The 57671-nt window shown below is 39.7% G+C and carries 53 protein-coding genes and 1 tRNA gene (1 of these 54 running past the window's edge); 26 read left to right on the top strand and 28 right to left on the bottom strand.

The window, feature by feature from the left end; all coding sequences use genetic code 11:
* Positions 1–720: the 3' portion of a sensor domain-containing diguanylate cyclase gene (locus tag E0H89_RS05140; RefSeq protein ID WP_131215099.1), read on the top strand. Its footprint begins 261 nt before the window's first position; 720 of the gene's 981 nt are visible here — the last part of the coding sequence; its start codon lies off the left edge, out of view; the stop codon is at positions 718–720.
* 45 nt (positions 721–765) lie between these two features.
* On the opposite strand, the gene E0H89_RS05135 is transcribed toward E0H89_RS05140, so the two are convergent.
* From E0H89_RS05135 to metG, 3 genes are all read right to left on the bottom strand, one after another.
* On the bottom strand, positions 766–1740 hold the full coding sequence (locus E0H89_RS05135; RefSeq protein ID WP_131215097.1) for an MBL fold metallo-hydrolase: 975 nt from the start codon (positions 1738–1740) through the stop codon (positions 766–768).
* Between the two features lie 45 nt (positions 1741–1785).
* Positions 1786–3057 carry a DUF6602 domain-containing protein gene (locus E0H89_RS05130; RefSeq protein WP_131215095.1) on the bottom strand — a complete coding sequence of 424 codons (1272 nt, stop codon included), beginning with the start codon at positions 3055–3057 and terminating at the stop codon, positions 1786–1788.
* Between the two features lie 101 nt (positions 3058–3158).
* Entirely contained in the window at positions 3159–5216 is a 2058-nt protein-coding gene (gene metG, locus E0H89_RS05125; protein ID WP_131215093.1) for a methionine--tRNA ligase, read from the bottom strand.
* Between the two features lie 309 nt (positions 5217–5525).
* Between metG and E0H89_RS05120 the strand changes: the two genes are divergently transcribed.
* Both E0H89_RS05120 and E0H89_RS05115 read left to right on the top strand, forming a co-directional pair.
* The gene (locus E0H89_RS05120) at positions 5526–6332 is read left to right on the top strand and encodes a hypothetical protein (protein ID WP_131215091.1); all 807 of its coding nucleotides are present in this window, start codon (positions 5526–5528) and stop codon (positions 6330–6332) included.
* Positions 6333–6598: 266 nt separating this feature from the next.
* Positions 6599–7411, top strand: coding sequence for a hypothetical protein (locus tag E0H89_RS05115; protein ID WP_131215089.1), 813 nt, complete (start codon positions 6599–6601; stop codon positions 7409–7411).
* 518 nt (positions 7412–7929) lie between these two features.
* On the opposite strand, the gene E0H89_RS05110 is transcribed toward E0H89_RS05115, so the two are convergent.
* The gene (locus tag E0H89_RS05110; RefSeq protein WP_131215088.1) at positions 7930–8130 is read right to left on the bottom strand and encodes a hypothetical protein; all 201 of its coding nucleotides are present in this window, start codon (positions 8128–8130) and stop codon (positions 7930–7932) included.
* 674 nt (positions 8131–8804) lie between these two features.
* On the opposite strand from E0H89_RS05110, the gene sbmA reads away from it, so the two are divergent.
* The 5 genes from sbmA (at position 8805) to E0H89_RS05085 (ending at position 13941) form a co-directional block, all read left to right on the top strand.
* Positions 8805–10001: a peptide antibiotic transporter SbmA gene (sbmA, locus tag E0H89_RS05105; RefSeq protein WP_131215086.1), complete on the top strand. Its 1197-nt coding sequence runs from the start codon at positions 8805–8807 to the stop codon at positions 9999–10001.
* A 228-nt stretch (positions 10002–10229) separates the two neighbouring features.
* Positions 10230–11303, top strand: coding sequence for a DUF1176 domain-containing protein (locus E0H89_RS05100; RefSeq protein ID WP_131215084.1), 1074 nt, complete (start codon positions 10230–10232; stop codon positions 11301–11303).
* A 415-nt stretch (positions 11304–11718) separates the two neighbouring features.
* Positions 11719–12687 (top strand): hypothetical protein, encoded by a 969-nt coding sequence (locus E0H89_RS05095; protein WP_131215354.1) that lies wholly within the window; start codon positions 11719–11721, stop codon positions 12685–12687.
* Between the two features lie 253 nt (positions 12688–12940).
* A complete protein-coding gene (locus tag E0H89_RS05090) occupies positions 12941–13465 on the top strand; it encodes a hypothetical protein (protein WP_131215083.1) in 525 nt (174 codons plus the stop codon).
* Between the two features lie 80 nt (positions 13466–13545).
* Positions 13546–13941, top strand: coding sequence for a lysozyme inhibitor LprI family protein (locus E0H89_RS05085; RefSeq protein WP_131215081.1), 396 nt, complete (start codon positions 13546–13548; stop codon positions 13939–13941).
* A 221-nt stretch (positions 13942–14162) separates the two neighbouring features.
* Here the strand turns inward: E0H89_RS05085 and E0H89_RS16685 are convergent, their stop codons facing one another.
* Positions 14163–14528: a hypothetical protein gene (locus tag E0H89_RS16685; protein ID WP_250697840.1), complete on the bottom strand. Its 366-nt coding sequence runs from the start codon at positions 14526–14528 to the stop codon at positions 14163–14165.
* A 191-nt stretch (positions 14529–14719) separates the two neighbouring features.
* Between E0H89_RS16685 and E0H89_RS05075 the strand changes: the two genes are divergently transcribed.
* Positions 14720–15910: a phospholipase D family protein gene (locus tag E0H89_RS05075; RefSeq protein ID WP_165494025.1), complete on the top strand. Its 1191-nt coding sequence runs from the start codon at positions 14720–14722 to the stop codon at positions 15908–15910.
* A gap of 47 nt (positions 15911–15957) precedes the next feature.
* On the opposite strand, the gene gatB is transcribed toward E0H89_RS05075, so the two are convergent.
* From gatB to gatC, 3 genes are read right to left on the bottom strand one after another with little or no spacing between them, the layout of a single operon-like run.
* The gene (gene gatB, locus E0H89_RS05070; protein WP_131215078.1) at positions 15958–17451 is read right to left on the bottom strand and encodes an Asp-tRNA(Asn)/Glu-tRNA(Gln) amidotransferase subunit GatB; all 1494 of its coding nucleotides are present in this window, start codon (positions 17449–17451) and stop codon (positions 15958–15960) included.
* On the bottom strand, positions 17451–18929 hold the full coding sequence (gatA, locus tag E0H89_RS05065) for an Asp-tRNA(Asn)/Glu-tRNA(Gln) amidotransferase subunit GatA (protein WP_131215076.1): 1479 nt from the start codon (positions 18927–18929) through the stop codon (positions 17451–17453). Before gatA ends, gatB begins: the two co-directional genes overlap by 1 nt.
* 52 nt (positions 18930–18981) lie before the next feature.
* Positions 18982–19296, bottom strand: coding sequence for an Asp-tRNA(Asn)/Glu-tRNA(Gln) amidotransferase subunit GatC (gatC, locus tag E0H89_RS05060; RefSeq protein ID WP_131215074.1), 315 nt, complete (start codon positions 19294–19296; stop codon positions 18982–18984).
* 132 nt (positions 19297–19428) lie between these two features.
* Between gatC and E0H89_RS05055 the strand changes: the two genes are divergently transcribed.
* The 6 genes from E0H89_RS05055 to E0H89_RS16435 all read left to right on the top strand — a co-directional run bounded on the left by E0H89_RS05055 (position 19429) and on the right by E0H89_RS16435 (position 24185).
* Positions 19429–20478, top strand: coding sequence for a rod shape-determining protein (locus tag E0H89_RS05055; protein ID WP_131215072.1), 1050 nt, complete (start codon positions 19429–19431; stop codon positions 20476–20478).
* 16 nt (positions 20479–20494) lie between these two features.
* Positions 20495–21352, top strand: a complete 858-nt coding sequence (gene mreC, locus E0H89_RS05050) for a rod shape-determining protein MreC (RefSeq protein ID WP_131215070.1) — start codon at positions 20495–20497, stop codon at positions 21350–21352.
* Positions 21339–21830, top strand: coding sequence for a rod shape-determining protein MreD (gene mreD / locus E0H89_RS05045; protein WP_131215068.1), 492 nt, complete (start codon positions 21339–21341; stop codon positions 21828–21830). Before mreC ends, mreD begins: the two co-directional genes overlap by 14 nt.
* Complete coding sequence (locus tag E0H89_RS05040) at positions 21818–22384, top strand: Maf family nucleotide pyrophosphatase (protein WP_131215066.1); 567 nt, start codon at positions 21818–21820, stop codon at positions 22382–22384. The genes mreD and E0H89_RS05040 overlap by 13 nt, the downstream gene beginning before the upstream one ends.
* 42 nt (positions 22385–22426) lie before the next feature.
* Entirely contained in the window at positions 22427–23881 is a 1455-nt protein-coding gene (gene rng, locus E0H89_RS05035) for a ribonuclease G (RefSeq protein ID WP_131215064.1), read from the top strand.
* A gap of 133 nt (positions 23882–24014) precedes the next feature.
* The gene (locus E0H89_RS16435; RefSeq protein WP_350416978.1) at positions 24015–24185 is read left to right on the top strand and encodes a PA1571 family protein; all 171 of its coding nucleotides are present in this window, start codon (positions 24015–24017) and stop codon (positions 24183–24185) included.
* Positions 24186–24238: 53 nt separating this feature from the next.
* Here the strand turns inward: E0H89_RS16435 and E0H89_RS05030 are convergent, their stop codons facing one another.
* Positions 24239–25621 carry a WS/DGAT/MGAT family O-acyltransferase gene (locus tag E0H89_RS05030; RefSeq protein ID WP_131215062.1) on the bottom strand — a complete coding sequence of 461 codons (1383 nt, stop codon included), beginning with the start codon at positions 25619–25621 and terminating at the stop codon, positions 24239–24241.
* Positions 25622–25792: 171 nt separating this feature from the next.
* Complete coding sequence (locus E0H89_RS05025; RefSeq protein ID WP_131215060.1) at positions 25793–26527, bottom strand: phosphoadenylyl-sulfate reductase; 735 nt, start codon at positions 26525–26527, stop codon at positions 25793–25795.
* A 199-nt stretch (positions 26528–26726) separates the two neighbouring features.
* Between E0H89_RS05025 and thrH the strand changes: the two genes are divergently transcribed.
* Positions 26727–27344, top strand: a complete 618-nt coding sequence (gene thrH, locus E0H89_RS05020; RefSeq protein WP_131215058.1) for a bifunctional phosphoserine phosphatase/homoserine phosphotransferase ThrH — start codon at positions 26727–26729, stop codon at positions 27342–27344.
* A gap of 73 nt (positions 27345–27417) precedes the next feature.
* On the opposite strand, the gene E0H89_RS05015 is transcribed toward thrH, so the two are convergent.
* The 4 genes from E0H89_RS05015 to E0H89_RS05000 all read right to left on the bottom strand — a co-directional run bounded on the left by E0H89_RS05015 (position 27418) and on the right by E0H89_RS05000 (position 32294).
* Positions 27418–28572, bottom strand: coding sequence for an OmpP1/FadL family transporter (locus E0H89_RS05015; protein WP_131215056.1), 1155 nt, complete (start codon positions 28570–28572; stop codon positions 27418–27420).
* Positions 28573–28901: 329 nt separating this feature from the next.
* Complete coding sequence (locus E0H89_RS05010; RefSeq protein WP_131215054.1) at positions 28902–30179, bottom strand: OmpP1/FadL family transporter; 1278 nt, start codon at positions 30177–30179, stop codon at positions 28902–28904.
* A gap of 595 nt (positions 30180–30774) precedes the next feature.
* Positions 30775–30847 (bottom strand) — tRNA-Arg (locus E0H89_RS05005).
* 91 nt (positions 30848–30938) lie between these two features.
* A complete protein-coding gene (locus E0H89_RS05000; protein ID WP_131215052.1) occupies positions 30939–32294 on the bottom strand; it encodes an amino acid permease in 1356 nt (451 codons plus the stop codon).
* Between the two features lie 320 nt (positions 32295–32614).
* Here E0H89_RS05000 and prpF point away from each other — a divergent pair, with 320 nt between their 5' ends.
* On the top strand, positions 32615–33805 hold the full coding sequence (prpF, locus tag E0H89_RS04995) for a 2-methylaconitate cis-trans isomerase PrpF (protein ID WP_131215050.1): 1191 nt from the start codon (positions 32615–32617) through the stop codon (positions 33803–33805).
* Between the two features lie 154 nt (positions 33806–33959).
* On the top strand, positions 33960–34868 hold the full coding sequence (locus E0H89_RS04990) for a polyprenyl synthetase family protein (protein ID WP_131215048.1): 909 nt from the start codon (positions 33960–33962) through the stop codon (positions 34866–34868).
* 94 nt (positions 34869–34962) lie between these two features.
* Here E0H89_RS04990 and putP read toward each other — a convergent pair whose 3' ends face one another.
* The 5 genes from putP to E0H89_RS04965 all read right to left on the bottom strand — a co-directional run bounded on the left by putP (position 34963) and on the right by E0H89_RS04965 (position 39682).
* A complete protein-coding gene (putP, locus tag E0H89_RS04985; RefSeq protein ID WP_131215047.1) occupies positions 34963–36453 on the bottom strand; it encodes a sodium/proline symporter PutP in 1491 nt (496 codons plus the stop codon).
* A 179-nt stretch (positions 36454–36632) separates the two neighbouring features.
* The gene (locus E0H89_RS04980; protein WP_131215045.1) at positions 36633–37487 is read right to left on the bottom strand and encodes an SPFH domain-containing protein; all 855 of its coding nucleotides are present in this window, start codon (positions 37485–37487) and stop codon (positions 36633–36635) included.
* 14 nt (positions 37488–37501) lie between these two features.
* Positions 37502–37975, bottom strand: coding sequence for an NfeD family protein (locus E0H89_RS04975; RefSeq protein WP_131215043.1), 474 nt, complete (start codon positions 37973–37975; stop codon positions 37502–37504).
* 98 nt (positions 37976–38073) lie between these two features.
* On the bottom strand, positions 38074–38982 hold the full coding sequence (locus tag E0H89_RS04970; RefSeq protein WP_502698402.1) for a patatin-like phospholipase family protein: 909 nt from the start codon (positions 38980–38982) through the stop codon (positions 38074–38076).
* Between the two features lie 73 nt (positions 38983–39055).
* Entirely contained in the window at positions 39056–39682 is a 627-nt protein-coding gene (locus E0H89_RS04965) for a lysophospholipid acyltransferase family protein (protein ID WP_131215039.1), read from the bottom strand.
* 146 nt (positions 39683–39828) lie between these two features.
* Between E0H89_RS04965 and E0H89_RS04960 the strand changes: the two genes are divergently transcribed.
* The 5 genes from E0H89_RS04960 (at position 39829) to E0H89_RS04940 (ending at position 46165) form a co-directional block, all read left to right on the top strand.
* Entirely contained in the window at positions 39829–41076 is a 1248-nt protein-coding gene (locus tag E0H89_RS04960; protein ID WP_131215037.1) for an MFS transporter, read from the top strand.
* A gap of 141 nt (positions 41077–41217) precedes the next feature.
* Positions 41218–42354, top strand: coding sequence for a porin (locus tag E0H89_RS04955; protein ID WP_131215035.1), 1137 nt, complete (start codon positions 41218–41220; stop codon positions 42352–42354).
* A gap of 121 nt (positions 42355–42475) precedes the next feature.
* Entirely contained in the window at positions 42476–44143 is a 1668-nt protein-coding gene (locus tag E0H89_RS04950) for a phosphoethanolamine transferase (protein WP_131215034.1), read from the top strand.
* Between the two features lie 9 nt (positions 44144–44152).
* Complete coding sequence (locus tag E0H89_RS04945; RefSeq protein WP_131215032.1) at positions 44153–44830, top strand: response regulator transcription factor; 678 nt, start codon at positions 44153–44155, stop codon at positions 44828–44830.
* 12 nt (positions 44831–44842) lie between these two features.
* A complete protein-coding gene (locus E0H89_RS04940; protein WP_131215029.1) occupies positions 44843–46165 on the top strand; it encodes an ATP-binding protein in 1323 nt (440 codons plus the stop codon).
* Positions 46166–46173: 8 nt separating this feature from the next.
* Here the strand turns inward: E0H89_RS04940 and E0H89_RS04935 are convergent, their stop codons facing one another.
* A complete protein-coding gene (locus E0H89_RS04935) occupies positions 46174–46860 on the bottom strand; it encodes a phosphatase PAP2 family protein (RefSeq protein WP_131215027.1) in 687 nt (228 codons plus the stop codon).
* 212 nt (positions 46861–47072) lie between these two features.
* Between E0H89_RS04935 and E0H89_RS04930 the strand changes: the two genes are divergently transcribed.
* Positions 47073–47759, top strand: coding sequence for an HAD family hydrolase (locus E0H89_RS04930; protein WP_131215025.1), 687 nt, complete (start codon positions 47073–47075; stop codon positions 47757–47759).
* 133 nt (positions 47760–47892) lie between these two features.
* Here E0H89_RS04930 and E0H89_RS04925 read toward each other — a convergent pair whose 3' ends face one another.
* Complete coding sequence (locus tag E0H89_RS04925) at positions 47893–49080, bottom strand: ammonium transporter (RefSeq protein WP_131215023.1); 1188 nt, start codon at positions 49078–49080, stop codon at positions 47893–47895.
* A gap of 606 nt (positions 49081–49686) precedes the next feature.
* Here E0H89_RS04925 and E0H89_RS04920 point away from each other — a divergent pair.
* A complete protein-coding gene (locus tag E0H89_RS04920) occupies positions 49687–50424 on the top strand; it encodes a carbonic anhydrase (RefSeq protein ID WP_131215021.1) in 738 nt (245 codons plus the stop codon).
* 56 nt (positions 50425–50480) lie between these two features.
* Here the strand turns inward: E0H89_RS04920 and E0H89_RS04915 are convergent, their stop codons facing one another.
* From E0H89_RS04915 to E0H89_RS04895, 5 genes are all read right to left on the bottom strand, one after another.
* Complete coding sequence (locus tag E0H89_RS04915) at positions 50481–51206, bottom strand: amino acid ABC transporter ATP-binding protein (RefSeq protein ID WP_171459134.1); 726 nt, start codon at positions 51204–51206, stop codon at positions 50481–50483.
* A gap of 14 nt (positions 51207–51220) precedes the next feature.
* Positions 51221–51904: an ABC transporter permease subunit gene (locus tag E0H89_RS04910; protein WP_131215017.1), complete on the bottom strand. Its 684-nt coding sequence runs from the start codon at positions 51902–51904 to the stop codon at positions 51221–51223.
* Positions 51904–52647 (bottom strand): amino acid ABC transporter permease, encoded by a 744-nt coding sequence (locus tag E0H89_RS04905; RefSeq protein ID WP_131215015.1) that lies wholly within the window; start codon positions 52645–52647, stop codon positions 51904–51906. Before E0H89_RS04905 ends, E0H89_RS04910 begins: the two co-directional genes overlap by 1 nt.
* 69 nt (positions 52648–52716) lie before the next feature.
* Positions 52717–53667 carry a transporter substrate-binding domain-containing protein gene (locus tag E0H89_RS04900; RefSeq protein ID WP_131215013.1) on the bottom strand — a complete coding sequence of 317 codons (951 nt, stop codon included), beginning with the start codon at positions 53665–53667 and terminating at the stop codon, positions 52717–52719.
* 336 nt (positions 53668–54003) lie between these two features.
* On the bottom strand, positions 54004–54681 hold the full coding sequence (locus E0H89_RS04895) for a DUF421 domain-containing protein (protein ID WP_131215011.1): 678 nt from the start codon (positions 54679–54681) through the stop codon (positions 54004–54006).
* A 267-nt stretch (positions 54682–54948) separates the two neighbouring features.
* Between E0H89_RS04895 and E0H89_RS04890 the strand changes: the two genes are divergently transcribed.
* Positions 54949–55998 carry a molecular chaperone DnaJ gene (locus tag E0H89_RS04890; RefSeq protein ID WP_131215009.1) on the top strand — a complete coding sequence of 350 codons (1050 nt, stop codon included), beginning with the start codon at positions 54949–54951 and terminating at the stop codon, positions 55996–55998.
* Between the two features lie 49 nt (positions 55999–56047).
* Here E0H89_RS04890 and E0H89_RS04885 read toward each other — a convergent pair whose 3' ends face one another.
* A complete protein-coding gene (locus E0H89_RS04885; protein WP_131215007.1) occupies positions 56048–56728 on the bottom strand; it encodes an HNH endonuclease in 681 nt (226 codons plus the stop codon).
* The coding region (locus tag E0H89_RS04880) for an AAA family ATPase (RefSeq protein WP_131215005.1) at positions 56721–57671 on the bottom strand (951 nt) is incomplete at its 5' end. The genes E0H89_RS04880 and E0H89_RS04885, both read right to left, overlap by 8 nt.

Below are 57671 nucleotides of genomic sequence, written 5' to 3'. Positions count from 1 at the left end.
CATGAAGCAGATTATCGTGCTTTAAAGGCAACAGGTGGATATTGCTGGATTCGGGATGTCGTCCATGTGGTACGCAAGGAAAATGGTGAAGTTGAAAGTTTAGTCGGTTTTATGTTTGATATTTCTGACCGAAAAAAAAAGGAAGAAGAATTACATAGCTTACACCGCAAACTGGAAGAATTTTCCTATAAGGATGGTTTAACAGAGATTGCCAATCGCCGTTTATTCGATGATTTTTATTCACGTGAATGGTATAACGCAATACGTGAACAAAAGTCGCTCTCAGTGATTATGATCGATATCGACTTTTTTAAACAATACAATGACTTTAATGGACACATCATTGGGGATGCCTGTATTAAGCAAATTGCGCAGATGCTGGAAAGTTGCTGTGTCCGTCCGCGTGATTTAGTGGCACGTTATGGCGGAGAAGAATTTGCAATTGTATTGCCGGAAACCCCTTTAGAAGATGCGATGCAAGTTGCAAAAAAGATTCTTCACATGATGGATCAGGCAAATCTTCCGCATAGGGCTTCCCCTATTTCTGAAAACGTCACTTTAAGTATGGGGGTTAAAAGTATTATCCCTACCGCACAGAATGACAAAATGCACTTTTTAGATACGGTCGATAAAAACCTGTTTAAAGCCAAACAGACTGGGCGTAAGCGGTTTGTTGCCGATGAAATGTCAAATTCTATTTTAAGTTCAGCAGACAATTGAAACGCAGATAAATAAAAAAACTCCCTTCTATTGAAGGGAGTTTTTTTATTTATCTTTAAAATGTACCGGAATCCATTGATAACTCTTACCGTCTTTAGAGTAAATATGACCTAAACCCGGAAAAGGTAAATGGGGTGCTGCAATCAGTTGACCCTCTTTGGCATATTCAGCAAAGTGTTTCAGACGTGTCTGTACCGCTGTTTTGGGATCAACATCAAATTCAATCGCAGTTTCGGGACGGTCAAACTGAAGGGTATGTGAATGCACGATGTCACCAATAAATACCGCTTCCTGACCATCGGCTTTGAGTTTAAAGCTGTAATGCCCCGGGGTATGACCAAACGATGGTTTAAATTCGATACCACCAAAAGCCAATGATTTATCCGAGAATACCTTCACTTTTCTAGCTTTTTCATAGGGTGCTAAAGCCGCTTTAATTTTTTCAACCGTACCCAGGAAACCAGCCTGTTTTTCTTTTGGCAGTTTCTTTAGCGTATTTGGATTGAGCCAATAGTCGTATTCCGTTTTCGCAATGTGTAGCGTGGCATTTGGATAGTTGGCTACACCATTGTTTGAAATACCACAGACATGGTCAGGGTGTAAGTGGGTGAGGAAAATCTCGTTCACTTGTTCGGGTTTGTAGCCTGATGCTTTTAAGTTGTTATAGATTGAACCTAAATGTGCGCCAAAGCAGCTGGCTGCACCGCTGTCCACCATGAGTAACAGATTGCCTGTATTGATCAGGAAGGCATTCACAGATGTTTGAATACCTTTGGCTTGGTCAGCGTAGTATTTCTTTAAAATTTCAGTTTTATCGAGGTCGCTTAAGCCTTTAAACATGGATGGGTTGAGGTAGTTTGTTCCATCGAGTAGGGCGGTAATTTGGGTATTACCGATTTGGTGATGGTAATAGCCTGCGACTTGTTTTTGTTGGACAATGTTTACTTCAGCAGCGTAAGTAGTAGTGAGAACTGTGGTGCTTAAGGTGAGTGCTAGGAATAGAGGTTTCAAAGTTTTCATAGGTTTCTTATAAGTTGATTAAATGTTTTTATATGATATTAGATTCTAACTAGGAGATTTAAGTTTTGTTTTTTGTCTATTGATCTTTTGAGTCAGATTTCTCTGACAACGTGGACAATCTTCAAATAGATTCTCTTTTAAAATATAATACCAAGGCAGTAGAACATTAATTTTATTACCTAATTTATTAATTATTATCTTTTCATAAATCATTGTGTTTTTATCATATTTTAGAATGGGATCTAACTCTAGTTTTTCAGGATTATAAATTTTAACAAGGTTGTCTGAGTGTATATTAAAAAGTATAAAATTTTCATCATAAAATAGTGTATTAATGACTGAGTTGTATATTTTTTCTAAATTTTCACTTTTAATAGTTTTTAAATATTGATAATCGTCTCCTTTGTGTTTATCACAAGTCATTAATTCATGATGTTCACCAAACATGAATTTGAAAGAAATATTGGTATTAAAGTCGATATTACCTAAATTATAGTAGTCAGATAATTTAAATGTAAATGTTCTAGTATTTTGTAGTAGATATAATAATATTGAGTGAAAATGGAACAAGTGATCATCATGATTTGGATTGCAAAAGTACGTTAATTCTTCATTTTGGCAAGAACTAATGTGGTCAGTAAGGAAATAATTGTATGAATCCTTATGTTGTAGAATAAAATGACCATGATCTAGAATAAATATAGCATTAGGTACTAAGTCAAGAGAATATTTGTTTTTTAAAGAATTTATACATTCTGTTAATTTTTCATTATCTAAATCTGTGGTATAGAAAAATATAATTCCAAATCCTTCATTAGATATATTAGCTTCTTTTTCACTTCTATTTTTTCTTAGTCTTTTATATGAAGCAATATTTTCAAAAGCAGATTCTAATTCTGTTTGAGTTACTTTTGATTTAACTTGAATTGTACCGTAAGTATTTTCAACTGGATGAACTTCAAGTGTATTTCCTCTTTTCATTAATAAAATTCTTTCTTCGTGGTTAGAAAAAAGAATGTCTAATTCTCTTGAATAATTGCCATTAGTATCTGCAACTCTACAACTTATTTCACTAATAAGAAATTTAGGAGGTACTAAACCGGCATTTAATAAGTGTTTACGTAAAATTTCTTCTCTATGAGTACCTAAGTCTCTTGTATGTTTTATATTCTTTGAGCGGTTATAACTATTCATTAAATCTTTTTGGGAAATTGACAACTCATGACCTAGCCCTTGAAATTCAGTTTTTTTTAATTTTAAAGTCCTTACAGTCTCGGTCTTATCGACGAGAAATTGAAGTGCATTTGAATTGCTCATAAGATTCCAATAATATTAAGCATGCTTTTATTAACAATTATTATTTTATCAAATAAAAGCCCCTACATCAGTAGAGGCTTTTTTATCTTTCGTCTTAAACCTTAAGACACTTTATCACCCGGTTTGGCACCAGATTCAGGTGAAATCACCCAAACACCTTCGCCATTACCCGCAGCGAGTACCATACCGTTCGAGATACCAAAACGCATCTTACGTGGTGCAAGGTTAGCCACCATCACCACCAATTTGCCTTTAAGGTCTTCAGGCTGGTAGAACTCACGAATACCACTAAATACATTGCGTGGCTCAGCTTCACCGACATTTAAAGTTAATTGAAGAAGCTTGTCAGAACCTTCAACCGTAGCTGCCTCGACAACTTCTGCAACACGCAGGTCAACTTTTACAAAGTCATCAATGGTGATGCTTTCAGCTTCACCGACTTTAGGTTCAGCTTTCTTCTCTTTGGCTTTCTCTTTTTTCTTTTCAGCTTTTGGTGCTTCAGCAGGGGCAGCTAAAGAGTCTTTAGATGCATCCACCATTGCCGCAACCGCTTTAGGGTCAACACGTTGCATGAGCGGTTGGAACAACGCAATTTCATGACCCACAAGGATGTCTTTACGAGATTCGAAATTGAAGCTTTCAAGTTGTAAAAAGGCTTGAACTTGCTGTGCCAACGTCGGCAATACAGGCGCAAGGTAAACTGCCAATTGACGGAACAGGTTAATACCGACTGAACACACGTCATGAACTTGCTGTTCTTGACCTTCCTGCTTTGCAAGCGCCCACGGTTTTTTCTCATCAATGTACTGGTTTGCTTTATCTGCCAATGCCATGATTTCACGAATCGCAGCAGAGAATTCACGTGCTTCATATTGGGCAGCAATTGACGAGCCTGCGTCGATAAAGCTTTGTACCAATTCAGGCTCAGCACAAGTCGTGCTTAACTTATTATCAAACTTGGTGTTGATGAATTTTGCACAACGGCTGGCAATGTTGACCACTTTACCAACCAGATCTGAATTCACTTTTTGAACGAAATCATCAAGGTTCAAGTCAGAATCTTCAACTTTGTCCGAAAGCTTAGACGCAAAGTAGTAACGTAAATATTCAGGGTTCAAATGTTCTAAATAAGTTTCCGCTTTAATAAACGTACCGCGAGATTTAGACATCTTCTGACCATTTACAGTCAGGAAACCGTTTACGAACAAGCCCGATGGCGTACGGTAGTTTGCACCTTCAAGCATCGCAGGCCAGAATAGCGCGTGGAAATACACGATGTCTTTACCAATGAAGTGATAGACCTCATTTTCAGAGTCTTTTTTCCAGTAATCATTGAAGTTTAATTCTGGACGTTTGGTTTTGATGTAGTTTTCAAAACTCGACATGTAGCCAATTGGCGCATCGACCCAAACGTAAAAGTATTTGTTTGGTGCATCTGGAATTTCAAAACCGAAATACGGTGCATCACGAGAGATATCCCAGTCGTTTAAGCCTGCTTCAAACCACTCATCCAGTTTATTGGCAATAGAAACTGGCAAGCGACCTTGGTCACGTGTCCATTTTTGTAGATATTCAGCAAAATTTGGAAGTTTGAAGAAGTAATGATCTGATGATTTCTCAACAGGTGCAGCACCACTTAAAGTCGATTTTGGATTCAATAGTTCTGTTGCATTATAAGTTGCACCACACACTTCACATGAGTCGCCGTACTGATCTTCCGCTTTACATTTCGGGCAGGTGCCTTTAATGAAACGATCTGACAAGAACATGCCTTTTTCAGGGTCGAACAATTGTTTGACCGGACGAACTGCAATATTGCCTGCTTCACGGTTCTTAATGTAAATCTCAGAGGAGCGATTTTTATTTTCTTCACTGTTGGTCGAATCATAATGGTCAAAGTGAACACCGAACCCATCAAAGTCACGGATATGTTCTTTTTGCACATTGGCAATTTGCGCTTCAGGTGAAATGCCGTTCGCTTCAGCGCGCAGCATGATTGCTGTACCGTGAGCATCATCCGCACAGACGTAAGTCACGTCATGACCCATTGCACGCATGGCACGAACCCAAATATCTGCTTGGATATAACCGAGTAAGTGACCCATATGGATTGGACCATTGGCGTATGGAAGGGCGTTAGTGACTAGGATATTACGCACGGATCTGACTCTCTCATTCGTATATTATGCAATGGGCCATAATTTTACATGATGCAGAGGGGATTACAAAGAAATGCTTTAGCAGAAGCACAACCAATAAAGCGACCGGAACATTCAAATACAAAAATCACTATCGTCCGATGAGCAACGATTAAACAATTGATCGTATTACGTGAGCGCTACTTCCTGCAATCAATAGCAACAATATGTACAGGCTTTGTTGCAGTTTGCTTAATTCTCCCGCTTATTTACATGATTTGTGCTAAAAAAATTGTCTAATAATTTTTATACACCTCAGGGAGGGTCCTCATGACTCAGAATAACCAGACCAGTATTTCGAAGCAGAACCAAGATAAAGAACGACATGCACGAGAATTGAATGACCCAATCGAAAAAGAGCAAAAGCAGAACGAGATCGATAAACAGCACAACCAAGAATATCAGGAGACTCTAGAAGCCCAGAAGAAAAATACTGATGAAAAGTCTGAAGCTAAGCAAAGCGCTCAGTCAAATGGCGAACATGCAGATCAAAAAGATAATTCTGATCATGTTAAAGAATCTCAGTCAGGCAATTCAGACAAAAAAACTGAAACCATTAAGATGGATGACTTAAAAGCGAAGGCAATCGCCATTGGTGAAGAACTATTGAAAAAAGGCGAAAAGATTCTGAATGAGCTAAAAAATGGCAAGTCCGACAGTCAGCAAAATGGTGTGCAGGGTTCAGATTCGAAAAATGCTAAATCTGATCAAGATAAATCGGTACAGTCAGATAAACAAAATTCTAAAGCGGGTCAGAATGGTCAGCAGGACCTTGTGGCCAATTTAAAAGATGAGGCTCTGCATAAGTTCGAAGACACTAAACAGAAGATTACTGAGTTAGTGAGTGAAGCCAGTGTCAAACTCGGTGAACTCAGACAGATGGCGGCTGACACGATGAGTAAAATCAAGCAAGATGATCAGTCTCAGTCAGATGATTCAAAAAAGGATGACCAAAATGCTTCGTCGAAGGACAACGACTTAGATCAAACTCATAAAAAAGATGACTCCAAAAAGGATCATGATAAAAATGCTCAGTCTGAGCAAAACAAGTCTGACCAAAATAAAAATCATAAATAATGATTCTAGTTTAAAGGCTCCTTCAGTCAGGGCGTGATTGGAGGAGCCAGCAAGACCGAAAAATTTAAGATCGTTCCGAAAAACATGGACCATCTGCATATTAGATATTATCTAAATCAGGCGAACTGTTATTTAGTGGCTATGATGTGGACTCAATTTCGATTGGGATTCAGTCATTTGTCATAGTATTTATTTTATAGCGCTATGTGCTGTATTGAATACCTGTGATAATAGCCACTTAAAGCAATGTGCCAAGAGTAAAAGCGATGATTGATGATGATTTTGATTTAGATGATTTCGAACGAGAAGTGACCCGAATTCCACAAAATCAGAATGTTCAAGACAAACTGGGGAAAGGTATTTTACAAAATGCCGAGCAATATCTTCAGGAAATATCTGCAGGTGAACACACCCATTTAATCCAAGCGTTACGTCAATATGCTCAAGTTGAAGCTTATTTTGATGTACTTGCCGATAATCTGGATCAACCGGTCGATGCAAAATTTGCCAATGATGCCTTAAACTTGATTCATATCTGGAGCTTGATCAATCAACATGAAGATGATGTGGCAAGCTTAAATCTTTTAGATGTGATCAATACGGATTATTTCCAGGCAGAACTACTTGAAGCTTTCGATGCTTTAGAGATTGATGCTGGAAATAAAGCACAGCGCCGTTTGGTGATAAAAGACACATTTAAATTATATGAAATGCAGTGCTTTGCAGGCTGCATTCCGCTTTTATATGCGCAACTGGAAGGTTTATTGACGGATGTTTTAATTGAACGTGGTTTTTTAAAACAGAATCAGACCAAATTTGTCGATGTCTACAAAATTGTCCCGGGTTTAAAAGGGCATGAAATAAAGAGCTTGTGGCATAAAGCCAAAATTGCTTGTGAAATGAATATTTACTTTGCAGAATTGGCAGCCTATAAGATGGACAGCAGCTCAACCGTGACCATGACCCGCCATAATATTTTGCATGGTACCGATGTCAGTTATTTCAGCAAAGAACGCAGTTTTATCTTGTTTATTTGGCTGTTTTCGGTAGTGAGTTTTATGAGTACGCTTAGAAAGTAATAAAAATGAATATCATTAAGTTGAATTTTGTTGCTTTGACACTTGCTTAAGAGCAGCTCTGAAATCATTCCATTAACTACACCATCCAAATACAGGGATGGTGTAGTTATATAGAGATAGGCTTTGTTAAAGGAATATTTAATCCATTCTATTTTTGGATATAAAATACATGAAAAGAACAATAAATATTGAATGAATGATTAAGCGGATCTTTATTTATTGAACCGGTAGTGGAATATATAAACATGGCTGATGAATTCAAATTTTTCTTCGAATAAATGAAATAGAGAACCTAGTTAAATTGGCAGTTTTGAATCGCTGCGAGATAGAAACTTAAAAATAAAAGAATGGGTCGAGCAGGGGAGCTGCTCTGTTGCGTTTGAAAATAACCACACCAGAATAGGTCTAACCTATTATAATAAATTGAAAATAGTATGATCTTGAGCTTGAGATTAGGGGATACTCAAATTTAGATCATACAATACAACCTGTTATGCGTGGAAAGGACCAGTTGAGATCTAAAGTTCACGCCATACTTTATTTTTATCATTTAAAGAAACGGTAAAATTGAAATTTGAATCATCAGATACCAATAGGCCGGTAGGTGTATGCATCACCACCTTTAAAATAGTCCCTTGTTCAAAAACCAAAGGATTACAATTTTCTTTTTTTAGAATGATAGGTTCTAATAACTCGATAACTAAATTGTCACTGTCCATTTTGCTTCCCCGAGCAGTATTGAGAATGTAATTAAATAATACCATGATTTGATAAGTATTTAACCAATTTTATCAGCATTGAGAGTTAAATCAAAAAAAATCAGATGGAATTTTTATGTGATATACCCATTAAAAACAAAATTGCCAATCTATTAAATTTTAGCATTCTAGGTTCTAAATTTTTTATAATTTTCCTTAATTTTATAAAAAGCACAACTGAATAAATAATTGAATGTTTTTTTAATATTATTTTAATTTATGAATATTAGCTTAGTTCGTCATAGAAGGTAATATTTCGTTTTTTCAGGCTGCTTGGGTATTTTACAAGAGATGTGAATATTGCTTAACTATGTTAAACCATACTTATATCTTCAATATCTCTAAAAACTTGATTTTGAAAAATTTAAGTTATTTTCTTGGAGATTTATATCTATCATGAGGCGGAATGATGGAAATGTCATTGATGGCTTAAGTCAAAAGTGTGCATTGTTTATTGAAATGTGGGATTGTTTAACCTGATTCACGCGAAAAAACATTTCCCAAACAGTGAATAAGTTGTTACAAAGATGAAAATAATAGAATAATGGCGGATTCATCCATAGGGTTAAAAATCTGTTTAATCTGAGTGGATGACTTAGGTTGTGAATTAAAAATAAAAGGAATATCCATACGCAATGTTTAAATCTTTTTTTCCGAGCCCGAAATGGTTCTTTTTGTCGTTGGTGCTTTGGTTTTTAATCAATGTGGCTTTGTGGTATTCCGGTGGAAATAGTTGGGGAACATTTTTAGGCTTTGCACCCGGCTATCATGAAGCGGAATTGCCTATCGGAGTCAGTCGTTTCTGGAGCCCTTCATTTTTATGGTTCTATCTGTGGTTTCTTGTCTCAACGGTTATTTTTGCCCTGTTCTGGCGGTTTAAATCTAGCAATCCTTGGCAAGGATGGTCAGTTTGGGGATCTGCCTTTATTCTGTTTAATATTTGGTTTTCAGTACAAGTCAATGTTGTAGTGAATGCATGGTACAGCCCATTTTATGACTTGATCCAGAAAATGCTTGGTAGTGGCGGTGGAAATGTCAATTTACTTTATAGTGAAACCATGACCTTCCTGTATGTTGCCATGGTGTATGTCACCATTGCAGTATTTAATCTGTTCTTTGTCAGTCATTACATTTTTCGTTGGCGTACCGCAATGAATGATTATTACACCGCGCATTGGGAACAGTTACGGCATATTGAAGGGGCTTCGCAGCGTATTCAGGAAGACACCATGCGCTTTGCCAAGACTACAGAAAGTCTGGGGGTGAGTTTTATTCAAGCCTTAATGACGTTAATGGCATTTTTACCGGTGTTATTGCAGTTGTCCTCACATGTAAAACAACTGCCGATCGTGGGAGAAATTCCTTATGCGCTGGTCTGGGCTGCCATTAGTTGGGCAGTTTTGGGTACAGTTGTATTGATGGTGGTGGGTTATAAATTACCAGGCTTAGAGTTCAATAATCAAAAGGTGGAAGCCGCATACCGTAAAGAACTGGTGTACGGAGAGGATTATGCTGACCGTGCAGATCCGCTGACTTTAAAAGAATTATTTAGTAGGGTTCGTTTTAACTATTTCCGTTTATATTTCCACTACGCCTATTTTAATATGGTACGTATCTGGTATATGCAACTGGATAATCTGTACGGTTTATTTGTGTTATTCCCGAGTATTGCCGCAGGTACAATCACGCTGGGTTTAATGATGCAGATTGCAAATGTATTCGGTAAGGTACGTGAGTCATTCCAGTATTTGATTGAGTCATGGCCAACGATTATTGAGCTACTTTCAATTTATAAGCGTTTAAGAGCATTTGAGTCGACTTTGGATAAGTAAGTTGAATCTCGAATTGTAAAATAAAAGCCCGCCTAATGCGGGTTTTTTTATAGGATGGGTTGTTTGTCATACTGCTTTAAATCGAGCCGATTATCTACATGGTAATATAGATTATCCTTGTAAAGGTTATATTTTGGATTATTTAAAATTGTATAATTAAAAGATTATGTAACACCGAAAATAATGGTTTACCTGTATATTGATAAAAAAAGGGCGGAATAAGAAAAGATGAAAGTTCTCTACAGTTTAATTTATCTCGGTTGTCTTCCTCTTGTCAGCTCATTTGTTTTTGCAGACGTCATTCAGGGAACATCTTTTTCAAATCAAGAATGGGAAATCTACTGTAGCAATACAGGAACTTGCCGTGCCGCAGGTTATCAGGATGACCTGACCCAAGCTATGCCCGCATCCATTTTATTGACCCGTAAAGCGGGAGCAAAACAGGCGGTTCAGGCTGAATTTGCCTTGTCAGATTATGATCAAAGCTTGGATAAAAAGAAGCTTAAAAATATTCACTTTTATATTAACGGTAAAGACTTGGGGGTTATTCATCTGAATGGAACGAATGAACCTTTAATGGGCACACTAAATGCCAAACAAGTGAATGGTTTATTACAACAAGTGAAGAAAAACGTAAAAATTGTGTTTAAAAATATGCATTACTCATGGCAGGTTTCCGATGCCGGTATGACTGCTGCATTATTGAAAATGGATGATTTTCAAAAGCGTATCGGGACAGTGGGTGCATTGGTAAAAAAAGGCAGCGTAAATGAAGCAAAAGTTTTAACTCCACAGCCAAAACTGCTGGTAAAAAAAGTCAAAACGGCCACGAAACCCTATTTAACGCTTCAGCCGAATGCGAAATCTTACAAAGCCTTGCATACGATTTTATTGGTTGCTCAGCCTGAGTTGCAAGACGGTCATGCATTTTGTGAGGGCATTTATACGGAACAAGGTGTAACCCCACAAGCAATTGAGTTGTATAAGCTGTCTAATCACAAAGTGCTAGCCACAACCCTGTGCTGGCGTGGGGCGTATAATGAAGGGTATGGGGCTTGGGTGATAAACGAATCCTTAAAAGGTAAGGTGAATTTTGTGACAGAATCTGCATCAGAATTTGGCGATGGTGAAATAGGAAGTTCACAAAAGGGACGTGGCGTAGGCGATTGTTGGGCGATGAGTGAATGGATTTGGGATGGAAAAACTTTTGTGCAGAGCATAGACCGCTGGTCGGGCATGTGTAAGGGCTTAGCTGCGGGTGGGGTCTGGAATTTAGATTTGATTGAATCTGTCGTAAGGTAACTACATCCTGTAAAAAGCAATACATTGAAGCAAATCTTGGTTTGAGGCAGGTATTGCTTACCCGGAAAGGTTTAAATAAATAGATCTACCAGAAGACAAAACCAGATAATTAAACCTGGCTATTCCTTTATCTGATCATAAGTGAAATTGTCGTATAGTTTGGCTGATACATTTACTTGAACCCATGATCAGATTTGTAAAAGTTGACTGAACTGTTATGCAGTTCAAGTTATCAAACTAAAACAATTAAAAATTGGCAATTTATGAACTATTTTGAATCAAAAAATAAAAAACAATTCAGTAAAATAAATAATAAAATCAAAGTTATGAGTTTGTTATTTTGAGGCTTTTCATATATTTTTATTTATACGGCATAATTGAGAATTGATACGTGAATTTTAGAACATTAATCTTGATGGGGGGAATGGGCATCGCTTTACATGGCTGTACAAGTCTAGGCAGTTTAACCTCGGATTCAGCTCAGAATTTTGCTTCACCGCAGGAACTGATTGTTCAAAAAAATATAAATGCTGCCAACGGTCGGGCTAAAGAATATGTCTATTATTGGGGACCCAAACAAGACAATAAAGAACCGCAAGCTTTATATCCAAGAAAATATTTAAATAATTATTGTACTGCAAAGGGCGGAAAATTCTCTCTTTTATATAAAAGTTCAATGAACTTAGTAAAGAATCAATCGGATAAAAAACAGTTATCCAGCTATAGCAGTGTCAAGCAAGGCATAGGTGTCTATAAATGTGTGCAAATGGATGGGCAAAGCTGGATTGCATCCATTGAACCGGTTTATGAACGAAAATTAGAGGATGGCAGCAATGCCCGTACGGTTGCACTGCAAACTACAATCATGACGGCTTCAGATGCTCAAAAATTTTATTCAGCTGCCCATTTTTCAAATAGTTCTGCTGCAAAAAAAACCAATGTAAATAATCAGACGACCAAAAATACAGCGAGTAAATCGGTGTCTCAGAAAGAGGTTGATATTAAAAAAGACACTGAAACTAAAAAAGAAACCAAGCTTGCGCCTGAATTGCCCGTAAAACAGGCTATACAACTGGTGGAAACACCACAACAGCAACAGCTCAAATCTTATGTTGCGGCACGTCGCGATTTGAATAGTGGCAAAAATCAGATGGCTGCCTGTAATAATGCACAACGTGCTTATAATTATGGCAAGTTACAGGGAACGGATGGAACCAAAGTTTATACGGAATCTGGAATGCTGGTCGCGCGCTGTTTAACCAGTGTACCGAGTTATAGCAGCCGCTTCACCAATTCTAAAGGACAAGCAATCAAGATTTTGCAAAACCTGTCCAATAATTACAATCATACAGGTGCGAAGAATATGTTGAGACAGATCAAGTGATTTGCCACTATTCAATTAGAATTTTAAAAAACTTGCCCGGTCAGCTAGGTTATCCCCATGATTGGATCACGGATGAAATCTAAATTATTGCCCAAGTGAATTGCATATTATTGGATCTGATAACTTGAATCGAGAACATCCTTTTTTTTAGGATTTAATTCAATTTTCAGTGAGTCCAGTTTACAGAGTCATAACAGGTAAAACCCTCAGCCTTGTGATACAAAGATAATGATTTTTCACTGGAGTTCGCCTGATGTCTCACAAAGTTCTAAGCTCTGCTCGTCAAAGCAGGTCACGTATAGGCTTCTCAGCTTTAATAGCGGTTGCATTGTTGGGTTCCGCGCAGTTGGCGACAGCAGGGCCAACAGTAGATCAATTAAGTAATTGTCTGGTGAAATCGACTACTGCAACGGATAAAAAGACAGTATTGCAATGGACCTTTGTGGCGTTGTCTACACATCCCGACTTGAAAGCTTATAGCAATGTGACTGATGTGCAGAAAGAGCAGTTAGATAAGAATTTGGCTACGGTTTTACAACGCATCTTGGTGGAGCAATGCTCGAGTCAGACCAAAGCTGTGATTGCTGCTGAAGGAGTGCAAGCTGTTGGAGATAGTTTTCAGGAGCTTGGAAAAATTACGGGTGAGGAAATTTTAGAAAACCCTGAAGTGAAAAGTCAGCTTAAAGGTGTGCTGCGTTATGTCGATTTGAATAAGTTGGTGATGACATTTTTGACGCCTGATGTATGGAATAAGTTGGGGCAGTTAAGAGGGAAATAACCGATTTAATTTATGCGTGCAATGGTTCAATTATGCTATTTATTTATCATGAATAAAATAAACGAAAAATAGGGGTTGTTATGCATAAATGCGCCGCTTTATTGGGTTTAAGTATATTTATATTTTCTCCATCGCTGTACGCAGGGGAAAGTGATTTAAGTCGGCAATACTCAAATTGTATGGATCGCTCAGGTGGCGTTACTGTAAATATGTTGGGTTGTATTGCGGCCGAAACAAGTCGCCAAGATACACGTTTAAATAATGCCTACAAGCGGACAATGGCATCGCTGAATGCAACTCGTAAAAAACAGCTTCAAGAGGTTCAGCGTCTTTGGATGCGATATCGTGATGCCAATTGCAAGTTTTATGCTGATCCTGATGGTGGTACCATTGCGGCTGTAAATAGCAACAGTTGCTATATGGAAGCGACTGCTGCGCGTGCGACTGAACTAGAAAATTTAAAAGAAGAGTATTAATTTTTTCTGATTCAATCTCCCTTTTTTAATGAGGGAGATTTATGATCAGTACCTTATTCATATTAAATCAGGATAAAAATTCTTATATTCCTTATTTACCGCTTCACCACGTAACAAATAGCCTTTGGGTTGAATATAGCTATAAATTTCTCGTGCAGGTTTTTCATGCCAGCCAATATTAAATGCACAGAATTTTGGGAAAAATTGCAGATGGCTATAGTTCAGATTGTTATGAACCCAATAAGCAAGTTGTTGCCAATTGTTTGGGTTTTTTCATAAAGTTCTAAGAAAGATGGAATGACGATACATGCTGTTGCGCCATAGCCTTTTACATAGGAATAGTCCCAAATATGACTGGCAAAGTTTTTCTCATTGCTTGCGCAGTTATGTCCTTTTTCATTGCCGAGTTGGTTGACGCTAGGTGAGCAGTAAGCGGAACGAATTGCGATGCGACTAAACTTTTCTTGTAGCGGTTCAAGCAGTTCTTCGCAGAGCTTTGTGCCTGTTCGGATGGCAATGTCAGGATGGTCGGGGAAGTTGGGAATACCGTACCAATTGGCGATTTCGCTATAGAGGAAATCACGCATAAAGAAAGACTTTGACAGTTGGATACGCCCTAAGTCTTCGAGTTTAGTGATAGAGGATACTTTTTTGATAGTCATGTTTTTAGAGTTTGAAAATCTAAATAATTGTTTAGTCGAAAAATATTGTAGTTTAACCTTTTTGTAAATTATATGTTAAATGTACAATGAATGAACTATTAAAACAGAGTTATAAAATGCAACTGCTAACGGATCCTAAAAAACTATCAGAAACCTTCGAAAATTTAATACTTAATTGCGAAAAGATTATTTTTGCAACTGCATGGGCGACAGATAAGCATTCTGTTTTTAATACCTTAATAGAGCAAGCACACAAAATTGAGATGGCGATAGTAGGATTACATTTCTATCAAACAAGTCCAAAATTTATAGAAAGTTTTATGGATAATGAAAAAGTTTTTTTTAAAAAAACAGTTTCAGGAGTTTTTCATCCTAAGGTTTTTATTTTTAAGTTTAAAAATAGTTATAAAATTATTTTAGGCAGTGCGAATTTTACTTCAGGTGCTTTCCATAGTAACGATGAAATATCTATCTTATTAGAAATGGATGAGAATGAAGATACTTTTATTGAATTAATGCAGAAATTATTTGAATACAGTGAAAATAATGAAAAAATTACAAGTGAATACTTAGAATTATATAAGGAAAAATATAAAGTACAAAAAATGATGAACTCCTCATTACAAGATTCAAAGCATAAAAAGCAAGTTAAAGCTTTAAAATATTGTTTACCTCCTGAAAGCTCTTTAAATATGTCTTGGAAAGAGTTTAAGCAAGAGGTTGAAAATGATTTATATGATGGATTTAATCAACGTCTAGAGCTGTTAGATCAGGTTAAAGTTTTATTAAACATTGATAAATTTGAAAATTTGACAAAAGATGAGAGAAAGCTTATAGCAGGAATGAAGAATAATTTACCATACAATTCAGGCTGGTTTGGTTCATTAGAAGGTGCGGGCTTTATGAAGAATGTAATTAATGTGCATGCTAGCCAAATAACGAAAGCATTAGATGTAATTCCAAGTGATGGAAATATTTTAAAAAGACATTTTAATCAATACATTAAGTTATTTAATATCGCTTGCTCTGGGCAGGAGAAGAGTCCCCAAATAGCAACCTATACTAGATTTTTAGCTGTCATTCGTCCTGACTTCTTTGTACCTGTTAATAAGAAAAATGAGACTAGAATTAGAAAATCTTTGAGTTTAAAGTCAAAAATTAATATCGATAATTATTGGGATATTCTTCAAGAAATTCATAAAAAAGATTGGTATAAAATTGAAATATCAAAAGATTCAGCTGATCATGATTTATGGTCTAAGAGAGCAGCAATGATAGATGCAATATATTACAATCATGAAGATTAAAAAAAACCCGCTCTAAAGCGGGTTTTTTATTCCAAAATTAATCAATATTAACCAATCAATTTCTTCATTAATTCATTCACTTGAGCAGGGTTGGCTTTACCTTTTGCTGCTTTCATCACTTGACCGACAAGACCGTTAAAGGCTTTTTCTTTACCAGACTTATACTCTTCAACCATCTTCTCATTGGCAGCAAGTACTTCTTTAATAATTGCTTCAACTGCGCCTGTATCAGTTTCCTGTTTCAAGCCTTTCTCAGCAATAATCTCGTCCGCAGTTTTGCCTTCTTCCCACATAAAGCCAAACACTTGCTTCGCGATCTTACCGTTAATGGTGTTGTCGACAATACGTGCAATCATGCCACCAAGTTTCTCAGCCGTTACAGGAGAATCCGCCAGATCTAAACCTGCTTTGTTTAAGGCAGCCGAGAATTCACCCATCACCCAGTTTGCAGACACTTTACCTTGTGCAGCACCGCCCGCAGCTTTTACTACTGCCTCAAAAAATTCAGACATTTCACGAGTAAGCGTTAAAACGTGCGCATCGTACTCAGTTACACCAAAGTCAGCGACAAAACGCTCACGACGCGCTTTAGGTAATTCAGGCAACGCAGCACGCGCCGCTTCAATTTGCTCGTCTGCAATAATCACAGGCAATAAGTCTGGGTCTGGGAAGTAGCGGTAATCGTTCGCTTCTTCTTTAGAACGCATTGAACGCGTTTCCATTTTCACAGGATCGAACAAACGCGTTTCCTGGTCGATGGTGCCATCCCATTCCAAAATTTCCATTTGACGTTCAATTTCAACATTGATCGCTTGTTCAATAAAACGAAATGAGTTGAGGTTTTTCAATTCACAACGTGTACCGAACGGTTGACCCGGACGACGTAACGACACGTTACAATCACAACGGAACGAACCTTCTGCCATGTTACCATCAGAAATACCCAACCAACGCACCAGCGTGTGAATTGATTTAATATAAGCAACCGCTTCTTCAACCGAACGCATATCCGGTTCAGATACGATTTCAAGAAGGGGAGTACCTGCACGGTTTAAGTCGATACCTGACATACCTTCAAACTGGTCATGGATCGATTTACCTGCATCTTCCTCAAGGTGCGCACGGGTTACGCCAATGCGTTTAACCGTACCATCTTCAAGTTGGATGTCGATATGCCCCAAGCCCACAATCGGGTTGTCCATTTGGCTGATTTGATAGCCTTTTGGAGAATCCGGGTAGAAATAGTTTTTACGTGCAAATACAGATGCTTTGTCAATATAAGCATCAATCCCCAAACCAAAGCGAATCGCAAGATCAACCACTTCTTTGTTGAGGACTGGCAATACGCCCGGCATAGCCAAATCAACCAGGCTGGCTTGTGTGTTGGGATCATTACCAAATACAGTCGAAGAGCCTGAGAAGATTTTTGAGTTGGTCGCAAGCTGAGTATGAATCTCGATACCAATCACGACTTCCCAGCCATCAATCAACAATGATTTTGGTTTAGTCGCTTTTGTAGAATTGTTTTGAGCTTGAGCCATTATGCGTTCTCCTCAGCAATTGCAGCGCGTTTGGTATGCCAATCGGTTGCTTGTTGATACTGGTGTACCACAGACAGCAATTGAGATTCTGACCAGTAGTTACCAATCAACTGCAAGCCAACCGGTAAGTTGTCTTGGTCAAAACCAACAGGCGCGTTAATCGCAGGAAGACCTGCCAAGTTCACCGCAATGGTGTAGATGTCACCTAGATACATTTCAACTGGTGTCAGATTCGCACCAATTTTATAGGCAGTCGTTGGCGCCGAAGGTGCAGCAATCACATCTACAGATTCAAAGGCTTTTAGGAAATCTTGCTGGATTAAACGACGCACTTTTTGCGCTTTCACATAGTACGCATCGTAATATCCTGCAGAAAGCGCATATGTACCAATCAAGATACGGCGTTGCACTTCAGGGCCGAAGCCTTCTGAACGTGAACGCTTGTACAAATCTGTTAAATCAACCGGATTTTCACAACGGTAGCCATAACGTACGCCGTCAAAACGCTGTAAGTTGGACGATGCTTCAGCAGGGGCGATGAGGTAATAGGTCGGAACATAAGCATCAGTCATGTTGAGATCAATCTCAACCAAAGTCGCGCCCATGTCTTCCAGTTTTTTCAATGATTCTTCAACACGTGCTTTAACGTCAGCATCCAAACCAGCAACATTAAAGTACTGTTTTGGAATACCAATGCGTAAACCTTTTACTGAAGTGCCATTCAGATTCGCAACGTAATCATCAACATCTTGATCCATCGAAGTTGAATCTTTGGCATCATGACCCGCCATCACGTTCATCAGGTAGGCACAGTCTTCAGCCGAACGTGCCATTGGGCCGCCCTGGTCTAAAGATGATGCATAGGCAATCATACCGAAACGTGAGACACGGCCATAAGTCGGTTTAAGACCTGTGAGGCCGCAGAATGACGCAGGTTGACGAATTGAGCCACCAGTGTCAGTACCCGTTGCAAAGGGTGCTAAGTCCGCTGCCACAGCTGATGCAGAACCGCCTGATGAACCCCCTGGCACATGGTCTAAGTTCCACGGGTTTTTAGTCGCACCATAGTAAGAATTTTCAGAAGTCGAGCCCATGGCGAATTCGTCCATGTTCACTTTACCTAAAGTGACCAGACCCGCAGCTTTGCCTTTCGCTACAACGGTGGCGTCGTAAGGAGAGATAAAGTTATCCAGCATTTTAGAACCGGCAGTAGTTTTAATGCCTTGGGTACAGAAAATGTCTTTATGCGCAATTGGTACACCTGTAAGTACATTTGCGTTGCCTGCTTGACGCAGCGCATCGGCCGCATCTGCTTGTACCAATGCTTGCTCGGGCGTTACAGTGACATAAGATTTGACTTGTGCATCAATTTTTTCAATGCGTTTTAAATAATGTTCAGTGAGTTCGCGAGAAGAGAATTTGGCTTGAGCTAAACCCTCAGTGATTTCACGAATCGATAAGCGATGTAAATCTGTCATGAGAAATAATTCTTTACGTTTGATTTAATAAAATGATTTAACTGAATAAAGATTATTCAATCACGCGTGGAACAAGGTACAAGCCATCTTGCACGGCAGGTGCAACCGCTTGATATTCATCGCGATGATTCTGTTCAGAAACCACGTCTTCACGTAAGGGTTGGGGATGGTCAAATGGGCTTTTAAGTGGCTCAACACCATCGGTGTCAATGCCTTTTAAGGTTTCCATCATGCCTAAAATTTTATTTAGACTTTGAGCATATTCAGCAGATTGCGTATCATCTAGCGACAATCGTGCAAGATTGGCGATTGCTGAAACTGTTTGTGCATTTAAATCTGCAGAATGCTGTGCATCCGTTGTAGACATAACATCACCTGATCAGTATTAAAAAAATTCAAAATATCGTGCGTTATAATAAGCGATTGACTTGTTCAAATCATCACATTTAGTTAAAGTTGCCACCTTGCGTCCACATAAAGTTTAATCGAGAACGTCTCCGTGATTCTAAAAAGACTAATTGGCTTGTTTTCGCCCGATCTAGCCATTGATTTAGGTACAGCAAATACACTTATTTATGCACCAGGACGAGGCATTATATTAAATGAACCGACGGTTGTGGCAATTCGTCACAGTGGTTCACAGAAAATCGTTGCCGCGGTAGGTCTTGATGCAAAGCAAATGCTGGGTCGTACGCCTGCGAATATTACTGCAATCCGCCCAATGAAAGATGGTGTGATTGCCGATTTTGAAGTAACTGAAACCATGCTGAACCAGTTTATTGGTAAAGTGCATGAAAGACGTCTATTTCCACCTGCACCGCGTGTTGTGGTTTGTGTTCCTTGCAAATCGACACTGGTAGAACGTCGTGCCATCCGTGAAGCAGTATTCAATGCCGGCGCGCGCGATGTTCGCTTAATTGAAGAGCCAATGGCTGCTGCAATTGGTGCGGGTATGCCAGTTGAGCAGGCATGTGGTTCAATGGTGGTCGATGTTGGTGGCGGTACTACTGAAATTGCCATTATTTCACTGCAAGGCTGTGTCTATGCAGACTCGCTACGTATTGGCGGTGATGTATTTGATGAACAGATCATTAACTATGTACGCAAAGCGCATGGTTGTGTGATTGGTGAAACTACGGCTGAAGTCATTAAAAAAGAAGTGGGCATGGCATTACCGGATGAAGACGGTGCTAAACCTCTCGAAATTGAAGTTCGTGGTCGTAACCTGGCAGAAGGCGTGCCACGTGCAATTACTGTAACTTCTGATGAAATCATGCAAGCCATTTCTGACCCATTACAAAATATTGTGTCTGCGGTGAAATCTGCACTTGAACAAACCCCACCTGAATTGTCCTCTGACATTGCAGAACGTGGCATTGTTTTAACCGGTGGTGGTGCATTATTGCGTAACCTCGATAAACTGCTTGCACAAGAAACAGGTTTACCTGTAGTGGTCGCAGAAGATCCTTTAACTTGCGTGACGCGTGGTGGTGGTAAAGTCTTAGAATTCTTTGATAACCCGAATCATGACATGCTATTTGTAGGCTAAGTTAAGGACCAGGCGGGTGCAAACAAATCTGTTTTCTAGACAACCGCCATCTTTTCGCTCATTTATCATTGCGGTCATCACATGTTTGGTTGTGCTATTTTTTAACTGGCGCATACCGCATGTGATTCAACCCGCACGTGATGTCTTGTATGCGGCATATAATCCGATTTATGCCTTGGCAAGTTATCCAGTGTTATCGCGAGAATGGCTAAATCAACAAACCAAGTCTGAAGCCCAGTTACGTCGTGAAAATACCGCGATGCAAGCCGAGCTGCTACAGGCGCAAGTGCGTCTGCAAAAACTATCTGAACTTTCTGCTGAAAATACCCGTCTAAGAGGTTTACTCGATACGCCACTCATTATTGATGGACGGATGGAAATTGCAGAAGTGATTGGTACCGATGCAGATCCCCTCAGACATATTATTGTGATTAACCGTGGTGCAAGCAGTCAGCTCAAAGTCGGTCAGACGGTTTTGGATGACAAAGGCATTATGGGGCAAATTATCAATGTCTATCCGCATAGTAGCCGCATCATGCTGCTGTCGGATAAAGAACATTCTCTATCTGTCCGTTTAGAACATACCGGAATGCGTGCCATTGTGACAGGTACGGGTGATTTAGGTCATTTGAAAATGGAATATGTCCCAACCAGTGCCAATATTAAAGTCGGTGAGAAAGTGTATAGTTCAGGTTTAGGTGCACATTTCCCTGCGGGTTATTTAGTCGGAACAGTGTCTAAAGTGAATCGACATAATACGGGTGAATTTGCCAAAATTGAAGTCATTCCAGCCGCTCTATTGGCAGGTGGACATCATGTGGTGGTGCTTTTTTCTGATTCTTTAGCGATGGAGCAGCCTTATGCCAATCGCTAAATTACGCTCTGAAAACCATCGTGATCCGCTTATTGCCATTATTGTTTCAGTCATTATCTGTTCAGTCCTGATCGTTTATCCATTGTCCTATGCTATTTCAGGGGCACGTCCATTATTCATGCTATTGGTGGTGCTCTTTTGGACTATGTGTCAGCCCACCTGGTGTGGAATCTGGTTTGCCTTTGCGACAGGTATTTTTACCGATCTTCTGGTAGATGCACCCTTGGGAATGAACGCTTTAACATTTGTCATCATTACTTTTATCGCCAGATTTTTAACCCGGGAACGACGAATTTTGACTTTTGCCAATCTATGGGTCATTAGTTTCTTGGCTGTGTTGGCGCATTTGGTTATGATCTGGATGGTTCAAATTATGGGCGGTTTGCAATTTTCGATTGCAAGACATTGGCAGCCCCTAGTGAGCAGTGTTTTAGTTTTCCCTATTATTTATTTTGTCTTAAGAAAATGGCGCGTTTAATTCTCGCTTCAAGTTCTCCGCGCCGTCGTGAGTTGCTACAACAACTTGGACTCGAGTTTGAAGTTTTTAGTCCCGAGATTGATGAGTCGGTCTTAACAGGTGAGGGCATTGCAGCCTATGTGGAACGTCTGGCATGTGCGAAAGCTCAAGCAGTCTTGGAGCAATTCCCCGATGCTATTGTTATCGCAGCAGATACCAGTTTAGGTGTAGATCATCAGATTTTAGGTAAACCGCAATCTAAACACCATGCTTTTGAAATGTGGCAACGTATTTCAGGTCGTAAACATGATGTATTTTCAGGGGTTTGCGTACGCACAAGGACAGAAAAATCAAGTATAGTGGTACGAACTCAGGTTGAGTTTCAACAATTAAGTCCCGATGATATGGAAAGTTATTGGGCGACAGGCGAACCTGCAGGTAAAGCGGGTGCTTATGCTATTCAGGGGATTGCAGCACGTTATATTCCTCGTATAGAAGGAAGTTATAGCAACGTTGTAGGTTTACCTTTATATGAGACAGTACAGTTATTACAGTCGGTTAAGGCACTAAATTAACGGCTGAAAAAAAAGAATTTTTATAATGTTTTGAGTCTTATTATGTCTGACGAGTTGTTGATTAACGTCACACCTATGGAATGTCGGGTGGCCTTAATCCAAAATGGTACGGTCAATGAACTATTTGTAGAGCGCACGGTTAAACGTGGTTTAGTCGGAAATATTTATAAAGGAAAAGTGGTTCGGGTTTTGCCGGGTATGCAAGCTGCATTTGTAGATATTGGGTTATCACGTACCGCATTTTTGCATATTAACGATATGGTCTGGCCGCGTAATCAACCCACGCCTAATGTTTTTGAACTGCTTCAACCGGGCCAAATTCTCACTGTTCAAGTGATGAAAGACATGCTCGGAACTAAAGGTGCGCGTCTATCGACAGACCTTTCTATTCCTTCGCGTTATCTGGTTCTTATGCCCTATGGTCATCATACGGGCGTTTCACAACGGATTGAATCCGAACAGGAGCGTGATCGCTTACGCTCGATGATTGAAGGTATTCAAACTGAACACAAGCTACCCGGCAGTGTGATTGTACGTACTGCTGCTGAAGGTATTCCTGAAGCAGAAATTGCCCAAGATATGGCTTATTTAGCCAAGCTCTGGGAGTTTATTCAGCGCAAGCAAACTAGTATCGCTGCGCCGTCACTAATTTTTGAAGAACTGCCACTTCCGCAACGGGTGATTCGTGATTTAGCCAATGAAGATACTGCAAAGATTTCAGTAGATTCACGTGAAATTTATGCAAAGTTACAAGAGTTTGTCGAAGAATTTGTGCCGACTATGCGAGATAGACTGACTCACTATCCGGGTGAACGTCCTATTTTTGACTTGTACAATGTAGAAGAAGATATTCAAAAAGCACTGCAAACACGTGTCGCGCTCAAGTCTGGTGGCTATTTAATGATAGACCAAACAGAGGCGATGACTACGATTGATATCAATACCGGTTCCTATGTTGGCGGTCGAACTTTAGAAGACACCGTATTTAAAACCAATATGGAAGCAACACAAGTCATTGCCCGTCAGCTGCGATTACGTAATTTGGGCGGCATTGTCATTATTGATTTCATCGATATGCAAGAAGCACAGCATCGTGAGGAAGTGATGAGCCAGTTTGAGCGCATGCTTGAACGTGACCACGCGAAAACTAAAATCACGCAAGTATCCGAGCTTGGCTTGGTCGAAATGACCCGTAAGCGTACTCGTGAATCTTTAGAGCACCTGTTATGTGAATCATGTTCGATCTGTCAGGGACGAGGTTATGTGAAAACCGCAGAGACGGTGTGTTATGAAATTTTTCGCGAAATTTTAAGATATGCACGCGCTTTTGAATCAAAAAGTGAATTTACCGTGGTGGCACATCCTTTGGTGATTGACCGATTATTAACAGCCGAAGCACCCGCAGTGGCCGACTTAGAGCACTTTATCGGGCGTATGATCAAGTTCCAGGTGGAAAATTTATATACGCAAGAGCAATACGATATCATTCTGAGCTGAAATTGTAACAGAATGTCGTTAAATACTTGTTACATCTGAAATTTTACTTTCGAAGTAGAATTTCTAATACTAGTCATACACCAATAGCCAAAGCCAAATTCTCCCTTTTTGGCTTAGCAAAAAGAGGTAAGACATGAGTATGAGCCAAGTCGTTATTAAAAAAAGTCTGAAAGCGTTAGATAATAAAGCAATACAAAATGGTTATATTGTTGATGAGCAGGGTAAAGAGGTTCAAATTACTGCCGCCATGATTCGTTCGGTCTGTCATCAATTATTAAATCAATGCCGTAGTATTAAAAATTAAGGGGCTGATAAAAGCCCCTTAATTTATTCATATTTATTTTTTAGAAATTGCGGTTAACTCACCGCGCGTAACTTTGAGTTTTCTTGACCCACGATCTCTTCAAATCGCTGAATTTCATCTTCCAAGTGAGTCAGGAGATTTTGCATTTTAGGTAATGCATTTCGACAGCCTGTTAAGCCTACTTCCAATTTATCCAAATAACTGGTCATCGTAATATTGAGAGCTTGACCATCTAGAACAATCGAAGCGGGGTAGAGTGCATCTAATTTGGCGCCATTCCAATATAACGGTTCACGTGGTCCTGGAACATTGGAAATCACAATATTGAATGCTTGGCGTTTTGGCATCATGCCTGACACAATATTTAAGCCCGCTGCACCATAAACCAATGCGCTATAGTTTAAAATTTGGTTTGAATTCATTCGTTTGAAACGCTGTTTCGCATTTAAAACACTACGCCGAATAATTTGCAGACGTTCTAATGGCGTTTCTTTATTCGTGCCCAGATTGGCTAGAATCATGGTGATACGGTTAGATACATCAGAATTATCATCACGAATTGAAGCAGGAACCATGGCGATTAGCGGTTTTTTCGGTAAAGCGTGTTGGCTGAGCAAATATTCACGTAATGCACCCGAACAAATAGCCAGTACCACATCATTAATGGTCACACCGAGTGCTTTGGCAATCTTGCTTAAGCGATCCAGTTCAAAAGATTGTGCTGCGAAACGGCGTGATGAACTCACACGCTGATTTAAAATACTGCTTGGAGCCTGGAAACTTGAAACGTAGTCAGGATTACGTCCCATATCTTTAAAGATAGTTTGAGATAATTCATACATGACTTTTGGGGTCGACTCTAATTGTTCTTTTAAAGCACCCATAATTTTTTTTATGCGACTCTTCTTCTGGGGTTCTTTAAAACGTTTAGCGCGAGGGGGTTCAACACACCACAGTGGCACAATACTTTTGGCCGCTGGATCTTGCGACAATGATTTTTCAACTAAGCGCATGCCTGCAATTCCATCTACCATCGCATGGTGAATTTTAAAATACATGGCAAAGCGGTTGCCTTCAATCCCTTCAATAATATTACAGGTCCAAAGTGGTTTAGCCCGATCAAGCAAAGCGCTATGTTCTTGTGAAATATAAGTCAGTAATTCACGGATTCGACCTGGGTGAGGAAGTGCAATGTGACGAAAATGGTGGTCTAAATCAAATTCCTGGTCTTCATCCCAAAATAGGCCATTCAGTTTATTATTAAAAGGTGCAACAGGAAGACACTTGGACTTACGGATATCGGCAACGAGGTCTTGAATAAATGTGTCAGGTGCATTATCAGGAATTTGAAATAAAAAGAGTCCACCGACATGCATCGGTTGCTGACGTTTTTCTAGTGACAAAAAAATAAAATCAATAGGGTGTAATGGACGCATAGCGTGGAATGCCTCACTGCAATTTCATTGGCTGTTCTTGTTTGAACAGGCTTGTTAGAATTATAAAAACCGTTTTTTCAGTATATCTTTTTTCAAAAATAAAAGAACCGCTTTCTATGTAAGGAAAAGTGAACAAAAAGCCACTAAAAACAGTGGCTTTTTTTGAAAAGATTATTTTTTTAAATTTCCGGCATGTAAGCCACATTCTTTATGCGTGGCTTCTTCCCACCACCAGCGACCCTCACGTTCATGTTGATTTGGGAGGACAGCGCGTGTACACGGTTCACAACCAATAGAAATGAAACCACGTTCATGTAAGGGATTATAAGGAATTTCCATCATGCGAATATAATTCCATACATCAGCGCTTGACCAGTTAGCCAGGGGATTATATTTGATCAGTTGCTTTCCGGGTCCAGAAAAACCTGCATCGGCCTGAACTACAGGAATTTCATTACGTGTACCTGGACTTTGGTCTTTACGCTGACCAGTAATCCAGCCATCTAAGGTTGCCAGTTTTTTACGTAACGGTTTAACTTTGCGAATACCACAACATTCTTGGTGTCCATCACGATAGAAACTAAATAAACCTTTTTCAGTTGTAAATTGCTGAACAGTTTCCGTCTCTGGGAAACAAATTTCGATATCAATTTTATAGTGATTACGCACGGTTTCTATAAATTGATAGGTTTCTGCATGCAGCCGACCAGTATCTAAACTAAAGACACGGAAAGGTTTACCCAGATGAGAAGCCATATCAATCAAAACCACATCTTCAGCACCTGAAAATGAAATGGCAATTTCGCCTTCTTGACTTAAAGCAAGCTCCAGAATCTCGCTGGGAGATTTATCAGTATATTCAGATGCAAGTGCATCAACAAGGTCAATGGTGGGGATTGTAGTCATGACAGTTCCTGGCGTATAGGCTTGGACACTTAAACACCTATATTAATTTAATTCACAACAATTTTAATAGAATTGAAATAGCCTGCTTAGCACTAAAAAATAAATACTTATGAATAAAACAGATTTAAAAAACAGCATATGGAACGTCAATTTTTAAGCTATGATAACGCAAATTTTTTCACTGACATTGGGAGAACCCATGGAAATCGTATGTCTTGATCTTGAGGGTGTATTAGTTCCAGAAATTTGGATTAACTTCGCCAAAAAAACTGGAATTAAAGCATTGGAAGCCACTACACGTGATATCCCAGACTACGATGTGTTGATGACACAGCGCCTGAATATTTTAAAAGAGCACGGTTTAGGCTTAAATGATATTCAGGAAGTGATTGCAGATATGGGACCTTTCCCAGGTGCAAAAGAATTTGTGAAATGGGTCAGTACTCATTTCCAGCTCATTATTCTTTCAGATACTTTCTATGAATTTGCTCATCCACTTATGAAGCAACTCGACTGGCCAACAATTTTCTGTCATAAGCTAGAAACTGATGAAACGGGCATGATTTCTGCCTATAAACTTCGCCAGCCGGATCAAAAACGTCAGGCGGTCAAAGCACTGCATGGTTTGAACTTCCGTGTGATCGCAGCGGGGGATTCGTATAACGATACCACGATGCTGGGTGAAGCAGACCACGGTTTCCTATTTGATGCACCTGAAAATGTGATTGCTGAATTTCCGCAATTCCCGCCAATTCATGGTTATGAAGCATTAAAACAAGCGATTCGTAATGCTTCTGTCCGTGACATTCCAGCTTAATATTTAATAGAGATTGGAATAAAGAAAGGGCGCTATAAGCGCCCTTTCTTGTTTAATGCTACTTTTAACGTAATTAGAAACGGTAACCGATTTTCATACCATAGCCAATTGCATGGTTATCTTCAAAATCGCCTACTGGAGTACCACCAGTTTGTGCGGTTGCATCACCTAACCAGAAATACTTAACACCAGCTTGAATAAAGTAGTTTTCAGCAGGACTGTATTGACCACCCATACCAACACTCCAGTAACCTTCAGTCGGTCCTAAAGTTGTTACAGGGTTACCAGCGCCAGAATCGTATCCAACTGCTGCTGTACCCGACCATTTGTTAGTAAATTTATGACCTAAGCCAACGGTTGCAGACCATTGATCATCGGAGTAGTCAATTAAATTTTGTGCTTTGCCTTTAGCTAAAGCTGAAGCTTGCGCTAATAATTCTGGTTTAACTGCAAATTGGTCCCAGTGTACCCAGCGTAAATTTGCAAATGCTAAAGTGTTTTGAGCAATACCTGTTTGTAAATCAATGTTTACAGATTGTGGGGTAGTCGCATCTACAGTGCTTTCTTTGTATGAAAGAAATGATAAAGCAGGATTAATTGATGCAAGAGTTGTAGATTCTACAGATTTTGCTTCATGTTTAATCTCAGAACGATAGGTTACTGATGCTTTAAGAGCGATTTCAGGAATTTGATAAGCAAAACCAGCGAGCCAACCATAGGCTTCTTCTTGATCAACTTTAATATTGTAGCCACTTAATAAGGAGTAAGCTGCACCACGTAATTTAATGTCGGCTTCCACTGTTTGGTAAACAGGACCGGCATAGAGGTTCCAGTTTTCAGTCGGTTGGTAACCGATCAGTGCAGTAATGTTATGTGTTTTAACTTCTACACCAGTACCCTCTATCCCATTACCAAATGCACCTAATTTACTTTCATATTGTGCATCAGCACCAAAGGGTTGGTCATATAAAAGACCTACAGAAATTTTATCAGTTGCTTGAACCTTTACTGCGGCAGAAGGGAAGTAATAATCTTCTGCCATATCACCAACATTAAGTTGGTTTGATTTTACTTTAGGATCAAGAACAGAAATTCCAGCTTCCGCATAATTACCAGGTTGTAAAAAAGCTGAAATTGATTGACCTGAGCGGTCTAGGCCAGCAGCAAAAACTGAGGTTGATGGGATTAAGCTAAGTAAAATAGCTGAACTTAGAGCTGTAAACTTCATGGAACATTTCCTTGTTGTAGCTTTATGTAAATAAATTTGAAGGAAAAGTAACATAAATAAAAAAAGAGTAAATGCTCAGCTATGATTAGATAATGAACTGACTAATTCAAAAAATGAACTTGAATAGAGTAAAAGTACTAACAATACTTTTGTATATTAATGATTTATAAGTAAAAAAATAGAGTAATAAACTTAAAAAATTAGGATAATACCAGTAATTCCTTTTGATCAAATTTGAAACATATAGATTGGAGTATTAAAAAAACAAGAGATGTAATGTAAAAAAGACCATTGTGAACAATGGTCTTTTATTGATTTATCAAATAATTTTAGAAGCGGTAGCCAATTTTTAAGCCATATGCAAGCGCATCATTGTCTTCGAAATTCGCAACTGTTCCATCAGTACCAAATTGAGCGCCTGATTGAGCTTTTGCATCACCTAACCAGAAGTATTTAACACCACCAGCGATAAAATAGTTTGGTGCTGGGCTGAACTGTAGTCCTAAACCAACATTCCAGTAACCTTCAGTAGGACCAAGGGTTGAAACTGGGTTACCTGCGCCAGAATCCCAACCTACAGAAACATTACCAGCCCATTTTTCATCGAACTTACGCCCAACACCTACAGTTGCTGAAATTTGATCGTCACTATATGCCACTAAATCAAAACCATTAGTTTGACCCGGAACCAAACCTGCTGTAGTTAAAGCATTTGCTAATTGACCAAATTTATTTGGGCGAATAGAGAAATCTTTCCAATTAACCCAACGAATATTGGCGAAAGCAACAGTGTTTTCCATAATACCGCTTTGAAGATCTAGGTTCACTGATTGAGGGGTAGTGATATCAGTAGATCCTTCAACGTAACCACCAGGCAATAATGCTGTAACTGGTACGAGTCCAAGTACTGGGTGAGCAAGCGTATTGGTAATAGTTTCATTCACATCTATTTTATGTTTGATTTCAGAACGATATGTTAATGATGCCTTAAGTGCAATTTCTGGAATTTGATATGCCAAACCTGCTAACCAACCTGCAGCTGAATCTTCACTAATATTTGCATCATATCCTGATATTACTGTAGCTGGCACAGGAGTAGCCCCTGCATATCCACCATATACGCTATAAGCAGCACCACGTAATGCAACATTACCTTTTACAGTTTGATAAACACCACCACCATAGATATTCCAGTTTTCAGTCGGTTGAAAACCTAAAATTAAAGACAAATTTTGTGTGTCAACTTCAACTGAAGTATTGCCTTGTAATGGATGTGTGAAAGCCGCTGAAGATGTATATTCAGCATCTGCACCGAAAGGTTGGTCATAAAGTAAACCAAAAGAGAAATGATCGGTAAGTTGTAATTTTAAAGCTGCGCTTGGAAAGTGATAATCGCCCGCCATGTCACCAGTTGATTGACTACCTAAGTTGGCATTAGTGGTTCCAGATACACTTGGATCAAGCACTGAGATGCCTGCTTCGAAATAATTGCCTGGTTGTAAGAATGCTGCAATAGACTGACCTGAGCGGTCTAAAGCTGCTGCGAATGCACCTGTCATTGGTACTGTTGCAAGAATAATTGCTGTACTAAGTGTTTTTAATTTCATTTTATGTCTTTCCTTGAGGTACAAATTTTTTACTGCAGATTAGTGTTATTTATGCTCAGTATTAATTTTTGGTAACATCGGTCTTTCAACCAGATATCATTTGTTACTCCATGTGACAAAAATAACACAATAAAAAAAAGAGTAAATGCTCTAGAAAAACTAATTGGAATAAAAATACTATTTATTGGAGTTTTTAATTTAAATATCATTATTTTTTAATTTTAAATTATTGATAAATATTGATATATTTAATTTAGATGTAAATTTTTATTTGATTAAAAAATAACCATTTATCGTGAAAAGTGTAGTAATTATTTGTTATGTAGATCACATTATTTTTTTACACAAAATTTACGACAGAAATGTAAGATCCGGAAGGACTAAATCATAATAGGGTAAATTCTTATTTTTAGCTTAAATTTTTTAATATGTATTCTTAATTATTAATAAAATCATGCTCTTATTTATTAAAATAATAAATTTCAAAGGCTTAATGACAAGGTCATGAAAAATAAATTGATTTAATATTTATTTAGGGAGGCGGCATCTTAGAGATTTTTTTATACGAAAATTTTATTCCTTATTTATAAGTTTGTGCGCCCTGCGGGAGTCGAACCCGCGTCGGTCACTTAGGAGGCAACTGCTCTATCCAGTTAAGCTAAGGGCACAATGCGAAGCTAATTTAGCGCAAATAAGGATAAAAAAAAAGTTATTGTCGAAACAATAACTTTTTAAAAGACAGATCTTTAAGGTTTATGCTTAAGTTTTATTCATCTTGAGTACTTTAAATAGACCAAACATGATCACAATCCAGATCGGAATCATCAGTACAGATTCTTTAAAACCTTGCATCCACATAATATAAAGTACGGTCGCAATGAAGAGGAGTACTAAATAATTACTGATTGGAGACCAAAGTGCAGGAAACTTGGTTTGGATGGAAGCTTGTTTGATCGCCTGTCTAAATTTCAAGTGCGTCAATGTAATCATGGCCCAGTTGAGTACTAATGCACCCACCACCACATATATTAGATGGCTTAAGGCATTTTCTGGCACAAAGTAGTTTAAAAGTACACAACCAAAAATTAACAGTGCGGAAAATAAAACAGCAGGGATAGGCACCCCCTGTTTATTTACTTTATTAAATACTTTAGGTGCATTGCCTTGTTGTGCCAAGCCAAACAGCATACGGCTATTGGCATACATGCCGCTGTTATAAACAGACAGCGCCGCAGTCAAGATAATGAAATTCAGTAAGTGAGCTGCCCAGCCAATACCGAGTTGACTGAAAATCATTACAAATGGACTTTTATCCAGACCACCTAACTCAAGCTGATTCCATGGCACCAACGATAAAAGAATCGTCAATGAACCGATATAGAACAGTAAAATTCGGAACACCACCTGATTAATGGCTTTAGGAATAGTTTTTTCAGGATCTTTAGCTTCTGCCGCAGCCATCCCGATCAGCTCAATCCCACCAAAGGCGAACATGAGGAAGGCAAGCATATAAAACAGGCCTTCAAAACCATTCGGGAAGAAACCACCATGTGTCCAAAGATTGCTAAATGAAGAGTTTGAGCCTGCATCTGCGGTGAGCAGTAGATACACACCAAAGACAATCATGGAAATAACAGCGGTTACTTTGATGATAGAAAGCCAGAATTCCGATTCACCATAAAATTTCACATTGCCGAGATTGACCAAGGTGATAACAACGAAAAAGAACAGTACCGATGCCCATGCAGGAATAAAAGGCCACCAGTAATTAATATATTTAGCGACAGCAGTCAGCTCTGTCATTGCTACTAAAATATATAAAATCCAGTAATTCCAACCCGCTAAAAAGCCGGGAAATTTCCCCCAATATTTAAAGGCAAAATGGCTGAATGATCCTGCTACAGGCTCATGTACAATCATTTCACCCAGTTGACGCATGATTAAAAATGCAATCAAACCACCAATGGCATAACCCAAAATGATGGAAGGACCTGCAGATTGAATCACCTGTGCGGAACCTAAGAATAAGCCTGTACCAATTGCTCCGCCCATGGCGATGAGTTGGATATGACGGTTCTTTAAGCCACGCTGAAGTGTAGAAGACTCGTTGTTCAAAGTACTCAGCCCGACAATGGATAAGTTTGTGATTGTAATGGATTGATTTGTATTAGCCTAGTACAACACTAGCCTGGTCACTGTTATGTGAATAAGTTAAGAATAGAATTTTTATATAATTAACAAACGAATCAATAGATTAGTTTTATTAATACAATGACTTGTAAGTTATAAAGGGTTTTTATCAATAAGATTAAGCGGTTCTTTTTTATACTTAAGTCCTGTAACAAAGGTTTTTGCTGAAAAAAGCATTATGATAAAAGTGATCAACATTGCCCAGATGTTGTTTAAAACAATGATAAATATCAAGGATCAATAAAATGAGTTTTGCTCCACAAATCAAAATTCCAGCAACCTATATGCGTGGTGGTACCAGTAAAGGGGTTTTCTTTAAACTGGATGACTTACCGGAAGCAGCACAGCAGCCTGGAAAAGTGCGTGATCAATTGTTATTGCGTGTGATTGGCAGTCCAGATCCATATGGCAAGCAAATTGATGGCATGGGTGGAGCAAGTTCAAGTACCAGTAAAACCGTGATCTTGGCCAAAAGTTCACAGCCTGAACATGATGTGGATTATTTATTTGGGCAGGTGGCGATTGATCAACCTTTTGTCGACTGGAGTGGAAACTGTGGCAACTTGACTGCTGCCGTCGGTTCATTTGCGATTTCAAACGGCTTGGTCAGTGCAGAACGTATTCCTGAAAATGGCATCTGTACGGTACGAATCTGGCAAGTGAATATTGAAAAAACCATTATTGCGCATGTGCCCATCACCAATGGACAAGTGCAGGAAACTGGGGACTTTGAACTCGATGGCGTGACTTTCCCTGCAGCAGAAGTTCAGATTGAATTTCTAGACCCTGCCGATGATGGCGAAGAGGGTGGTGCAATGTTTCCAACGGGTAATGTCGTCGATACTTTTGAAGTTCCGAATATCGGGACTTTCCAAGCGACATTCATTAATGCCGGTATTCCGACTATCTTCTTAAATGCTGAAGAGATTGGCTATGCGGGCACTGAATTGCAAGACGCGATTAATGGCGATGCTCAGGCACTGGCACGGTTTGAAACCATCCGTGCCTATGGTGCAAAACAAATGGGGTTAATCCAAGACATTTCTGAAGCTGAAAAGCGTCAACATACCCCTAAAATTGCCTTTGTTTCTAAACCTAAAGCTTATATATCTTCAAGCGGTAAAGACATTCAAACCGGTGATGTCGATTTACTGGTTCGTGCCTTGTCGATGGGTAAATTGCATCATGCCATGATGGGAACAGCTGCTGTCGCCATTGGAACAGCCGCTGCGATTCCGGGAACACTGGTGAATTTGGCTGCAGGCGGTGGGGCGCGTGAAGCGGTACGTTTTGGTCATCCCTCAGGGACTTTACGCGTCGGTGCGCAAGCAGTGCAGGAAAATGGACAATGGCAGGTGAAAAAGGCGGTAATGAGCCGTAGTGCACGCGTGTTGATGGAGGGCTGGGTGCGAATTCCTAAAGATAGCTTGAAATAATAAACCAGATAGAGAATCTTGCGAGAAAGCAGTATGATGAGTCGCAAGTTCTCTGTCGATGATGACAAGAGCGTTGTAGATTAGATTAAGCTAGATCTGGCAGTATTTCTGTGGATTTAGATTTACTCACCAAAGCAAAGTATTCGAGGCGAATGTGTCATCTTTAACTGACGTACATGCAAATGTATTAACCCAAGCACAGCAACGTATCCAACACGATTTATTGACGGCATTAGACGCATTTTCCATTCCAGAACCTTTAAAAGGGGCGGTGCATCATGCGGTGATGCTCGGTGGTAAGCGTGTACGTCCAGCGCTTTGTTATGCAACAGCAGCCATTAAACCGAATGCAAATTTTGCGGCAGTACGCCGTGCGGCAGTAGCCATTGAAATGATTCATTGTTATTCATTGGCACACGATGATTTGCCGTGTATGGATAATGATTTACTGCGTCGCGGTCAGCCAACCTGTCATGTGGCTTTTGGTGAAGATACTGCCTTACTGGCCGGCGATCTTTTGCAATCGATGGCCTTTGAAATATTAGGCAGCCGTCTGTTTGATCAAGGCCCTGCGGTTGATCCGTCTATTGTTTTAAAGCAGATGCAGATTTTGGCGACTGCCAGTTCAAAAATGGTCTGTGGTCAGGTACTGGATTTACAGGCAGAAGGCAAGTGTGTTGATCAGGAAGCTTTGGAAAATATTCATCGCAATAAAACCGGTGCTCTGATTTCCGCCGCGGTGATGATGGCTGCGGTATGCGTGTTTGAAGGCACCGATCAAGCCATTCCTAAACTACGTGAATATGCCCAAGCGATTGGACTGGCTTTCCAGGTGCAAGATGACATTCTGGATATTATTTCCGATACCGAAGTTCTAGGAAAAACCGCCGGCAAAGACCAGCAAGTGGATAAATCGACTTATCCTGCATTGATGGGTTTGGAAAATGCCCAAATCTATGCTAAAGAGTTGCATGATCAGGCCTTTCGCGCTTTAGAGATTTTTGGTGACAGTGCAGCTGAACTGAATCAGATCTCACAGTTTTTGTTGTCGCGTAAAAGTTAAATATTGAGTTTGAAAGGGCATCTGGAAAAAATTGAATTAAAAAAGAGGACTTATAAGTCCTCTTTTTTATGCGCTACAGATTATTTGCTCAAGACTATTTAGAGTCTTGATATAAACGATCACCTTCATCGAAACGCGTGGTGATTTCTTCGGTTGGTGCTTTACCCATTAAGCTGACCACGACAATCGCAATCAGTGAGCAAATAAAGCCTGGAATAATTTCATACAGCCCCGTGGCACTGAACATATTTTTCCAGAGAATCACCACAACCGCACCAATCAGCATACCGGCAAGTGCGCCGTTTAGCGTCATGCGGCGCCAGAACAAGGATAGAATAATCAGTGGACCGAAGGCAGCACCGAAGCCAGCCCATGCATAAGCCACTAAGCCTAAAACTTTAGATTCAGGATTTCCAGCCATCCAGATTGCAAGCAAGGCAATCACTAGCACCATTAAACGGCCAATCCAGACCAGTTCTGTTTGCGTTGCATTTTTGCGTAAGAATGATTTGTAAAAGTCTTCGGTTAAGGTACTTGAGCAGACCAGTAACTGGCAGCTTAAGGTACTCATTACTGCCGCTAAAATAGCAGCCAAGACAATACCTGCAATCCATGGATTAAACAGAATTTTGGTCAGTTCCATAAACACGGTTTCTGGATTGGCAGTTACTGCACCTGCAAGTTCAGGATGTTGCTGGAAGTAAGCAATACCAAAGAAACCGGCAGCCACTGCACCACCTAAGCAAAGAATCATCCAGGTCATGCCAATACGGCGCGCATTGGGAATGGACTTGACTGAGTCAGCAGCCATAAAACGCACCAGAATATGCGGTTGACCAAAATAGCCCAAGCCCCAGGCCAATAATGAAATAATCGCGACAAAGCTTAAATTGCCTATGACATCGGTGGCTTGCGGACGAGCCGCTTCAAGTGCCAAAGTGATTTGATTCATATCGGCAAAGCTTAAAACCACAACTACAGGCGTCAGCAACAAGGCAAAAATCATCAGGCCGGCCTGAATGGTATCCGTCCAGCTGACTGCCAAGAAACCACCAATAAATACATAACTGATGGTCGCAATCGCACTGATCCAAAGCGCTGTGCTATACGACATGTCAAACATGCTTTCGAACAGACGTGCGCCTGCAACCATGCCTGAAGCACAATAAATCGCAAAGAAAATCAAAATGATGAAAGCAGAAGCAATACGCAGGATTTTCTTTTGATCGTTAAAACGATTGGAGAAATAGTCTGGCAAAGTCAAGGCATTGTGCTGAACTTCGGTATGCACACGAAGGCGTCCGGCAACCAGTCGCCAGTTTAGCCATGCACCAATAATCAAGCCAATGGCAATCCACATTTCAGACAAACCTGAAAGATAAATTGCACCTGGCAGCCCCATCAGCAACCAGCCACTCATATCTGAAGCACCCGCAGAGAGCGCCGTTACGAAACTACCTAAACGACGACCCCCCAAAATATAATCAGAGAAATTGGCTGTCGCACGATAAGCCATCAGGCCAATCGCAATCATGGCGACAATATAAAAAAGAAAGGTAATTAAGGTCGGATTCAGGGAGCTCATACGGTATCCATTTACAAGGTGGACAGTAGATCGAAACAAAGGCTTATAAAAGAAGCACAAATAATTTCAAAAAAATAACGCGAAATTTAAGCATAATTTCACAATGATTGCAGAGTTTTTCGCAACTGAAATAAAAATAGACAGCTAAAGCTGTCTATTTCATATAAAAAATTGAAAGTTTATGGATTACGACCCATCACGCCACGAATGGTATTCATGATATCCGCAGGCAACACCACAGTTTTGGCGTTATTCGATTTCGCCATGTCTTGCATGGCTTTGACATACTGTTCACCGAGCAAGTAAGCCACCGGAATTTCTTTATCACCGACCGCAGAGGTCACCATTTCAATGGCACGTTGTGATGATTCAGCCAAGACTACTTGTGCTTCAGCATCACGACGCGAAGCTTCCAACCGGCCATCTGCTTCTAAAATAGCAGCCTGTTTTTCACCATCTGCTCGGGTCACGGTCGCACGGCGCTGACGTTCGGCCGCTGCTTGCGCTTCCATTGCGGACTGCATGGTAGCTGAAGGTTGAATATCCTGAATTTCAACAGTCTTTAGTGTAATACCCCAATCAGAAATATCATCAGAAATGGCCGCTTTCAATTTGGCCTTAATATGATCACGCGATGACAAAGCATCATCCAGATCCATTTCACCTACGATAGAGCGCAGTGAGGTTTGTACTAGGTTTTGAATTGCCCAGGTATAGTTTTCAATACCATACACTGCTTTTTCCGGAGTGGTGATATTGATATAGGCCATGGCATTCATCAGTAAAACCGCATTATCACGGGTAATCACTTCCTGAGAAGGAATATCCATCACAATGTCTTTGGTGGTGACTTTATATGCAACTTCATCAACATAAGGAATCACAAAATTGAGACCCGGTGTTAGCGTGGTATGGTATTTACCCAGACGTTGTACAATCCATTTATAACCTTGAGGAACAATGCGCACCCCTTTAAAAATAGTAACGCCTGCAAAAACCAGGATAGCTAAAACAATAATAGATCCGCCAGACATGTCATTTCCTCACTTTATATATTTTCATTATTTGAATGATGTGGCTTGACCACAAGTTCATTACCTAAAATATCGACCACGCGCACGCGATCTCCAACACGTACAGGTTCTAAGCTACGGCAGTTCCACTCGTCAGAACCCAAAACCGGCATAGGGAAACGGACGGTAATCAGGTCATGTTCCATATGAATTTGAATGACCATGCCGACTTGACCAATGGTGGCCTCGCGGGATAAACCGGCTTTGGTTTTATCGGTTGAAAGCGGTTTAATAAACTTAAACCAAAGTAATGTGCAAAGTATGGATAAAACAATCCAGATGACGAGTTGAGTGGTAAAGCCCATCATCGGGAACAGCCACAGTAAAACACCCACCATGATGGCTGCAATGCCAAACCATAGTGCAGCAAAAGCGGGCAATACTAATTCAGAGAGAATGAGTAAAACACCCAGTACAAACCAATGCCAAGGTTCGAAAGCAAATTCCATACATCTACTCGTGTATTGTTAAAATTGATATAGATAACCAAGCGTCTATATCAATTTAGCAGATGAGTAAGTCTTTGAATATTAAAAAAGCATCTTTTTTAAATTTTGGCTTTTGGTGCAGCTTTGAACGCTGCTGGAGATTTTTTGAAATCGGCAATGGCTTTGTCAATCGCGATGATTTTCAGTTGGGCGGCTTTTTCACCTTCCAGAATCGACTGGTTGCTGGCTTTTAAATCTAAAGTTCCCAAGTGCCCCACTTTAGGTTGAATCACTACAGTGGCTTGACTGAGTTCTTCATTAATACTTTGTTGTCCCATAATGTTTATGGTTTGGTCGAGCAAACCCCACATGTTTAGGGGTTTGCCACCAACTGGACGTGCAGAAATATCTACCGCAATGACAATATCTGCGCCCATATCCTTGGCTGTTTTCACTGGAATCGGACTGACCAAACCGCCATCGACATATTGTTTTCCACCAATGGTTGCAGGCACAAAGACATTCGGGATACTGCAGGAGGCACGAACCGCCTGACCCGCATTGCCTTTAATAAATTCAGCTTTACGACCGGTGTCCAGACGTGTTGCAACTGCAGCAAAACGAATCGGAAATTGTTCAATCGGCTTGTTGGCAATGTGCTTGTTGACATAGTTTTGCAATTTTTGGCCTTGCACCACGCCTTGACTGTTTAAGGTCAAATCTCGAATGTCAGATTCTTTAAGGGTCAGTGCAATTTGCTGTAATTGATAAGGGGTTTTACCACTGGCATAAATACTTCCGACAAAGCTCCCGGCACTGGTACCGGTGACAATTTTCGGTTTAATGCCATGTGATTCTAAAACTTTCAGTACCCCAATATGGGCAAATCCTTTGGCACCGCCGCCCCCTAAAGCTATCGCAACTACTGGTTCACGTGCTTTTATAGTGGTTGTTTGTGGGGAGGTTTTAGTGGCTTTATCACAGCCAATCAGGCTAAGCGTAAGCAGAGCAATGAAAGAGTATTGCACAAGATTCATAATTAAAGGTGGGCGTTAAATAGACAAAAGTTGCGCACATGACAGCAGATAATGCCTGATTTGGCTAGCTATTTTTTATACGATTTTGTAAGGGCTTGGCCAACCACTGTGGATTTTTCGGAGAAAATTTCCCCACGTATCGGTTCAATATCCGTTCTAAATCCTGTTCATAATTTCCAGTCGGTTGAAACACGCCTAAGCAGTAAATGGTTTTACGGTTGTAATCAAAAGAAAACATCACAATCGGAATATTGGCACCTAGCGCAATACGATAAAAACCACTTCTAAACGATTCAGCCTGTTTGCGTGTTCCTTCAGGCGCCATACCGACCCAGATCTGCTCTTGGGTATCAATGAAGTTAATAATTTGCTGAGTTGTACCTTGCTGAATACTGCGATTGACCGGAATCACACCAATCCATTCCAGTAAGGGTTTCAACGGTGTGTTAAATAAGGTGTGTTTGCCAAAAATGGTAATTTTAATGCCCAGTCCAAGCAGGGCTGTGAAACCATGCCAGGCATCTATATTGGATGTATGTGGCGAAATAATCGCGACGGCTTTAGGCAAGTTAGGAAATTCACCTTCAAAATGCCAGCCTTGGGCAAGAAATATTTTTTTGAAAATCGTTCGGCTTAAGCTGCTACCGCGAGCAGGCACTTGATCGGGCAATGTGGGGAAATGTGCTGACATGGTGATTATCCGCCTCCCTGACAAAAGTTTATCGCGTTTTAAGAATGTTAAGCTTTTGTTAAATAAGATTCATTGGCAAAATGTAAAGCATCATTCAGCTTGCCTGATATAAATAATCAATCCTGTTCTGATCATAAGGGCACTCTATGCCGGGTACACCTAACATTTATATCGTGTTGTTCTCTTTATATTGGGCACAAGGTTTACCTGTGGGTTTTATGACCCACGCCTTACCGGTGATTTTACGTGCTCAAGGTGTGTCACTGGCACATATTGGCGGCTTTGGATTATTGATGTTGCCGTGGTCAATTAAAATTTTTTGGGCACCCTGGGTCGATCGTTTTGGATCTTCCGCTTTGGGACATTATCGCAGTTGGATTATTCCCACCCAGTTACTCAGTGTTGCAGTACTAATCGGCTTATCCTTTTTGCCGATACAAGCTTTAAATCAACCTGAATATTTACTGGCATTTTTTGTGGCTTTACTCAGCATGAATCTGGTCGGTGCCACCCAAGATATTGCAACCGATGGCTTGGCAGTCAATATTCTTAAAAATGAACAGCAGCATTGGGGCAATACTTTTCAGGTGATTGGTTCACGCTTGGGGTTTATTGTTGGTGGTGGTGCGATTTTATGGGCACTGGACTGGCTGGATTGGAAAATCACTTTTTTAGTTTTGGCAGGACTGGTGCTTTTAAATACACTCCCCATTTTATGCTTTAAAGAACCTGTGCGATTCCAGCATATTCAGCAAGTGACTGATAAAGAAGCATTCAGCTGGAAAAAAATTAAAAGTTATCTAAACTATTTTCATCAAAGCCGCAGTCTGACTTTATGGCTGGTCGTACTGGTCACGTTCAAAGTAGCCGATGGTTTGTCAGGTCCTTTACTGAAACCTTTAATGGTGGATATGGGACTGACATTTTCCCAGATTGGTATTTATGTGACCATGCTGGGGGCATTGGCTGCACTTATAGGAGCAGGATTGGCCGGCCTGAGTCTGAAGTACATTTCTCGTGCCAATGCACTGCTTAGTTTTTCTGTTTTAAAAATTTTTAGCTTAGGCGCATACGCATGGTTGGCTTTTCAATATGAAGCACAACAACCAATTAAACCGTGGCTCATTTATGGGATTAATGCCGCTGAAGATATGATTTCAGCCATGTTGCTGGTGGTGATGTTGACTTTGGTAATGCAATACAGCCGCAAAAATTTCGCAGCAACAGATTTTACTTTTCAGGTGGCGTTGATGGCGACGGTCAGTGGGGGACTATATAGCCTAAGCGGAATATTGGGTGATCTGTTAGGTTATGCAGATTATTTAGCCTTCATTACAGTAGTTGCAGTGATCTGCTTATTGCCTGTTCTTAGATGGAAAGCCACGCTGCAATAATGAGATAAAAGCTTTTTAATTCAATTCAATATCTATTTAAAATCTAAGCAATAAAAAAGATAACTTAATAAAATCTAAATCATTTTTTTAAATATTTCTAAACAGTAACATCTGTTACAAAATAACTTAGGGGTATTTAAAATGAAAACCAAAATTGCAGCAGCAATTGCTTTAACTCTACTTGCAGGCGCTACTTTTGCAGCGCCAACCTTCTATGGAGAAGTGGATGCAACTCTAGATTACTTGCCAGAAAACAATGCCAATACAGCAGACCGTGATGTGGTTGAACTCAGTTCAAACAACTCGTTTATTGGTTTAAAAGGTGATGAAAAACTTACAGACCGTTTAAGTGCTTTGTATCAAGCGGAATTTACTTTTTATGTCGATGATGGTGAAAATGGTACAGATGTGTTTGTTCCACGTAATTTATTGATTGGTCTAAAGGACGAAAAGTTAGGGACTTTAAAAGCCGGTAAAATTGATACGCCAGTCAAACAGTTATCTGCAACTGTAGATACCTTTAATAATTACATTGAAAATTCAGCTGATGTAAATGGAATTTTGGCTGGTGAAAACCGGATTGATAATGTTCTTGTATATGAGACACCCGCATTCAAAATTGGTACCGGTAAATTGGAAGCAAAAGCGTTACTGGCAACTGGTGAAGGCGATACCATTAAATCAACGAAAGGCGGCACCAAGGTTGCGGGTCGTGGTCTAGGGGATTCATGGTCTACCTCTATTACCTACACCGATAATCTGTTTGTTGTCGGTCTAGGTTATGACAAAGCGATTCCAAGTCGTTTCAATGGTAAAGGTTTCCTGAATGCGACTTCTACAGAAAATACGCTGGCACTAAATCAGACCATTGAAGCGGATACCATTCGTGCGATTGGTCGTTTAAATTTAGACAGCGGGTTGTCATTAAGAGCACTTTTTCAAACTTCAGATGTAGGCCGTCCAAATGCGAATCCTGCTACAGCTGCTTTAGCAAATACGATTGATGATGCTCAGGGCTGGTTGCTGGGAGCTGAATATAATCTTCCGACTGCAAAGGCCTGGACTGTAAAAGCGCAATACAGCCAAAACACGACAGCCTTTAAATCAAACGCAGTCGATCCGAATGACTTTGAAGCCAAACAAATTCTTGCAGGTCTGGACTATGCATTTAACAAGCAAGTTAAGGCATACGGTTATGCAGGTTATTTAACCCTTGAGCAAGGTTCCAAAGAAGACAAACAACCGGTACTAGGTACAGGTCTAGAATACAGATTCTAATCTGTAGCTAGATTTTAAAAGGTGATGGAAACATCGCCTTTTTTATTATTTTCTTTTATTAAGTGAGTTTTAAGTTTGGCATTTTAGATTAAGACATCAGTAAAAAGATTAGCCAGCAATCATGTCAAATATAATCAGTCCAATACGCAATAAGATAAAGCCGATTTCATTAAGCCAGTTTAATTTATTGCTGGCGATTTGGTTGGGTATGGTTCTTAATTTTGCTTTTTTTCAAAAAATACAAAATTTAACGCCTTACCAAGGCCCTAAAGCCTATTTATTTTTAATGGCAACCGTATTGGTGATTGTTGCAGCCTATAACTTCATTTTTCAACTGATCCAATGGAAATGGAATGCAAAAATATTTGCTTATGTATTGCTTTTCATTGGTGGTTTTACTGCATATTTTGTGAATAGCCTGGGCGTGGTGATTTCACCTGAACAAGTTCAGAATATGATGCAAACCGATGCACGTGAAGTCCGGGGCTTATTGTCTTTACGCTTTGTACTGTGGACAGTGGGCTTTGTGATCTGTCCGCTCATTTTGGTTGCTTTGGTTCGTATCAAGCCTGAAGTTTTGTTATCTAAAGTCACTAAGAAGCTCATCAATAGCATCGTTTCATTGTTATTAGTAGGCGGGTTGTTATTTCTATTCTATGTGGATTATGCAGCAATCTTTCGTGAACATCGTGATTTAAAAGGCATGATTTCTCCACAAAATACCATCTCATCAACACTTTCTTATTATCATAAATCTAAACCTGCGCAGAATTTGCCTTTAGTGACTTATGGTGATGATGCCCATTTGATTGACCCGGTAAGTAAACAGCATAAACCGAAATTGATGGTCTTAGTGGTCGGTGAAACGGCACGTGCAGAAAGTTTTTCTTTAAATGGCTATGCTAAAAATACCAATCCTGAACTCTCTAAACTGGATATCATTAATTTTAATCAGGTCAGTTCATGCGGTACGGCAACAGCAGTTTCAGTACCTTGTATGTTCTCCGGGATGCCTCGTTCAGATTATGATGCACAACTTGCCAGTCACCGTGAAGGGCTACTCGATATTGCACAGCGAGCAGGTTACAAAGTCACCTGGATAGACAACAATTCAGGTTGTAAAGGGACGTGTAATCGAGTGGAACAGTATCAAATTCCACAACAGTTAAAAGACAAATGGTGTGCCAAAGATGGTGATTGTTATGATGAAATTTTGGTGGATAGCTTAAAAGCTTATCTTGCAGCGATTCCTGAAGCTGACAAAACCCCACGTTTAATTGTCATACATCAAATGGGAAGTCATGGACCTGCTTATTACCAGCGTTCAACACAGAAATTCCAACCGTTTAAACCCAGCTGTAATACCAATGCGATTCAAGGCTGTAGTAGTACAGAATTATTGAACAGTTATGATAATTCGATTGTCTATACCGACCATGTTTTAAGCTCGATTATTCAGGTGTTAAAAGGCAATAACACCCATCAAGCTGGCTTCTGGTATTTATCTGATCATGGTGAATCGACAGGGGAGCATGGTTTATATTTACATGGCTCACCGTATGCCATTGCACCAACGCAACAAACTCATATTCCAATGCTGATGTGGTTTTCACCGGAATGGACTCAGCACAATTCTGCACAAATCGCTTGCTTAGCCAAGCAAAAAAGCAAAGAATTGAGCCAAGATAACTTGTTCCCAAGTCTGCTCAGTTTGTTGGATATTAAAACCCAGGTTATTGATGAACAGAATAATATGCTGCAGCAATGTGAATCAAAAAAGAAAGTGTGAGTTTAAGGCATGACTAAAATATTAATGATTGAAGATGATTTTATGATTGCTGAATCCAGCATGACGTTATTGAAATATCAGCAATTTGATGTGGAATGGGTCAACAATGGGATTGATGGTTTAAAAAAACTGACCCAGGAAAAGTTTGATATTGTTTTGCTCGACCTTGGCTTACCGATGATGGACGGTATGCAAGTGTTAAAACAGATTCGTCAGCAGTGGCCGGCTTTGCCGGTACTGATTATTTCCGCACGTGATCAATTACAAAACCGTGTAGACGGATTGAACAATGGGGCAGATGATTATTTGATCAAGCCCTATGAGTTTGATGAATTGTTGGCGCGTATTCATGCTTTGTTACGCCGTAGTGGCGCAGAATCGGCACTGCAAGACAGTCTGAAAATTTTAAGTTATGGCGATTTAGTTCTGGATGTGGAACAGCATATTGCCAAGTTCAAAGGACAATATATTGATCTCTCCAATCGTGAGTGGGCGATTTTAACTCCTTTGGTCAGTCATCCGAACAAGATTTTTTCTAAAGCCAATTTAGAAGATAAGTTATATGATCTGGATAGCGAAGTAAGTAGTAATACTATTGAGGTCTATGTGCATCATTTGCGTGCCAAATTGGGCAAAGATTTCATTCGTACCATTCGTGGTTTAGGCTATCGACTCGGACAACTATAAGGTTAGCATTTGGTGCAGTCACAGTATTCATTAAAAAAACGCCTGATTATCTATATTTCTGTTTTTAGTATTGCCTTGGGCTGCTTGTTGATTTTTTCAGCTTATCGGATTGCGCTGGAAGAAATTAATGAAGTTTTAGATGCGCAGATGAAAAATTTAGCAGAGCGCGTCGCGGCACATGATCCGGAACCGGTAAAAAGCCAGTTTGATCCCTCCAAGCATTATCATGAAGAAGATCTGTTTGTGGATGTCTGGTCTTATGCACGTCAAGAACATAAAACCCATGCTATAAATTTGCTGCTACATCCGGTTCAGAAAGCAGGATTTTACACCCATAAAACCACCCAAGATATTTGGCATACTTATGTTTTACCTTTAAAAGACTATCAGGTTCAGGTCAGCCAGCAGCAAGCGACTCGGCAGCGTTTGGCACTCGAGCTTGCCGGCAGTATGTTTATTCCCTATTTGTTGTTTATGCCTTTTGTGATTTGGGGCTTAAGCTGGATTATCAGTCGAAGTTTACAGCCACTGGATGACTTTAAAGCTGAATTGGCACAGCGCGACTCAGACGAATTAAGAGCAATACAACTCAATGATTATCCTGCTGAAATTGTACCGACCATTACGGAAATGAATTATTTATTTGAGCGTATTTCATCTTCGCAACAGGAACAGCGACAGTTTATTGCCGATGCCGCACATGAATTACGCACGCCGATTACTGCATTAAACTTACAAATGCAGATCCTGTTAAAACAGTTTCCAGAAGATCACAATTTACAAAATTTAAGTAAGGGGTTAATTCGGATTCAACATCTGGTCAGCCAGTTACTTAATCTGGCCAAACAGGATGCTTCAATTCTGGAGGTGGAAAGCAAGCAGCAATTTTTACTGAATCAGGTCGCAGCCAATTGCGTAGAGCAGTTAATTCACTTAGCCATGCAAAAAGAAATTGATTTGGGGATGGAGCGTCAGGAAGATGTGGTATTGCATAGTCAGGAATCAGCGGTGCATTCGATTATATTTAACCTGATTGATAACGCGATTAAATACACGCCGAATCAAGGGGTGATTAATGTTTCTGTATTTGAACAAGATAGTTTTGCCGTGGTTCAAGTCGAAGATAGTGGCCCGGGGATTGCCCCCGAGTTACACCAGCAGATTTTGAAACGTTTTTATCGGATTCATCATCATTTAGAAATGGGTAGCGGTTTAGGTCTTTCTATTGTCGATAAAGCCACGGAACGGTTAGGCGGCAGCATTTCTTTTTCAACAAGTGCCAGTCTGGGCGGTTTACAGGTGAGTGTGCAATTGCCGCTGACCAGACCAATTTAAAAAATCCATCACTCTGGAGAAGATGAAGGAGTGGAAAAATGCTTGTAATTGAAAAAATAAAAAACCACATTAACCAGCCAGATAATCCATGCTGTCCACAGGTTATGACTAAGAAAATGTGCTCCACGCATCATCTGTGCCCAACCCATGGCAAATCCTAAAATACATCCCGAGATTAGAAAAAAGTAGGCGCGTTTTTTATCAGATTGGCGAAACACCGCATAGCCTGCCATAAGCGCAAAACCTGTAGAGGCATGACCACCCGGAAAACAATGTCCTTGGGTGGCTGAAAAATCCCAAAAGAAGCCTTGCGATGTGGGAATCGTGATATTCCAGGGGCAAGCGTGGGCGGATTGAGATTTTAACAATCCAATGATCGAAGTTGAAAGAATGACCATACAAAAGAAATAGCCATAGGTCCAGCGTAGCGGTTTTAATTTTTCAACTTTGAACGAAGCCAGCCATATAATAAAAAAACTGGCATAGACCAAAATGATCAGGTCTTTGACATAACGGTGATTCAGTTCAGCTAAATACCAGTTATCACGCAATAAGAATTTCCCTGATTCACTTACCCAAGGATGAATCAGGGCAAGGTCCAGTGATCCACCGACTGGAAAGAAGACCCAAAGCATGCAAAAACTGATGACCAAGAAACAGCCTTGATAGAGGAGGAAGCGTTGCTTGTCGTGCATAAAAAAGATCGATTGATTTTATTTCAGCGATTACACCAAGCAAAACTTAATCTAGACTTAAGTGATGGCTGAATAGCGGACTAAATTCTTAGAAAATCGGATGAGGGTGCAAAATAATTTTGTGCCCAATGCTGATAAGCATATTCAGGAAATAGCATAATCATTCAGGTCTTCAGTGCTACATTAGCCCACAAGATCTGTGAGGTATTAATATGACGATTCGTGCTGTTTTATTTGATCTGGATAATACCTTAACCCATCGTGATCAAAGTATTTTGGCGTATAGCCAACATCTGGCTCGTACATATCAGCATCAATTACCGCATGCTGAGATCAGCCAGATTCAGTCGATTATTCGCCGTATTGATAATGGTGGTTATCCCCAAAAAGAGCTGTTAACCCATCCGAGTATTGCGGCTTCCGTGGCATATGCGCTGCAACAAGAACTGACGTGGAGCAGTCTGCCGGACTTGGATGAACTCACTCAGTTCTGGTTTCAGCAATTTGGATTGTCCGCTGTTGCCATGCCAGGCGCAAATCATCTGTTGTCCGATCTAAAACAACAGGGTTATAAACTGGCAGTCATTTCCAATGGTGGACATGCCACGCGTTTAACCATTTTGCAAGGCTTGGGTTTTAGTCATTATTTTAATGAAATTGTCAGTTCTGAATTGGTCGGGATGAGTAAACCGAATCCTGAAATTTTTCTGCATACCAGCCGTCAATTGGCTGTTGAGCCGCAACATTGTCTTTTTATTGGTGATCATCCAGTAAATGATATACAAGGCGCCACCCATGCCGGCATGCAGGCTGTATGGTTGAAAGGGTTTCATGAGGTTGAAGGTCAGCAGCCAAAGCATACGATTCAAAATTTAGCTGAAATTAAGCAATATTTATAATAGTCCTTGTTACTTATCTATTATTAGAAATAGAAGTGACATTTATAGAGATAAAAAAAGCGACTCTTTCGAGTCGCGCTGAAAATCGTATTAAGTTTAAAAGCAGGTTTAAAGATCAGGTTTAAAAATCAGTTTAAAAAATAGTTTCTTCTGAATTGGCTGAAATTTTGTGGATAGATAAGTCTGCACCCCGAAATTCATCTTCTTGGGATAAACGGATGCCCATGGTGATTTTGAGTGCACCGTAAACCAGAAAGCCGCCAGTAAGTGCAATCGAGATTGCCAGGAGTGTCCCAATGATTTGGGAAATCATGGAAACATTGCCTAAACCGCCTAACCATTGTTGTCCGAAGACACCCACGGCCAAGCCACCAAATGTTCCACATACGCCGTGTAATGGCCAAACACCCAAGACGTCATCGACTTTAAGTTTATTTTGCGTATAGGTAAAGAGTTTCACGAAGATCATACCTGCAACTGCTCCAATTATAAGCGCTCCAACCGGATGTACCACATCAGAACCTGCACAGATGGCCACCAAGCCTGCCAAAGGACCATTGTGTAAAAAGCCCGGGTCATTTTTACCCATGAAGTTGGCAGCCAGTGTTCCACCGACCATCGCCATGAGTGAGTTAATCGCAACCAGACCTGAAATGGCATCCAGACGTTGCGCGCTCATCACGTTAAAACCAAACCAGCCGACGATTAAGATCCAGGAACCTAAAGCCAGAAACGGAATGGAAGAAGGAGGGTGTGCGCTCACTCTGCCATCTTTTTTATAACGGCCATAACGCGCACCAAGTAAAAGCACTGCCACTAAAGCAATCCATCCGCCCATCGCATGCACCACCACAGAACCGGCAAAGTCATGGAAACTTGCACCAAATGTGCTTGCTAACCATTTTTGCAGTCCCAAGTTGCCATTCCAGGCAATGCCTTCAAAAAAAGGATAGATCAAGGCGACCAATAATAAGGTAGCAATCGCTTGGGAACGCATTTTGGCACGTTCAGCAATACCGCCAGAAATTATGGCAGGAATAGCCGCAGCAAAAGTCAGCAGGAAGAAACAACGCATCAGGTTATAGCCATGATCCGCAGCTAAGGTTGCGCCAATATGGAAAAAATGTTGTCCATAAGCAATGTAATAGCCAACAAAAAAGTAGGCGATGGCTGAAATGGAGAAATCAGTCAGAATTTTGCTGAGTGCATTGACCTGGTTTTTGTGTCGTACTGTGCCCAGCTCCAAAAATGCAAAACCTGCATGCATGGCTAAAACTAAAACCGCACCAAGAAGGAGAAAGAGTAAATCTATATTTTGCATATTTTAGCCCCATTTTAGTGCTGTTTTTCACAAAAAGAAGATCAGTATATCGAGGCTTAGGAATTGAGGAAGAGCTTTGAAAAAGGGAAATATTGATAATTCATGCAAAAAAATGCTTAAGACTCGATATAAAGCAAAGTATGATTTTTAGATGTATTTCATGCACCAATTTAAGGCAAACGATTTAAATTAAAGTATATATAAATATATGATTACTAAATTAAATTTAGGACTTGTGATTTTGTCTATTTTTTCGGCTTTTTCTCTTGGCACTGAATAGTGGCAATGTTATTGATCTAAAATATTAAAAATAATTTAAAGATAAAGTAAGCAATACATTTTGATGAAGCAGTTTTAGCTGTTTTTATCAGCAATTATGGTGCGTTTTGAAAAATTACTCTGATTTGAAATTTGCAAAATCTAAAGGAAAGATGAGCGAGATAAAAATGAAGTAGGGGAAACTGAATTTATTTAAAGCAAATAAGGTGAATAATTAAACGATATTGGATACAAAACCTATAACGAAATGGTAGTTTTAGTTTTGCGTTCAAAGTGTTAACTCTAGAAGATAAGTCTTCATTTTATATTATATTTTAGGATTTAATAATGAAGCGGAGTATGCTTGCGGTAATGGCATTGGTTGGGTTTAATTATTCATTTGCAGCAGAAGGCACACTGTTTGACTGGGGTTATGCAAAACAGACTGCACCGGCACAATGGGGCAAGATTAAGCCTGAATATCAAGCCTGTGAAGGAGTCAATCAAGCACCTATTAATATTGATCAAACCATATCGGCAAAACTACCGGCTTTAAAATTAAATTACAGTTCAAAAGCGGATACGATTATTAATAATCATCGGACTGTGCAAATTAATTTTGCCGAAGGCAATACCCTGGAATTAGATCATAAACTTTTTCATCTCAAACAATTTCATTTACATAGTCCAAGCGAAAATACCATTAAAGGCAAAAGCTTTGCCATGGAAATGCATTTGGTACATGCCACTGAACAAGGCGAGTTAGCCGTTATTGCTGTGATGTTTGATGAAGGTCAGGAAAATAAAAAACTGAAACAACTCTGGAAAGAATTGCCGAAAAAAGCAGGCAATGCGGTACAGTTGAAACATCAAGATTTAGCCGCTGCCTTCTTACCTGAAAAATTAGATTATTATCGTTTTAATGGTTCGCTCACTACGCCACCGTGTTCTGAAGGCGTACGCTGGATTGTGCTTAAAGATATTCAACAAGCTTCGAAACAACAAATCAAGGCATTTTCAAGTTTGCTGGAACATCCGAATAACCGGCCGGTACAGCCGACCAATGCACGCTTGGTGCTTGAATAATTTTTTCCCCATAAAAAAAGCAGATCTTATGATCTGCTTTTTAAATATGTTCAGGTTTAATGCAAAATTTTATTCAGGAACTGCTGAGCGCGTTCGCCACGCTGGGTATTAAAGAATTCATCTTTAGTACAGTCTTCTACAATTTTCCCCTGATCCATAAAGATTACCCGGTTAGCCACCTGACGTGCAAAGCCCATTTCATGCGTGACACACATCATGGTCATGCCTTCTTTGGCCAGTCCCACCATCACGTCTAAAACTTCGGTAATCATTTCAGGGTCAAGTGCCGAGGTCGGTTCATCAAACAGCATGGCAATTGGATCCATACTCAACGCACGGGCAATGGCAACCCGTTGTTGCTGTCCACCGGAAAGTTGTGCAGGAAATTTATCCGCCTGAGCACTCAGTCCAACCCGATCTAGATATGCCAAACCTTTTTTCTTGGCTTCGGCTTCAGAACGTCCCAAAACTTTAATCTGGGCAATGGTTAAATTTTCAGTAATGGTTAAATGTGGAAATAACTCAAAATGCTGAAACACCATACCGACACGACTGCGCAATAGGTTTAAATTGGTTTTCGGGTCTTTAATCGAAATGCCATCTACCATAATAGTGCCTTGCTGAAAGGCTTCCAGACCATTCACCGTTTTAATCAGGGTCGATTTCCCCGAACCCGAAGGACCACAGACCACCACCACTTCACCTTGACGAATTTGCGTTGTACAATCTGTGAGTACCTGAAATTTATCGTACCATTTACTCACGTTCTGAATGTCGATCATCACTTTGTTATCATTCATACGTGTAACCTTCTTTGTAATTTTTTAACAGCATACGTGGCCAAAAGACTAATGGTGAAATATACCAGCCCTGCAAATAAAATGTACTGGGTCAGTAATGACATCAGGTCACCACGGACATAGTTGGTTCTGAAAAAGTCCAGTAAACCGATGGCATAGACCATGGTTGAATCCTGAAATAAGATAATGGTTTGTTGCAGTAGCAAAGGCGTCATTTTACGAAAGGCTTGCGGCAAGATAATGAGTCGCATAGATTGCCCATAACTCATGCCTAAAGCCGAAGCTGCAGCGGATTGTCCGCGCGGAATCGACTGAATGCCGGCACGTACAATTTCAGAAAAATAAGCTGCTTCAAATAGCATAAAGGCAACAATGCTGGAGACCAATGCGGTATCAATGGTCAGGTAATTTCCCGTAACTGCGGTATAAATAAAAGGCACCGCGAAGTAGAACCACATCAATACCAGCAGTAAAGGAATGGAACGAAACAGGTTTACGTAGCCTTGTGCAATCCAGTTCAACACTTTAATGGAAGATAAACGCATTAAAGCCAAAATGGTGCCAATCAGAATACCACCGACGGTTGCAATACAGACCACTTTTAAAGTGATACTAAAGCCATGCCATAAGGCAGGACCAGACAGTTGTAAGTCATTTAAAAATGCAGAGAGCCATTCCATTATTTACCTCCTGCAATTAAACCGGGTACATATAAGCGTTTTTCCAGCAGGGTCATCGCAGAGATTAAACACACGTTAATCACAATGAAAATTACGGTCACAATGGTGTAAATTTCAATGGTATTTTGCGTGTATTCACTGATGGTTTTCATTTGGGAAATAATTTCTGCAACTCCCACCAGTGAAGCAACGGAAGTATTTTTTACACAGTTGGTCAGCTCTGAACTGAGCGGTGGCAAAATGGTACGAAAGGACTGCGGTAAAATTACATAGCGATAGAGCTGAGCAGTACTAAAACCCATGGCATAGCCGGCATTCACCTGGCCGACCGGCAAGGCTTCAATGCCTGTACGTACCTGTTCACAGACCCGTGCAGCGGTGAATAAACCCAAACCGACACTGGCTGAAATCAGGGCTGTGGTGTTGGCACCCAGGTCATTGATCCACCAGTCGCGAATGACTGAGGGTAAAAAGTTGGGAACCACATAAAACCAGATAAATAATTGAATCAGCAAGGGTATATTTCGGAAAATAGTGACATAGCCTGTACCAATGGCGCGTGCAGTTTTATTTGGCAAGGTCCGCATGATGCCCAGAATACTGCCCAAAACCATGGCAATGCTCCACGCGACAAGGGCAATCACCAACAACCAGCCCAGACCCACTAAAACCCATTGCAAATAGGTACTATCACCGACCCCTGTGGATTGCCACAAAACACTCCAATTCCAACTATAATTCATAGTGACTCCACCGAAGAATCAGGTAAAAATCCATATTTACCTGATCTTGAAAGTATGTTGTTTTAAAGTTTATTGATCGCGATCGTGCGGTGTAGCAATTAACGCTTTAAGCTGATCTGACATTTTGAAGTTTAGATTAATATTTTTTGGTGGAATCGGTTGCTGGAACCATTTTTCATACATTTTATTGATTTCACCGGAACTATACGTGGCTTTAATCGCATCATCGACCACTTGTTTAAAACCGGTGTCACCTTTACGCAGCATACAGCCATAAATTTCGTGAATTGGGGCTGTACCGACAATTTCCCACTTATTTGGATCAGCGGCTTTAGATTTTTCACCGGCAAGTAGGATGTCATCCATCATAAAGGCAGCGGCACGTCCGTTTTGTAGCATCAGGAACGATTCAGCATGGTCTTTGGCAGAAATAATTTCACCAATCCCGAGTTCCTGCTGATGCTGACGGATATAACGCTCAGAGGTTGTTCCGGCTGTAGTAACCAGTTTTTTGCCTTTTAGATCCGTAAAATCTTTCACCCCAGAATTTTTGGCGGTAAGCAGACGAGAACCGACTTCAAAGAAACCTACAGAGAAATCGACCTGTTGCTGACGTTCCTTGTTGTTGGTGGTTGAGCCACATTCCAAATCGACCGTGCCATTTGAAACCAGCGGAATACGGTTTTGGCTGGTCACCAGGTTATAGCGAATTTTTAAGTCCGGCATATTCAGTTTTTGTTTAACAGCATCGACCACTTTTAATTGCAGGTCATGCGCATAACCGACCGGTTGATTTGGATTGTTTGCAATATAAGAGAACGGAATAGAGGAATCGCGATAGCCCAGCACAATGGTGCCAGATTTTTTGATTTTATCGAGGGTACCTGAAGTGGCAGCATCGGTACTGGTTCCCGCTGCCTTTTCACCCGATGTTGGAGCTTTATTATCACTACAAGCACTCAGACCAAGCATGAGCGCGCTTGCACAAAGTAGGGATGTTACGCTGCGTTTATGTGTCATCTATAAAACTCCTTTTTTATTTCATTATCATCAAGTGCTGAATTGTGGGTGGAACGCCACCGGTTTATATGCAAAAGATGTTTTCTTTTATGTATATACATACATCAGATTTCATCTTAAGCGAGTTTTGAACAATTGCTCAAGCAAAATTTTGGCAGAATTTGTTAATGATAAATATTGAGGAAATAACCAGTTTTTAGGTCAAAAGCTGTATAGCACGTGACTTTAACTGCAGCAGAAAACATGCCAGATTGAGTCTGATTTTCAGACTCACGACTAAAGTTTAACAGGGCTTCATTTGAGCAAAAGACAAAAGTATTTAGTTTTTATACTATTTTATCTTATCATTTGATCATTCATGGCTTTGGCCCAGCGGCAGCATTGGCAACGTGAACATTGCTGATCGGGCTTGGAAATATAATCGACATAACCGCAGTACATACAGGCATAATAGGTTTCTGATTCTACCTGCTTGACTTCCTTATATTTTTTAGGAAAAAGGGGTAGACCATAACGTACTTCCTCAGGTTTGAACAACAAAATACTAAATTCGCCGTCGGTTTCCAGCAAGCCGACACGTACCTGACCCAAATGTTCGATGCCTTGCTGACGCATTTCAGCAAAGAATTCATCATGCGACATTTTTCCGCGTTTAATCTTGTCCAGAATCAGCATGCCATCTTCCACAATATACAGCGATGTTCCTTCAATCAAGTCTTCAAAAGGCTGGTATTTCATCATCAGCCAGGTGGTCAGACGATAAAGTATGATCACAATACTCATGATCAGCAGGGCTTGAATCAGCGGCAGGTCTTCAGTGAACATCGGGTCACCGGCAATGGAACCGAGTGATAAAATAATGGTCAGCTCAAAAATGGACAGTTGCCGGATACCGCGTTTCCCGGTTAGGCGCAGAAAGATCATGATCATGCTAAACATAAGTACTACGCGTATGGTGATTTCTGCGGCAAATGTCCAGGTGGTGTCATGAATAAAGATAGTTGCCCAATCCATCAATGTTGTTCCTTTCTATAATTGGTTCATCATTCTTCTTATACTATGCCTGAGTAGAGCAGGGCGTATGTTTATATTTAGGTAAAGAACCGCCAGTATTTTAGTAACTTACTGAATTTAAAGTCACTAGGTTTATGCAATAAAAAAATGAATAATCTAATAACTAAATGTGCACTTTTAACTTTTGCCTAGCTTTAGACTACTTGCTGTTATCTGTCATTGAGTCAGGAATATTGCTATAGTTTTTCTTTTGCTTTTTTCTTTCCTATGTCTTTCGATTTAAAAATCACAGTTCAGCCAGATGCAGAGCTTTCTCCACAACAAAAAAAGCTGAATCGTCTGATTGAAAAAATTGAACAGCAAAAAATACACCTGGCAGCTTGGGAAAAAGCTCAAAACGATATTCAGCAATATGCACGTCAAACTTTGGTGCCGGTTTATAACGAATTACACACTGTATTGTTTAAGCAGCTTGAACAATTATGGAAATATTTACATGGCAGTGATTTTTCAAAAGCGGAAGTCATGCAGCTTGATGAAAAAATCCAACACCTTGCAGCATATTTAAAAGATTCAAAAGCCTTGTCAGCGCAACAAGCCCATACAGTCGAAGAAATTGATACCTTTTACCAGCAACATACAGAACATACCAACGCGAAGAAAACCAAGAAAAAGCCTTTCGTTGAAACAGATTCTAAATTTGAAGATACTGATTCAGATGAAGAGGAAACAGCATTTGATCCCTTCGATGAATGGGATAGTACACAGCACGAACAGCAACGTGAACAAGCCAAACTTAAAAAACAACAAGAGAAGCGCGAGCAAGCTGAGAAAATGGCAGAGCAGTCTTTAAAAACTGTTTATTTAAAAATTGCTGCCATTATTCACCCTGACCGTGAACAGGATGAAAGCAAGAAACTTGAAAAAACTGAAATGTTGCAATATGCCAATGCCGCTTATGAGCAGCAGGATTTGTTTTATTTACTCAAGTTGCAGATACAGATTGAGCAGAATAGAGGGGCAGTGCAAAAAGGTTTAAGTGCAGATCAAATCAAGTTTTATAAATTGGCACTTGATGCACAAAGTCAAAAACTTGATGATGAAATAAATGAAATTATTGATTCATTGGTTTGGTCAGAGAATGCCAAAATTGCAGTGCAAAAGTCCAAAGGAAAGGTTCAAATTTCGGATTTGTATAAGCAAATCGATGCCGACACAGCAGCCATTAAACAGCAAGTGAAATGGGAAAAGGAACGGCTTAAATATATGAGTCGGGTGAAAGGGTTGGAGATGTTGTTGGAGAATAGAGTACTTTAATGCTTTTCTCCCTCTCCCTTTTGGAGAGGGTTTCGGCACCGATGATAAATTAGAACTGAATATCGTTATCAGATAATATTTCTAATAGATCAGGATCATTATTGATGAATGTTCTCCAAAACCCTGAAAAAGGATAATTAGGTTTTGTCATATTTATGATTTTTTCAATAGCCTGATTCAATTCAAATTCTGTATAACGATCCTTATTAATTAAGAGTTCAAATCTAATTTGCCAAAGGTAACCATATTCCTTATGGATTTCTAGAATTAGGGTTGAATGACTAACATTTTGAGGACCATTATTAGAATTGTTATAACATTGGTTTAACAAAGCTATAGTTTTCTCAGTTAAAGCATGTATTTCTAGTTCAGTTGAACATGCATTCTTTATTGTAACTGTACCATTTGGAACGACAGGAGGATAATACTCAATTTTATCAGCAACATTATAGTCATTGCTACAGCAATCAAGAAGTTCTCGATGTCTTGCCCCTTTAATACCATTACAATGAGAACAGGCATAATATAGATTTTCCCATTCGATCTTTAAGTCGTTGTCTTGGTTTAAATGGGGAACAAAATGTTCAATATTCACATTGCCAAAATCTTTCATCTCACAAATATAACATTTTGAAAAAAAATCTCTTTTCAATTGTTTCACCACAGCAGAGTCTCTATAGTTTTTATTTTCCCAATCTTCAGGTTTATCTGATCGTGTAACTTTAAACATCAAGATCTCCTAGTTCTTGATTGTCTAATAAATGATTTAATGCTTTGAAGTAAAAAGACTTAGATTCAACATCAAGTTGTTTAGCAAAAGGAGTAATTTTTCTTAATATATTTCTAAGCTCTTCAAAATTATTTGCTTCATGATTTAAAATTCTAGCTATATCTTTAATTTCGGCTTGTAGTTGTTCGGATTGTGCATCGACATGGAATAAACCTTTAACTACAGATTCATAAGAATATCGGCTTAAATCCTCTTCATAAAAATCACCACTAGAAATATCATAAACTACAGTATCATTATCTGTTGAAGTGATAACAAAAGGAGAATGTGTACTTACTATAAATTGAATTTTAGGGAAGGCTTTAGTTAAAAATGGCATAACTTTTTTTTGAAGTGAAATATGTAAATGAACATCAATTTCATCAATTACTACTATTCCAAATAGTTCAGTTGGATCTATACTTGCAAGCTTTGTTCTCATTAAAAGACTAGAGTAAATTTTAAAAATAGCTTGTAAACCTGAAGAGAGATTATTCATGTTAAAGTGTTTTTCACCAGAAATAATTACAATTTTTTTCTGAAACTTATCAAATGAAATTATAGTATTTTTCTCTTCAAAAATATATTTTAAATCACTTTCTACTTTATTAAGCCAGCTGTTTTTTGAGTCTAAATACTCGAATTCTTCATCTGTTATGAGTTTTTTTGTGGGAGTGTTTGATTTAAATTGTGATATTAAGTATTCTTCAAATAAATTATCAAGATCAGAATAAATTGAAATTTCAGTAGAGTCTTTAATTCTTTCTGAAGTTTCTGTTCTTTTTGCATTAAAAAAATTTATAACTAAATTACTAGTATCTTTGCTGAAACAAAAATTATTATCAATTTTAATTGAAACTGATGTGCTGGTAAATTTTTTTATTTGGCTATTTAAATCTTTAAT

The sequence above is a fragment of the Acinetobacter sp. ANC 3781 genome, from assembly GCF_004331285.1.
In the GTDB taxonomy this organism is placed as follows: domain Bacteria; phylum Pseudomonadota; class Gammaproteobacteria; order Pseudomonadales; family Moraxellaceae; genus Acinetobacter.
This window is presented reverse-complemented; position numbering and strand designations above follow the sequence as displayed.

Bases quoted from the DNA above. Each gene is read 5' to 3' on its own strand.
- sbmA (WP_131215086.1), top strand. From the start codon at position 8,805: ATGTTTAAATCTTTTTTTCCGAGCCCGAAATGGTTCTTTTTGTCGTTG.
- E0H89_RS04965 (WP_131215039.1), bottom strand. From the start codon at position 39,682: ATGTCAGCACATTTCCCCACATTGCCCGATCAAGTGCCTGCTCGCGGT.
- E0H89_RS04930 (WP_131215025.1), top strand. From the start codon at position 47,073: ATGACGATTCGTGCTGTTTTATTTGATCTGGATAATACCTTAACCCAT.
- E0H89_RS04890 (WP_131215009.1), top strand. From the start codon at position 54,949: ATGTCTTTCGATTTAAAAATCACAGTTCAGCCAGATGCAGAGCTTTCT.
- putP (WP_131215047.1), bottom strand. From the start codon at position 36,453: ATGAGCTCCCTGAATCCGACCTTAATTACCTTTCTTTTTTATATTGTC.
- rng (WP_131215064.1), top strand. From the start codon at position 22,427: ATGTCTGACGAGTTGTTGATTAACGTCACACCTATGGAATGTCGGGTG.
- E0H89_RS05090 (WP_131215083.1), top strand. From the start codon at position 12,941: ATGTCTCACAAAGTTCTAAGCTCTGCTCGTCAAAGCAGGTCACGTATA.
- E0H89_RS05075 (WP_165494025.1), top strand. From the start codon at position 14,720: ATGCAACTGCTAACGGATCCTAAAAAACTATCAGAAACCTTCGAAAAT.
- E0H89_RS05040 (WP_131215066.1), top strand. From the start codon at position 21,818: ATGGCGCGTTTAATTCTCGCTTCAAGTTCTCCGCGCCGTCGTGAGTTG.
- thrH (WP_131215058.1), top strand. From the start codon at position 26,727: ATGGAAATCGTATGTCTTGATCTTGAGGGTGTATTAGTTCCAGAAATT.
- E0H89_RS05085 (WP_131215081.1), top strand. From the start codon at position 13,546: ATGCATAAATGCGCCGCTTTATTGGGTTTAAGTATATTTATATTTTCT.
- E0H89_RS05130 (WP_131215095.1), bottom strand. From the start codon at position 3,057: ATGAGCAATTCAAATGCACTTCAATTTCTCGTCGATAAGACCGAGACT.
- prpF (WP_131215050.1), top strand. From the start codon at position 32,615: ATGAGTTTTGCTCCACAAATCAAAATTCCAGCAACCTATATGCGTGGT.
- E0H89_RS05015 (WP_131215056.1), bottom strand. From the start codon at position 28,572: ATGAAGTTTACAGCTCTAAGTTCAGCTATTTTACTTAGCTTAATCCCA.
- E0H89_RS04975 (WP_131215043.1), bottom strand. From the start codon at position 37,975: ATGGAATTTGCTTTCGAACCTTGGCATTGGTTTGTACTGGGTGTTTTA.
- E0H89_RS05135 (WP_131215097.1), bottom strand. From the start codon at position 1,740: ATGAAAACTTTGAAACCTCTATTCCTAGCACTCACCTTAAGCACCACA.
- E0H89_RS04935 (WP_131215027.1), bottom strand. From the start codon at position 46,860: ATGCACGACAAGCAACGCTTCCTCCTCTATCAAGGCTGTTTCTTGGTC.
- gatC (WP_131215074.1), bottom strand. From the start codon at position 19,296: ATGTCTACAACGGATGCACAGCATTCTGCAGATTTAAATGCACAAACA.
- E0H89_RS04885 (WP_131215007.1), bottom strand. From the start codon at position 56,728: ATGTTTAAAGTTACACGATCAGATAAACCTGAAGATTGGGAAAATAAA.
- E0H89_RS04900 (WP_131215013.1), bottom strand. From the start codon at position 53,667: ATGACACATAAACGCAGCGTAACATCCCTACTTTGTGCAAGCGCGCTC.
- E0H89_RS04905 (WP_131215015.1), bottom strand. From the start codon at position 52,647: ATGAATTATAGTTGGAATTGGAGTGTTTTGTGGCAATCCACAGGGGTC.
- E0H89_RS04960 (WP_131215037.1), top strand. From the start codon at position 39,829: ATGCCGGGTACACCTAACATTTATATCGTGTTGTTCTCTTTATATTGG.
- mreD (WP_131215068.1), top strand. From the start codon at position 21,339: ATGCCAATCGCTAAATTACGCTCTGAAAACCATCGTGATCCGCTTATT.
- E0H89_RS04945 (WP_131215032.1), top strand. From the start codon at position 44,153: ATGACTAAAATATTAATGATTGAAGATGATTTTATGATTGCTGAATCC.
- E0H89_RS04895 (WP_131215011.1), bottom strand. From the start codon at position 54,681: ATGGATTGGGCAACTATCTTTATTCATGACACCACCTGGACATTTGCC.
- E0H89_RS04920 (WP_131215021.1), top strand. From the start codon at position 49,687: ATGAAGCGGAGTATGCTTGCGGTAATGGCATTGGTTGGGTTTAATTAT.
- E0H89_RS04915 (WP_171459134.1), bottom strand. From the start codon at position 51,206: ATGATCGACATTCAGAACGTGAGTAAATGGTACGATAAATTTCAGGTA.
- E0H89_RS05110 (WP_131215088.1), bottom strand. From the start codon at position 8,130: ATGGACAGTGACAATTTAGTTATCGAGTTATTAGAACCTATCATTCTA.
- E0H89_RS05115 (WP_131215089.1), top strand. From the start codon at position 6,599: ATGATTGATGATGATTTTGATTTAGATGATTTCGAACGAGAAGTGACC.
- E0H89_RS05030 (WP_131215062.1), bottom strand. From the start codon at position 25,621: ATGCGTCCATTACACCCTATTGATTTTATTTTTTTGTCACTAGAAAAA.
- E0H89_RS04955 (WP_131215035.1), top strand. From the start codon at position 41,218: ATGAAAACCAAAATTGCAGCAGCAATTGCTTTAACTCTACTTGCAGGC.
- E0H89_RS05025 (WP_131215060.1), bottom strand. From the start codon at position 26,527: ATGACTACAATCCCCACCATTGACCTTGTTGATGCACTTGCATCTGAA.
- gatA (WP_131215076.1), bottom strand. From the start codon at position 18,929: ATGACAGATTTACATCGCTTATCGATTCGTGAAATCACTGAGGGTTTA.
- E0H89_RS04910 (WP_131215017.1), bottom strand. From the start codon at position 51,904: ATGGAATGGCTCTCTGCATTTTTAAATGACTTACAACTGTCTGGTCCT.
- E0H89_RS05095 (WP_131215354.1), top strand. From the start codon at position 11,719: ATGGGGGGAATGGGCATCGCTTTACATGGCTGTACAAGTCTAGGCAGT.
- E0H89_RS05120 (WP_131215091.1), top strand. From the start codon at position 5,526: ATGACTCAGAATAACCAGACCAGTATTTCGAAGCAGAACCAAGATAAA.
- E0H89_RS05010 (WP_131215054.1), bottom strand. From the start codon at position 30,179: ATGAAATTAAAAACACTTAGTACAGCAATTATTCTTGCAACAGTACCA.
- E0H89_RS16685 (WP_250697840.1), bottom strand. From the start codon at position 14,528: ATGCGTGATTTCCTCTATAGCGAAATCGCCAATTGGTACGGTATTCCC.
- E0H89_RS04950 (WP_131215034.1), top strand. From the start codon at position 42,476: ATGTCAAATATAATCAGTCCAATACGCAATAAGATAAAGCCGATTTCA.
- gatB (WP_131215078.1), bottom strand. From the start codon at position 17,451: ATGGCTCAAGCTCAAAACAATTCTACAAAAGCGACTAAACCAAAATCA.
- E0H89_RS04980 (WP_131215045.1), bottom strand. From the start codon at position 37,487: ATGTCTGGCGGATCTATTATTGTTTTAGCTATCCTGGTTTTTGCAGGC.
- E0H89_RS04925 (WP_131215023.1), bottom strand. From the start codon at position 49,080: ATGCAAAATATAGATTTACTCTTTCTCCTTCTTGGTGCGGTTTTAGTT.
- E0H89_RS05100 (WP_131215084.1), top strand. From the start codon at position 10,230: ATGAAAGTTCTCTACAGTTTAATTTATCTCGGTTGTCTTCCTCTTGTC.
- E0H89_RS16435 (WP_350416978.1), top strand. From the start codon at position 24,015: ATGAGTATGAGCCAAGTCGTTATTAAAAAAAGTCTGAAAGCGTTAGAT.